The sequence below is a fragment of the Streptomyces sp. NPDC002057 genome (genome assembly GCF_040296665.1).
Lineage (GTDB): Bacteria > Actinomycetota > Actinomycetes > Streptomycetales > Streptomycetaceae > Streptomyces.
In genome coordinates this window covers 1-57,142 of sequence record NZ_JBEOXR010000037.1, presented here as the reverse complement: position 1 = coordinate 57,142, position 57,142 = coordinate 1, and the positions used below count along the sequence as shown (strand labels likewise).

Annotated in this window: 47 protein-coding genes (1 of these 47 cut by a window edge); 21 read left to right on the top strand and 26 right to left on the bottom strand. The window is 73.2% G+C overall.

Annotation, left to right across the window (positions count from 1 at the left end):
- From ABT129_RS25645 to ABT129_RS25635, 3 genes are all read left to right on the top strand, one after another.
- Positions 1 to 1,166, top strand: partial view of a geranylgeranyl reductase family protein gene (locus tag ABT129_RS25645; protein ID WP_351905983.1) — the 3' portion only. 109 nt of this gene lie to the left of the window's left edge; 1,166 of the gene's 1,275 nt are visible here — the last part of the coding sequence; its start codon lies off the left edge, out of view; it ends in the stop codon at positions 1,164 to 1,166.
- Positions 1,167 to 1,385: 219 nt separating this feature from the next.
- Positions 1,386 to 2,723, top strand: a complete 1,338-nt coding sequence (locus tag ABT129_RS25640) for a cation:proton antiporter (protein WP_351905980.1) — start codon at positions 1,386 to 1,388, stop codon at positions 2,721 to 2,723.
- Between the two features lie 158 nt (positions 2,724 to 2,881).
- Positions 2,882 to 4,087, top strand: a complete 1,206-nt coding sequence (locus ABT129_RS25635; RefSeq protein ID WP_351905977.1) for a DUF2254 family protein — start codon at positions 2,882 to 2,884, stop codon at positions 4,085 to 4,087.
- A gap of 40 nt (positions 4,088 to 4,127) precedes the next feature.
- On the opposite strand, the gene ABT129_RS25630 is transcribed toward ABT129_RS25635, so the two are convergent.
- The 4 genes from ABT129_RS25630 to ABT129_RS25615 all read right to left on the bottom strand — a co-directional run bounded on the left by ABT129_RS25630 (position 4,128) and on the right by ABT129_RS25615 (position 6,918).
- The gene (locus tag ABT129_RS25630; protein ID WP_351905975.1) at positions 4,128 to 5,558 is read right to left on the bottom strand and encodes a DUF2252 domain-containing protein; all 1,431 of its coding nucleotides are present in this window, start codon (positions 5,556 to 5,558) and stop codon (positions 4,128 to 4,130) included.
- Between the two features lie 64 nt (positions 5,559 to 5,622).
- Positions 5,623 to 6,060 (bottom strand): DUF7144 family membrane protein, encoded by a 438-nt coding sequence (locus ABT129_RS25625; protein WP_502981902.1) that lies wholly within the window; start codon positions 6,058 to 6,060, stop codon positions 5,623 to 5,625.
- A 40-nt stretch (positions 6,061 to 6,100) separates the two neighbouring features.
- Positions 6,101 to 6,385 carry an SHOCT domain-containing protein gene (locus ABT129_RS25620; protein WP_351905972.1) on the bottom strand — a complete coding sequence of 95 codons (285 nt, stop codon included), beginning with the start codon at positions 6,383 to 6,385 and terminating at the stop codon, positions 6,101 to 6,103.
- Between the two features lie 74 nt (positions 6,386 to 6,459).
- Positions 6,460 to 6,918, bottom strand: a complete 459-nt coding sequence (locus ABT129_RS25615) for a DUF6325 family protein (RefSeq protein ID WP_351906042.1) — start codon at positions 6,916 to 6,918, stop codon at positions 6,460 to 6,462.
- 382 nt (positions 6,919 to 7,300) lie between these two features.
- On the opposite strand from ABT129_RS25615, the gene ABT129_RS25610 reads away from it, so the two are divergent.
- Complete coding sequence (locus ABT129_RS25610; protein ID WP_351905969.1) at positions 7,301 to 8,896, top strand: alpha/beta hydrolase; 1,596 nt, start codon at positions 7,301 to 7,303, stop codon at positions 8,894 to 8,896.
- 158 nt (positions 8,897 to 9,054) lie between these two features.
- Here ABT129_RS25610 and ABT129_RS25605 read toward each other — a convergent pair whose 3' ends face one another.
- Positions 9,055 to 9,672 carry a hypothetical protein gene (locus tag ABT129_RS25605; RefSeq protein WP_351905967.1) on the bottom strand — a complete coding sequence of 206 codons (618 nt, stop codon included), beginning with the start codon at positions 9,670 to 9,672 and terminating at the stop codon, positions 9,055 to 9,057.
- 185 nt (positions 9,673 to 9,857) lie between these two features.
- Here ABT129_RS25605 and ABT129_RS25600 point away from each other — a divergent pair, with 185 nt between their 5' ends.
- Both ABT129_RS25600 and ABT129_RS25595 read left to right on the top strand, forming a co-directional pair.
- Positions 9,858 to 10,982, top strand: coding sequence for a sensor histidine kinase (locus ABT129_RS25600; RefSeq protein ID WP_351905964.1), 1,125 nt, complete (start codon positions 9,858 to 9,860; stop codon positions 10,980 to 10,982).
- Entirely contained in the window at positions 10,979 to 11,641 is a 663-nt protein-coding gene (locus tag ABT129_RS25595) for a response regulator (RefSeq protein ID WP_351905962.1), read from the top strand. The genes ABT129_RS25600 and ABT129_RS25595 overlap by 4 nt, the downstream gene beginning before the upstream one ends.
- Positions 11,642 to 11,714: 73 nt before the next feature.
- Here the strand turns inward: ABT129_RS25595 and ABT129_RS25590 are convergent, their stop codons facing one another.
- The 5 genes from ABT129_RS25590 to ABT129_RS25570 all read right to left on the bottom strand — a co-directional run bounded on the left by ABT129_RS25590 (position 11,715) and on the right by ABT129_RS25570 (position 17,071).
- On the bottom strand, positions 11,715 to 12,482 hold the full coding sequence (locus ABT129_RS25590; protein WP_351906039.1) for an ABC transporter ATP-binding protein: 768 nt from the start codon (positions 12,480 to 12,482) through the stop codon (positions 11,715 to 11,717).
- A gap of 125 nt (positions 12,483 to 12,607) precedes the next feature.
- Complete coding sequence (locus ABT129_RS25585; RefSeq protein WP_351905959.1) at positions 12,608 to 13,594, bottom strand: ABC transporter ATP-binding protein; 987 nt, start codon at positions 13,592 to 13,594, stop codon at positions 12,608 to 12,610.
- Between the two features lie 14 nt (positions 13,595 to 13,608).
- Positions 13,609 to 14,487, bottom strand: a complete 879-nt coding sequence (locus ABT129_RS25580; RefSeq protein WP_351905956.1) for an ABC transporter permease — start codon at positions 14,485 to 14,487, stop codon at positions 13,609 to 13,611.
- Positions 14,484 to 15,437, bottom strand: coding sequence for an ABC transporter permease (locus ABT129_RS25575; protein ID WP_351905953.1), 954 nt, complete (start codon positions 15,435 to 15,437; stop codon positions 14,484 to 14,486). The genes ABT129_RS25580 and ABT129_RS25575 overlap by 4 nt, the downstream gene beginning before the upstream one ends.
- A complete protein-coding gene (locus ABT129_RS25570; RefSeq protein WP_351905950.1) occupies positions 15,434 to 17,071 on the bottom strand; it encodes an ABC transporter substrate-binding protein in 1,638 nt (545 codons plus the stop codon). The genes ABT129_RS25575 and ABT129_RS25570 overlap by 4 nt, the downstream gene beginning before the upstream one ends.
- A 131-nt stretch (positions 17,072 to 17,202) precedes the next feature.
- On the opposite strand from ABT129_RS25570, the gene ABT129_RS25565 reads away from it, so the two are divergent.
- Positions 17,203 to 18,339, top strand: a complete 1,137-nt coding sequence (locus ABT129_RS25565) for a LacI family DNA-binding transcriptional regulator (protein ID WP_351905947.1) — start codon at positions 17,203 to 17,205, stop codon at positions 18,337 to 18,339.
- A gap of 81 nt (positions 18,340 to 18,420) precedes the next feature.
- Here the strand turns inward: ABT129_RS25565 and ABT129_RS25560 are convergent, their stop codons facing one another.
- Complete coding sequence (locus tag ABT129_RS25560; RefSeq protein WP_351905944.1) at positions 18,421 to 20,055, bottom strand: amidohydrolase; 1,635 nt, start codon at positions 20,053 to 20,055, stop codon at positions 18,421 to 18,423.
- Positions 20,056 to 20,149: 94 nt separating this feature from the next.
- Between ABT129_RS25560 and ABT129_RS25555 the strand changes: the two genes are divergently transcribed.
- A complete protein-coding gene (locus tag ABT129_RS25555) occupies positions 20,150 to 20,851 on the top strand; it encodes a TetR/AcrR family transcriptional regulator (protein ID WP_351905941.1) in 702 nt (233 codons plus the stop codon).
- 47 nt (positions 20,852 to 20,898) lie between these two features.
- On the opposite strand, the gene ABT129_RS25550 is transcribed toward ABT129_RS25555, so the two are convergent.
- Positions 20,899 to 21,552, bottom strand: a complete 654-nt coding sequence (locus tag ABT129_RS25550; RefSeq protein ID WP_351905938.1) for a class I SAM-dependent methyltransferase — start codon at positions 21,550 to 21,552, stop codon at positions 20,899 to 20,901.
- Positions 21,553 to 21,806: 254 nt separating this feature from the next.
- Between ABT129_RS25550 and ABT129_RS25545 the strand changes: the two genes are divergently transcribed.
- A complete protein-coding gene (locus tag ABT129_RS25545) occupies positions 21,807 to 23,513 on the top strand; it encodes a SulP family inorganic anion transporter (protein ID WP_351905935.1) in 1,707 nt (568 codons plus the stop codon).
- Here ABT129_RS25545 and ABT129_RS25540 read toward each other — a convergent pair.
- Positions 23,501 to 25,933, bottom strand: coding sequence for a SpoIIE family protein phosphatase (locus ABT129_RS25540; RefSeq protein ID WP_351905932.1), 2,433 nt, complete (start codon positions 25,931 to 25,933; stop codon positions 23,501 to 23,503). The two genes, ABT129_RS25545 and ABT129_RS25540, sit on opposite strands and share 13 nt — an antisense overlap.
- Positions 25,934 to 26,107: 174 nt before the next feature.
- Between ABT129_RS25540 and ABT129_RS25535 the strand changes: the two genes are divergently transcribed.
- Both ABT129_RS25535 and ABT129_RS25530 read left to right on the top strand, forming a co-directional pair.
- Positions 26,108 to 28,237 carry a SpoIIE family protein phosphatase gene (locus tag ABT129_RS25535; RefSeq protein WP_351905929.1) on the top strand — a complete coding sequence of 710 codons (2,130 nt, stop codon included), beginning with the start codon at positions 26,108 to 26,110 and terminating at the stop codon, positions 28,235 to 28,237.
- Between the two features lie 124 nt (positions 28,238 to 28,361).
- Positions 28,362 to 29,612 (top strand): PP2C family protein-serine/threonine phosphatase, encoded by a 1,251-nt coding sequence (locus ABT129_RS25530; protein WP_351905926.1) that lies wholly within the window; start codon positions 28,362 to 28,364, stop codon positions 29,610 to 29,612.
- Here the strand turns inward: ABT129_RS25530 and ABT129_RS25525 are convergent.
- On the bottom strand, positions 29,601 to 30,593 hold the full coding sequence (locus ABT129_RS25525) for a glutathione S-transferase family protein (protein ID WP_351905923.1): 993 nt from the start codon (positions 30,591 to 30,593) through the stop codon (positions 29,601 to 29,603). The genes ABT129_RS25530 and ABT129_RS25525 overlap by 12 nt on opposite strands.
- Positions 30,590 to 30,745 carry a hydrophobic protein gene (locus ABT129_RS25520; protein ID WP_351905920.1) on the bottom strand — a complete coding sequence of 52 codons (156 nt, stop codon included), beginning with the start codon at positions 30,743 to 30,745 and terminating at the stop codon, positions 30,590 to 30,592. Before ABT129_RS25520 ends, ABT129_RS25525 begins: the two co-directional genes overlap by 4 nt.
- A 391-nt stretch (positions 30,746 to 31,136) precedes the next feature.
- Between ABT129_RS25520 and ABT129_RS25515 the strand changes: the two genes are divergently transcribed.
- Entirely contained in the window at positions 31,137 to 32,540 is a 1,404-nt protein-coding gene (locus tag ABT129_RS25515; protein WP_351905917.1) for an FAD-dependent oxidoreductase, read from the top strand.
- A 124-nt stretch (positions 32,541 to 32,664) separates the two neighbouring features.
- Here ABT129_RS25515 and ABT129_RS25510 read toward each other — a convergent pair whose 3' ends face one another.
- Positions 32,665 to 33,405, bottom strand: coding sequence for a class I SAM-dependent methyltransferase (locus tag ABT129_RS25510; RefSeq protein ID WP_351905914.1), 741 nt, complete (start codon positions 33,403 to 33,405; stop codon positions 32,665 to 32,667).
- Between the two features lie 721 nt (positions 33,406 to 34,126).
- Here ABT129_RS25510 and ABT129_RS25505 point away from each other — a divergent pair.
- The 5 genes from ABT129_RS25505 to ABT129_RS25485 are packed head-to-tail and all read left to right on the top strand — an operon-like array spanning position 34,127 to position 38,338.
- Complete coding sequence (locus ABT129_RS25505) at positions 34,127 to 35,530, top strand: ATP-binding protein (protein ID WP_351905911.1); 1,404 nt, start codon at positions 34,127 to 34,129, stop codon at positions 35,528 to 35,530.
- Position 35,531: 1 nt separating this feature from the next.
- Positions 35,532 to 35,939 (top strand): roadblock/LC7 domain-containing protein, encoded by a 408-nt coding sequence (locus ABT129_RS25500; protein ID WP_351905908.1) that lies wholly within the window; start codon positions 35,532 to 35,534, stop codon positions 35,937 to 35,939.
- On the top strand, positions 35,936 to 36,292 hold the full coding sequence (locus ABT129_RS25495) for a DUF742 domain-containing protein (RefSeq protein WP_351905905.1): 357 nt from the start codon (positions 35,936 to 35,938) through the stop codon (positions 36,290 to 36,292). The genes ABT129_RS25500 and ABT129_RS25495 overlap by 4 nt, the downstream gene beginning before the upstream one ends.
- Positions 36,273 to 36,896: a GTP-binding protein gene (locus ABT129_RS25490; protein WP_351905902.1), complete on the top strand. Its 624-nt coding sequence runs from the start codon at positions 36,273 to 36,275 to the stop codon at positions 36,894 to 36,896. Before ABT129_RS25495 ends, ABT129_RS25490 begins: the two co-directional genes overlap by 20 nt.
- The gene (locus tag ABT129_RS25485) at positions 36,893 to 38,338 is read left to right on the top strand and encodes a cytochrome P450 (RefSeq protein ID WP_351905899.1); all 1,446 of its coding nucleotides are present in this window, start codon (positions 36,893 to 36,895) and stop codon (positions 38,336 to 38,338) included. Before ABT129_RS25490 ends, ABT129_RS25485 begins: the two co-directional genes overlap by 4 nt.
- 63 nt (positions 38,339 to 38,401) lie before the next feature.
- Here ABT129_RS25485 and ABT129_RS25480 read toward each other — a convergent pair whose 3' ends face one another.
- Positions 38,402 to 39,433, bottom strand: a complete 1,032-nt coding sequence (locus ABT129_RS25480; protein WP_351905896.1) for a terpene synthase family protein — start codon at positions 39,431 to 39,433, stop codon at positions 38,402 to 38,404.
- A 242-nt stretch (positions 39,434 to 39,675) separates the two neighbouring features.
- Positions 39,676 to 40,713 (bottom strand): helix-turn-helix domain-containing protein, encoded by a 1,038-nt coding sequence (locus ABT129_RS25475; protein ID WP_351905893.1) that lies wholly within the window; start codon positions 40,711 to 40,713, stop codon positions 39,676 to 39,678.
- 107 nt (positions 40,714 to 40,820) lie between these two features.
- Here ABT129_RS25475 and ABT129_RS25470 point away from each other — a divergent pair, with 107 nt between their 5' ends.
- Both ABT129_RS25470 and ABT129_RS25465 read left to right on the top strand, forming a co-directional pair.
- Entirely contained in the window at positions 40,821 to 41,717 is an 897-nt protein-coding gene (locus tag ABT129_RS25470) for an alpha/beta hydrolase (protein WP_351905890.1), read from the top strand.
- Between the two features lie 93 nt (positions 41,718 to 41,810).
- On the top strand, positions 41,811 to 42,707 hold the full coding sequence (locus ABT129_RS25465) for a YhjD/YihY/BrkB family envelope integrity protein (RefSeq protein WP_351905887.1): 897 nt from the start codon (positions 41,811 to 41,813) through the stop codon (positions 42,705 to 42,707).
- A gap of 23 nt (positions 42,708 to 42,730) precedes the next feature.
- Here ABT129_RS25465 and ABT129_RS25460 read toward each other — a convergent pair whose 3' ends face one another.
- From ABT129_RS25460 to ABT129_RS25445, 4 genes are all read right to left on the bottom strand, one after another.
- Positions 42,731 to 44,152: a GH1 family beta-glucosidase gene (locus tag ABT129_RS25460; protein WP_502981901.1), complete on the bottom strand. Its 1,422-nt coding sequence runs from the start codon at positions 44,150 to 44,152 to the stop codon at positions 42,731 to 42,733.
- An 84-nt stretch (positions 44,153 to 44,236) separates the two neighbouring features.
- Complete coding sequence (locus ABT129_RS25455; protein ID WP_351905884.1) at positions 44,237 to 45,328, bottom strand: DUF1996 domain-containing protein; 1,092 nt, start codon at positions 45,326 to 45,328, stop codon at positions 44,237 to 44,239.
- 139 nt (positions 45,329 to 45,467) lie between these two features.
- Positions 45,468 to 47,660, bottom strand: a complete 2,193-nt coding sequence (locus ABT129_RS25450) for a discoidin domain-containing protein (protein WP_351905881.1) — start codon at positions 47,658 to 47,660, stop codon at positions 45,468 to 45,470.
- Between the two features lie 122 nt (positions 47,661 to 47,782).
- Positions 47,783 to 49,981, bottom strand: coding sequence for a pectate lyase-like domain-containing protein (locus ABT129_RS25445; RefSeq protein WP_351905878.1), 2,199 nt, complete (start codon positions 49,979 to 49,981; stop codon positions 47,783 to 47,785).
- Between the two features lie 170 nt (positions 49,982 to 50,151).
- Between ABT129_RS25445 and ABT129_RS25440 the strand changes: the two genes are divergently transcribed.
- Positions 50,152 to 51,171 carry a LacI family DNA-binding transcriptional regulator gene (locus tag ABT129_RS25440; protein ID WP_351905876.1) on the top strand — a complete coding sequence of 340 codons (1,020 nt, stop codon included), beginning with the start codon at positions 50,152 to 50,154 and terminating at the stop codon, positions 51,169 to 51,171.
- 231 nt (positions 51,172 to 51,402) lie between these two features.
- Here the strand turns inward: ABT129_RS25440 and ABT129_RS25435 are convergent, their stop codons facing one another.
- The 4 genes from ABT129_RS25435 to ABT129_RS25420 are packed head-to-tail and all read right to left on the bottom strand — an operon-like array spanning position 51,403 to position 56,012.
- On the bottom strand, positions 51,403 to 52,794 hold the full coding sequence (locus ABT129_RS25435) for a GH1 family beta-glucosidase (RefSeq protein WP_351905873.1): 1,392 nt from the start codon (positions 52,792 to 52,794) through the stop codon (positions 51,403 to 51,405).
- Positions 52,795 to 52,829: 35 nt separating this feature from the next.
- Positions 52,830 to 53,669, bottom strand: coding sequence for a carbohydrate ABC transporter permease (locus ABT129_RS25430; RefSeq protein ID WP_351906032.1), 840 nt, complete (start codon positions 53,667 to 53,669; stop codon positions 52,830 to 52,832).
- A gap of 34 nt (positions 53,670 to 53,703) precedes the next feature.
- Positions 53,704 to 54,696, bottom strand: coding sequence for a carbohydrate ABC transporter permease (locus ABT129_RS25425; RefSeq protein WP_351905870.1), 993 nt, complete (start codon positions 54,694 to 54,696; stop codon positions 53,704 to 53,706).
- An 11-nt stretch (positions 54,697 to 54,707) separates the two neighbouring features.
- Positions 54,708 to 56,012 carry an ABC transporter substrate-binding protein gene (locus ABT129_RS25420; RefSeq protein ID WP_351905868.1) on the bottom strand — a complete coding sequence of 435 codons (1,305 nt, stop codon included), beginning with the start codon at positions 56,010 to 56,012 and terminating at the stop codon, positions 54,708 to 54,710.
- A gap of 171 nt (positions 56,013 to 56,183) precedes the next feature.
- Here ABT129_RS25420 and ABT129_RS25415 point away from each other — a divergent pair.
- Positions 56,184 to 57,142, top strand: a 959-nt coding sequence (locus tag ABT129_RS25415; RefSeq protein WP_351905865.1) for an ROK family transcriptional regulator, incomplete at its 3' end; no start/stop codon positions are given.

The window sequence follows — 57,142 nt, the reverse complement described above, 5'->3', positions numbered from 1 at the left end:
TCCTGGAGAAGGCGACCTTCCCCCGGGACAAGATCTGCGGAGACGGACTCACCCCGCGCGCCGTGAAGGAACTCGTCGACATGGGCGTCGACACCGAGGGGGCCGGCTGGGTGAGGACACGGGGCCTGCGGGTCCACGGCTCGGGGACCACGGTGGAGATGCCCTGGCCCAGCGTGGCGTCCTTCCCCGATTTCGGGCTCGTGCGCAGCCGGATGGACCTCGACCACCTGCTCGCCCGACAGGCCGTCGCCTCCGGAGCGCGCCTCCTGGAGGGGACGAAGGCCACCGGGCCGGTCTTCGAGCCGGGCACCGACCGGGTGGGCGGTGTGGTCGCCCGGCGGGACGGCGCGTCCCACACCTACCGGGCGCCGCTGGTGGTCGCCGCGGACGGCGCGTCGAGCCGGCTGGCCGTCGCCCTCGGTCTGCACCAGCGCAGGGACCGGCCCATGGGCGTGGCCGTGCGCCGCTACTACACCGTGCCCCACCGCGACCAGCACCACCTGGAGGCCTGGCTCGACCTGGAGACCCGTGACCCGCGCGGCCGGACGTACATGCCGTTCGGCTACGGCTGGGCCTTCCCCGTCGGCGACGGCTCCTTCAACGTCGGTCTGGGCACCTTCCACATCGGACGCAGGCCCGAACTGGACCACCGGCGGCTCTTCGGGGAGTGGACCGAGCGCATCTCCCCGGTCTGGCCCTTCGACGAGGCCCACGCCACCGGCCCGCTGCGCGGAGCGCCGCTGCCCGCGGGCCTCAACCGGCGCCCCCAGTACACCCGCGGTCTGCTCCTGACCGGCGACGCCGGAGGAATGATCAACCCGCTCAGCGGCGAGGGCATCGACTACGCGATGGAGTCCGGCCGACTGGCCGCCGACACCATCACCCACGCCCTGCGGCAGCCCACCGCGCACGCGCGCGAGGCGGCGCTGCTCGCCTACCCCGAAGCCGTCCGCACGGCCTACGGCCGCTACTTCACCGTGGGGCGCCTCGTCGTGCACGCCCTCAACCACCCCCGTGTCATGAAGATCGTCGCCACGAAGGGCCTCCGCCGGCCCGTTCTCCAGCGCTTCATCTTCAAACTCTGGGCCAACCTCACCGACCCGCACAGCGACGACGCCCTCGACCGCGTCATCACCGCGCTCCAGCGCGCGGTCCCGGCAGCCTGACCCTCCGTCCGGCCCGCTCCGCCGCCCGTGCATCCGTGGCCCGTACGTGCGTCGCCCGTACACCCGCCGCCCGTACGCCCGCCAGGAACGCTCCCGTCGCGGGCGAGGCACCCGTGACCTCGCCCCACCCCCGCGACCCGGGACCGCTGGCGCGGTGTCACGAACCCCGCCCGGTGGACACGTAGGGTGAGGTTCCGTGTCGCCGCGTGAGGAGTGCCGATGAGCAGCCATTGGGCCCTGGTCGTCGCCGGGGGCGTGGTGGCCGGGTACGGGGCGTTCTCGCGGCGACTCTCCACGACCGTGATCTCCGGGCCCCTGGTGTTCATGGCGTTCGGCCTGGCGATGGGCCCGCTGGGCCTGGACCTGATGAGCCTGGCCGAGGAGCCCGAGCTCACCCGGAGCCTGCTGGAGAGCGCGCTGGTCCTGCTGCTGTTCGCGGACGCGGCGGCGATCCGCCGCCGCGACCTGCGCCTGGAGGAGTTCCTGCCGCTGCGGCTGCTCGCCGTGGGTCTGCCGCTCACCATCGCGCTCGGGTGGCTCCTCGCCTGGCCCCTGCTGCCGGGGCTCGGCCTGTGGGAGCTCGCGCTCGTCGGCATCATCCTGGCGCCGACGGACGCCGCGCTCGGGCAGCAGGCCGTGGCCGACAAGCGGGTTCCGGCCCTGGTCCGGGGCGGTCTGGGGGTCGAGTCGGGCGTGAACGACGGACTGGCCCTGCCCTTCTTCGTCCTGGCGCTGGCGGCGGCCGGCGAGGGCCCGGGGGACTCCGGCGTCGTCGGGACGTTCCTGCGTGCGCTGCTGCTGAGCGGTGCGGTCGGGATCGTCGTGGGAGGGGCCGGTGCCGCCCTCCTCCGCCGGTCGGCCGACCGGGGCTGGAGCAGCGCCGCGTGGCGTCCGTTCCTGACGATCGCCGTACCCGTCGTCACCTACGCGCTGTGCGTGGCGGCCGAGGGCAGCGGCTTCATCGGCGCCTGGACCGCCGGCCTGGCGTTCGGCATCCGGGTGCGCCGGGCACCGGTCGGCGGCGGCGCACCGCTCGGCGCCGGCGCACCGCTCGGCGGCGTCCGCGAGGAGGGTCCGGACCTCGCGCGGAGTACGGAGTTCACCGAGCGTCTCGGTCTGCTGCTGAGCTCGCTGAGCTTCCTGGTCTTCGGCGCGGTCATCCTGGGACCGGTGCTGGAGCACCTCACCTGGCGGACCGTGGTCTACGCGGTGCTCAGCCTGACCGTCGTCCGGATGCTGCCGGTCGCCCTCGCCCTGATCGGCACGGGCCTGCGGCCGGCCTCCGTCGCCTACATCGGCTGGTTCGGCCCGCGAGGGCTCGCCTCCCTGGTGTTCGGGCTGATGGCGTTCGAGGAGCACCTGGCCGGAGTGGGCCTGCTGAGCGAGGTCGTCGCCGTGACCGTCGGTCTGAGCGTCCTCCTGCACGGCGCCTCGGCGCCCTTCCTGGGACGGCGCTACGGCGACTGGTTCGCGCGCACCCTGCGTACCGCCCCGGATCTGCGCGAGAACGCGCTCGCGACCGACGCCACGCCGCGCGGTCGGGCCTCCTCCGGCTAGGGGCCCCGCACTCCCCCGGGGGCACCGGGGACCGGGGGAGTGACGGTGTCAGATCAGGCGCCCTGCCGGGCCTTGCGGGAGAATCCGACCATGCTGACCGCACTGCCGACCCCGCCGGGCGTCGACGGCGTCCGGGCCCCGAGGCCGGGCGCCGCCGCATGAGGCGCGGAACCCCGCTGCGACGCAACCGCCGCGTCCGCGCCGGCACCACCCAGCTGCTGTTCGCCCTCGTCGGACTGGCCTTCGGTCTCGCCCTGCCGAGGATCGCCGGGGGACCGCAGATGCCGGCGCGGCAGGTGGTCGACATGCTGCTGGCCCTGGGATTCGGCGTACTGGGCATCACCGCCGTGATCTTCTCCCTGCTGTTCCTGGTGGTGCAGTGGGCCCACACGTCGTTCTCACCCCGGCTGACGCTGTTCCGCGAGGCCCCCATCGTCTGGCGGACCTTCGCCTTCGCCCTCGGCCTCGCCGTGTACTGCGTCACGGCGGCCCTCGCCATCGGCGCCCACCCCGAGGTGTCGGCAGCCGTGCCGGGCCTCGCAGGGCTCGTCCTGCTGGCGCTGCTGGCCCTGCTGCGCAGGCTGCAGCTGAGGGCCTTCGCATCCGTCCAGCTCGCTCCGGTCCTCCAGGCGGTCACCGAGCGGGGCCGCGCCCTCCTCGACGGCCTGGACGAACGGGGCGCGGGACAGGAGGCGCCCGGCCCCCTCCCCCCGCCGAGTACGACGATCACCTGGCCCGAGCCCGTCGCCGTGCTGCAACAGGTCGACACGGAGCGGCTGCTCACCACCGCCCGGGCGGCGGACGCGGTCATCGTCCTGCACGTGCTTCCGGGCACCACACTGTTCCGGGGGACCCACGTCGCCGACGTGCACGGCGCGCGGCTGCCCGCGGCGGCCGTGCTGGACGGGCTGGTCACCGGAGCCGAGCGGACCTTCGAGCAGGACCCCCTGCTCGCCTTCCGGCTCCTGGCCGACATCGTGCTGCGGGCCCTGTCCCCGGCGGTCAACGACCCCGCCACGGCGGTGCAGGGCCTCGACCACCTGGAGGACCTGCTCACCGGACCCGTCGCCACCCGTTCGGCCCGACCCCTGCGGATCGCCGACGCCGACGGCGCGGCGCGCCTCGTGATCGAGCTGCCGGACCGGGACGACTTCCTGCGCACCGGCCTCGACGACGTCATCGCCGCCGCCACCGGCGCACCGATGGTCCTCATCCGCCTGCGCACCCTGCTGAAGCGCCTGACGGCCCAGAGCCCCCCGGACGGCAGGGAGATCCTCACCCACAGGCTGGCCTGGGTCGAACGGGAACTCGCCGACGGCTTCCCCGCCCTGTGGCGGGAGAGGGCGGACGACCCCGAGGGCTGAGCCGCACGGAACGCGGCGCAGCCCTCGGGGCCTTCCCGGGTCAGGACGCCGGCACTTCCTCCGCCGGCAGCCGGCCCGTGGCCACCGCGTCGACCAGGGCCTGGTGGTCGTGCTCGTTCTGGTCGGCGTAGGCCTCCGCGAACTGTGCGAGGGCCCGGTCGAAGGAGGTCCCGCCGCCGAGGTACGCGGCGATCGCGATCCGGTCTCCGGACCGCGCGTGCGCCCGCGCCAGCGTCACTCCGCACAGTTCGCCGAACGCCTCCATGTCCTTGGGCCGCATCCGCTCGGGCATGGCGATGCCCTTCCAGTCGCGCAACTGGCGGATGTAGAAGTCGCGCTTCCTGCCGTCGATGCCGTCCACCCGCTCCCAGCCGAGGAAGATGTCGCTGGCGGCCTGCATCAACCGCTGTCCCGACACCACCCGCTCGCCCTGGTTGCGGTACATGCTCGCGCCGACGTGGGCGGCGAGCACGGAGGTGTCGGCCTCCTTGGCCTGGAGGAAGAGCGGGTCCTCGTCGTCCCGGCCGAGCAGCAGGAAGATCCAGCAGCGGGTCCCCACGCTGCCGACGCCGACCACCTTGCGCGCCACGTCCGCCAGGCGGTACTCCTCCAGGAGCGTGCGCCGGTCGGAGCTCAGGGTGCGGACGTACCGCCTGATCAGGGCACGGAACTGGCGTTCCAGCTCGGTGCGCTCGACATCCGGGAGGATGTCGCCGATGGGGACGAGCAGCGGGGGATCGGCCGCGATCACGGGCCGGCCGTCGACCGTCTCGGTGACCTTGGCGAAGGCCTGCAGGCTGTCCCGGGTACGGGCCTTCGCCATGGCGCGGGCCAGGTTGCGCTGACCGCGCCGCCGGAGCCGGTCGGCGGCCAGGGACTCCAGACGGTCCGAGTCGATCTTGGCGTACCAGACGTCGATGGTGCGCATGCCGGCGAAGCGGGTCATCGCCTCCCGGTACGAACGGACCGTGCTCCGGACGATGTCGGCGCGCTCGACGTCGTCGAAGCCGTTCGCCCGGCCCGCGATGACGAGGCTCGCCGACAGCCGCTTGACGTCCCACTCCCAGGGCCCCGGCAGGGTCTCGTCGAAGTCGTTGATGTCGAACATCAACCGTCGCTCCGGCGAGGCGAGCAGACGGAAGTTCAGCATGTGCGCGTCCCCGCACAGCTGGGCCGTGAACCCCGAGCGCGGCGTGGCGGCCAGGTCGGAGGCCATGATGGCGGCGGCGCCCCGGTAGAACCGGAACGGGGACTCCGTCATCCGGGCGTACCGGATCGGGACCAGCTCGGGCACCCGTGTGGCGGACTGGGCCTCCAGGATCGTGAGCGGGTCCGGCCGGTGGGGTGACGGCCGGTACTCGGCGTGGCTCGACCGAGGTGCGCCGCGCCGGGCCTCCTTGCCGAGAGCCGCGCGTTCCTCGGGCGTGGCGTGGGCCGCCTCACGCGTCGCCGAAGTCGTCTTCCGGGGCATCGAAAGCCCTCCTGCCTGGCCCGTCGAACCGTCGTCGGAGTGCGCCCGGGGTTTCACCCCCGGGTCACGTCTGCGGCAGCCGGGGAGCCGCGCACAGCGCCCAGATGACGATGACGTCGATGGCGATCAGGAGCATCGCCCAGAACGGGTAGTAGGGCAGCCACATGAAGTTCGCGATCATGCCCAGACCCGCCAGCGCGACGCCGATCATCCGGGCCCACAGGGCTCCCTTGAACAGGGCGAAACCCGCGAGCAGCATGATGATGCCGAGGATGAGGTGGACCCAGCCCCAGCCGGTCAGGCTGAACTGGTACACGTAGTTGCGGGTGGTGACGAACAGGTCGTCCTTGGCGATGCCGGCGATCCCCTGGAACAGGGTCATCAGCCCGACGAAGATCATGAGGACCGCGGCGAAGACCACCCACCCACCGACGACGGGACCGCTCCCGCCGTGGCCGCGCGCCGTCCCGCCCTGCTGGGTTCCGCTCGTGTTGCTGGTCATGGGGCTCTCCTTGGGAAACGGACGACCTGGGCGGAGGCGGTCACGGGCCGAGGATCCGGCTCTTCTGGGCCGCGAACTCCTCCTCGGTGAGGACGCCTTGCGCCTTCAGCTCGCCGAGGTCCTTGAGCTGGGCGATCCTGCTGCTCATGTCGTCGGCGGGTGCGGGCGCCGGCGCGGCGGCCGGTGCCGCCGCGTACTGCGGGGGCGGCGCCGTCTCCTGCTGCGCCCAGCGCCCGGCCTGACGCCGTGAGACGCGGTTGGAGACGGCGGTCGCCGTCCCGGCCACCACCGCGGTCCGCGCGACCCCTCGAAGAAGTCCTGGCATGACGGTTGTCTCCTTGCCTCTGCCCGAGCCCTGCCTCTGCCCCGGCGGTACTCCGCCCGAGTGAATCCCGTTCCTCAGGTGTCACCGTCGCCCGTCCCGGGCTCCTCGGCGTCGAGCGAGGCCAGGAGCGCCTGTACGGGGATACGGCCGCCGGCCACCAACTGCGCGCCGCTGCGCCGCAGCGCCCGTGCGAGGGGAGCGGCCCACAGGTTCTCGTACACCAGGATCCCGGCCGAACTGCCGGGCTGCAGGGCGGTGCCGGCCTCCAGGACGTCGTCCTCACCGAGGAGCCCGGACGAGGCGCCCTCGAACACCGACAGGTCGAGTTCGCCGTCACCGTCGAGGTCCTTCAGCTCCACGACGACGACACCCCCGTCGAGGTCCTTCCTGATGAACAGGAGGTCGAGGATGCGGACGATGCCGCGGTCGACCAGGTCGAGGAGGAGGGTGAACCCCTCGCCCGTCATCCGGTTGCCCGGGAACTCGACGACCAGATAGTCGACCGGTCCCATGTCCTCGAAGTCGTCGCTCATGTCCAGCTCGCTCATGACCACTCCACACCCGCTGTTTGGATGCCGTGACGGCTTCCGGCCTCGTCCGCCGTCGTGTGGGGGAAGGCAAGATCCGACGGAACGCTCCCTCCATTGCAACAGCCGCCGGACGGCTTCGCACCTTTACGTCAGGGGCCGCCCCACCCCCTCCTGGAGGGGCGTGTCCGGGGCCTTCGGCGAGCCGGAACGCGGACCCCCGACGCGAAAACGGCGGGCCGGGTTCTCCGCATCGGGAACCATTCGCCGCGGCCCGCTCCTCCTGGGGTCTGACGGGAATCCGGCCTCGGGAGGGATTCGTCCAACTCCCTTCTGAGCAAAGGTGCGTGAGACGAATCCCTTCACCTCCCCAAGGACCTGACGCACTGTGAGAAGCAGACGAACGGCATCCGTCGTGGCCATCGGCGCCCTCGCGACACTCATACCCGCGCTCACGCCGGCGGCCGCCGCCCCGGCCGTCCCGGCGCCCAGGGCGGCCGTCGATCCCCTGAAGCCGTACACACAGCAGAAGCCGCGCTGGAAGCGCTGCGACGCCGAAGCGCCGGCGGCGTACGAGTGCGCGACGATCAGGGTTCCGCTCGACTACACGCGCCCCGGTGGCCGGAAGCTCGACATCGCGGTGTCCCGGACGAAGGCGACCGACCCCCGGGCCCGGCGCGGTGTGCTCCTGCTGAACCCCGGAGGTCCCGGCGGCTCGGGCCTCGACATGCCCCTGTGGCTGGCCCCGGAGCTGCCGGACGCCGTCAAGCGGACGTACGACCTGATCGGCTTCGACCCCCGGGGCGTGGGCCGGAGCTCCCCGGTGAGCTGTGGCCTGAACGGCGACGAGCTGAACTGGCAGCGCCCCTACAAGGCGGCCACGTTCGACAAGGACGTCCGGTGGGCGCGGACCGTGGCGGCGAAGTGCCGGGCGAAGGGCGGCGGCGTCCTGCCCCACCTGACCACCCGCAACACGGCGCGGGACCTCGACGTGATCCGTGCCGCGCTCGGCGAGAAGAAGATCTCGTACCTGGGGTACTCCTACGGCACCTACCTCGGTGCCGTCTACACGCAGATGTTCCCGCGGCGGTCCGACCGCTTCGTCCTGGACAGCGCGGTCGACCCGGCGCGGATCTGGCGCGGCATGATCCAGGTGTGGGCGGAGGGCGCGGAACCGGCGTTCACCCGGTGGAGCGCCTGGACCGCCGAACGGCACGCGACGTACGGGCTCGGGGACACCCCGGCCAAGGTCCGCACGACCTTCTGGGACCTCGTCGCCCGGGCGGACCGTCAGCCGATCGAGCTCGACGGCACGCTCCTGACCGGCGACGACATCCGCTCCGGGCGGGCCGAGTTCTTCGACGTGGCGACCGCCGCGGAGACCGTCGCCCGGCTCAGGAAGGCCGCCGAGGGCGGGACCCCGGCGCCGGCGCGGTCGTGGCCGGGCACGTCGCCGAGCCCCGTCCCGCCCACGTTCGCCCGCGCCGTCCCCTCGGACAACATGGACGCGAGCTTCTGGGCCGTCGTCTGCGCCGACACCCGCGCCTGGCCGCGTGACCCGGAGCAGTACCGCCGCGACGCCGTCCGCGACAAGGCCAGGTACCCGCTGTACGGCGACTTCGCGTCCCACATCAAGCCGTGCGCGTTCTGGGGGAACGGGTCCGAACCCGCCACCGAGGTGAACAACACCGTCGGAGCGCTCATCCTGCAGAACGAGTGGGACTCCCAGACACCGCTGGTCAGCGGCCAGGGGCTGCGCCGCACCCTGAAGGGCTCCCGGATGGTCACGGTCCTCGGAGGCCAGGGCCACGGCGTCTACGGCTCCGGGTCCTGCGCCGACGGCACCGCCACGGCCTATCTCGTGACGGGCAGGCTGCCCGCCGCGGACGTGACGTGCCAGGCCTCGCCGGCCCAGGCCCAGAACCGTCTGGAGCTGCCCCTGCCGACACCCCCGGGCATCCCGGGCGGGCGGCTCGGCCTCTGACCGGCACGCCGAGCCCCTGATGACCGGGGACCCGGCCCGCCGTTGACCGGCACCCGTCCCTCTCCCACCGTGTCGTGCGCCGCGGAGTCTCACGGGCCCACTCCGGAGACTCCCGGCGCCCCGGACGTCCCCGCGACCCGAGGGAACGCCACCGGGGTTCACCGGCGCCGCAGGGTGCGACGGGCGTGGTCGAAGGTGACGGCCGCCAGCAGCGGACCCCAGGCGACCAGGGGGAGGTAGGCGGCGGTCATCACCAGGCCGGCGAAGCCCTGCGGCGCGTCGGGGGAACCCAGGTTGTCGGGGCCGTACCACTGGAGGGCGCCGAAGACGCCTCCGGCGGTGAGGACCAGGGATCCCAGGGCCGCCGGGACGATCGCGGCGAGCGGGTGGACCCGGCGGCCGCCGATCAGGGGGAACCCGCGCGGTACCACCCGCCCCCAGGGGCGGACCAGACCGAGCGTGAGGAAGGCCAGTACCTCGGCGAGCGTGCTCAGGGTGAGCATGGAGAAGGTGCCCCACCCGATGACGTCCGCGTGGAGCAGGGCGAGCGCCTCGCCGGAGAACCCCATCGGAGCGCCGAAGGCGAACGCGATGCGCCATAGCCCGGACGGCACCGTCGACCAGACCGCCGCCTTGGCGGCGCGCACGGCCCAGCGGGGGGCGGGGGCGATGTCCGCCGGGTCGGCCGGACGACGGCCGGGCCGGCCGGCCGGGTGGAAGGAGGACCGGCCGGCGGGCTCGGCGGCGGTACGGGAGGACTGCGTGGTGTCGAGCATCGGGGCGACTCCTCTTCCGGGCGGCCCGGTCGGCCGCTTCGATGCCTCGACTCTGCGGGTCGGCGCGGGGGTGACGGCAGATGCCGTTCGGGCCGTCCCGGGTGCCCGGCGGGGGCCGGGCATGTGCCGATCGGCACAGGCGTCGCGGTCTGATGATCCGTAAAGTGGGGCGCATGTGGGGGGACATGACGACCGGACGGGTACTCGTGGCCGCGGCCGTACCGGGGGTGGCGTTGCTCGGACTCGCGGTGCCGCGAAGACGGCGGACGCGTGGGGCGGCCCGGGCCGCCCCCGCCCTCACGACCGGGGCGGTCTCGCTGACGGTCACCGCGGGGACATGGCTCCTCGGCCGGTGGTCGGAGGCAGACCGGTGGCCCGCCCTGGTGGGACTGGCCGAACTTGCCTCGCTGGTGGGGCTGGTGGTCCTCGCGGTACGGGGTGGCCGGTGGTGGCACGGAGCGATGGCCACGGTGACCGCCGGCCTCGCGGTGGCGCTCTGGCCGACCCGCTTCGGGCCGCTCGACGGTCCGGGCGACCTGCTCGGCTTCGGCGGGTTCGGCGCGGCCCTCGTCGTTCCTGCGGCGCTCGCCGGGCTGTACCTGCGCGGGCTCGACACCACCCGGCGCCGCTCGGTGCGGGAGGCGCGCCGCGATCAGCGACTCGCCCTCGCCCACGACCTGCACGACTTCGTGGCGCACGACGTCAGCGGCATGGTCGCCCTCGCGCAGGCCGGGACGGTCCTGGCGGCCACGGACCCGGCCCGGGCGGCGGAGCTCTTCGGGCGGATCGAGCAGGCCGGGCAGCAGGCGCTCGGCTCGCTGGACCGGACCGTCGACCTGCTGCGGACACCGGAGCCGGGGCGGGGCGCCCGGGCGGGGGACGGGACCGGGGCGGAGCGCGGAGCCGAGCGTCTGCCGCAGCCGGGCCTCGACGAACTCCCGGTGCTGGTCGAGCGGTTCGCGGCCTCCGGGGGCGCCGACGTGCGCCTTGAGCTCCTTCCGGCGGATACGGAGGTGCCGCGCGAGGTGGCGGCCACGGCGTACCGGATCGTCGTCGAGGCGCTGACCAACGTCCGGCGGCACGCGCCCGCCGCGCGTGCCGTCACGGTGCGGGTGCGGAGCGCCGGTGGCCGGATCGAGGTCATGGTGAGCGACGACGGCACCGGCGCCCACGCGTCGGGACGCCGCCGGGGCGGGAGCGGCCTCGCCGGTCTGGCCGCCAGGGTGGAGGCGCTGAGCGGCACGCTCACCGCCGCCCGCAACGAAGGCGGCTGGCAGGTCGCCGCGACGATGCCCCTGGAGGGCCGATGAGCATCAGGGTTCTGCTGGCCGACGACGACGAGGCGATCCGCAGCGCGTACGCGATCATCCTCGGCGCCCAGCCGGACATCGAGGTGGTCGGGGCGGCCGCCGACGGCCTGGAGGCGCTCGAACTCGCCGGACGGCTCCGCCCGGACGTCGTCCTCGCGGACATCCGCATGCCCCGGCTCGACGGCCTGGAGCTGACCAGGCGCCTGGCGGAGGACGTCCGCGTGGTCGTCGTGACGACCTTCGACCTCGACGCGTACGTGCACACCGCCCTGCGGGCCGGCGCGGCGGGCTTCCTGCTCAAGCGCTCGGGCCCGGCGCTCCTGGCGGAGGCGGTGCGGGCGGCGGTGGCAGGCGACGCGCTGATCAGCCCCCAGATCACCGTCCGGCTGCTGAAGCGGCTCTCCCCGGAGCCCGCGCCGGAGGAGCGCGCCCGGGCGGCGGAGGCGCCGAGCGGCGTCGAGGCGCTGACCGCCCGGGAGCGCGAGATCGCCGGACTCGTGGGCGACGGGGCCACCAACGCCGAGATCGGCGCGGCCCTGTTCATCTCGCCCGGGACGGTGAAGAACCACCTCGCCACGATCCAGCGCAAGGTCGGGGCCCGCAACCGGGTCGGCGTCGCCGCCTGGGCGTGGGAGCACGCCCGCCCGCCCGTCCGCTGAGAGCGGCGCCTGCCCCCCGGGGGGGCATGACAGCCGCCGTCGTCCGCCCCTTCGTCCGGGCGCCGCAGACCCGTCACCGGCCTGCGGGGAAGCGGCCCCGGCGGGGGACCGAGTCCAGGAGCAGGCGGGTGTATGGGTGTTCCGGAGCCGACAGGACCCGCGAGGCCGGGCCCGTCTCCACGGCCCGGCCGGACCTGAGCACGAGGACCTCGTCGGCGATGTGCCGCACCACCGCCAGGTCGTGGGTGACGAAGAGGTAGCCGATGCCCGACTCGCGGCGGATCGCGCCGAGGAGTTCGAGGATCTGGGCCTGGATCGACACGTCGAGCGCGGCGACGGCCTCGTCGAGGACGAGGACCCGGGGTTCCACGGCGAGCGCGCGGGCGATCGCCACGCGCTGCCGCTGGCCGCCCGACAGACCGCGGGGGAGGGCGGCGGCCTCGCGCGTGCCGAGGCCGACCTGGTCCAGGAGTTCGGCGACCCTGGCCCGGCGTCCTGCCGGGCCGAGGGCGGTGTGGAGGCGCAGGACCTCGTCCAGGCAGCCCGAGACGGTCACCCGGGGGTCGAGCGAGAGGTACGGGTCCTGGAAGACCATCTGGATCTCCCGGGCCCTGGCCAGCCGTTCGGCCCGTCCCCGGGGCCGCGCGGAGCGGTCCCGGCCGTCCAGGCGGACGGTGCCGCCGTCCGGGCGCTCCAGGCCTACGAGCATCCGCACGGTGGTGGTCTTGCCGCTGCCGGACTCCCCGACGAGGGCGAGGGAGGCCCCGGGCGCCAGGGTGAAGGACACGCCGTCGACCGCCGTGTGGTCCCCGAACCGCTTCCGCAGCCCCTCGACGACCAGCCCCTCGACGGCCGGGTCTCGGGCGGCCTGGCCTTCGCCGACCGGGCCTTCGCCGACCTGGCCTCGGGCGGCCGGGTTCTCGACGACCGGGCCTTCGGCGCCCGGTCCCCCCTTCGCTGAGACGGTCACAGCGTGATCCCTTCGTCGGCGCGGTGGCAGGCGGCGAGTCCGTCGCCGTGCCGGGCGAGCACGGGCCTCTCCTCGGAGCAGCGCGGCACCGCGTGGACGCAGCGCGCGGCGAAGGCGCACCCCGGCGGCGCCTCGGACAGGGAGACGGGCCGTCCGGGGATGGGCCGGGGCGGGGCCGCGTCCGCGGCGATGTCCGGCGTGCAGGCGAGCAGCCCGGCCGTGTACGGGTGGCGCGGCCGGTCGAACAGTTCGTCGGTGCCCCGCGTCTCCACGATCCGGCCCGCGTACATCACGTACACCCGGTCGCAGACCGTGGCGGCCAGGTCGAGGTCGTGGGTCACGAAGAGCAGGCCCGTGCCGCGCTCCGCCCGCAGTCCGGCGAGGAGCCCGACGATCTCCGCCTGGGTCGTGACGTCCAGGGCGGTGGTCGGCTCGTCGGCGACGATCAGCGCGGGTTCGGCCGCGAGGGCCGCCGCGATCACCACCCGCTGGAGCATGCCGCCGGAGAACTCGTGCGGACGGCGGCGCAGGGCGCCGCGCGGGTCGCGGATTCCCACCGCGTCGAGGAGGTCGAGGGCCCGAGCGGTCGCCGCGGCGGCCGGGGTGCCGGCCGCGCGGAGCCCCTCGGTGAGGAAGTCGCCGACGCGGCGCAGCGGGTTCACGGAGGCGCGCGGGTCCTGGTGGACCATCGCGACCTGCCGGACCCGCAGCGCGGTCAGTTCCGCGCGGTTCATGGCGAGGACGTCCCGGCCGGCCACCCGGACCTCGCCGCTGGTGCGCGCGCCCGCCGGCAGCAGGCCCAGGACACTGCGGCAGGCCACGGACTTGCCCGAGCCGGACTCGCCGACCAGACCGACGCTCTCCCCGGGCGCCACCCGGAGCCCGACACCGTCGAGGATCGGCCGCGCGGCGCGGTCGCCGGCGAGCCGGACCTCGAGCCCGTCGATCTCCAGGACCGGGTCCGTGTCTCTCTGCTTCCTCATGTCCGGCATGCCGTTCACCGTTCCCGCCTCGCGATCCGGTCGGCGAGCCCCTCGCCGACGATGCCGAACGCCACCACGGCGAGCACGATGCACACGGAGGGCGCGAGGGCGGGCAGCATCGCCCCCTGCTGGACGGCCGCCTGGCCTTCGTTGATCATGGCGCCCCAGTCGGCGGTCGGCGGCTGCACGCCGAAGCCGAGGTACGAGAGCGCCGCCAGGTCCATCAGCGCGTACCCGAAGTTCATCGCGGACTGGGCGAGGACGGTGGGGGCGATGTTGGGCAGCAGGTGGCGCAGGCAGACGGTCCAGCCGGACCAGCCCTGCACCCGGTAGGCCTCGATGTACGGCCGGGCCTTCTCCTGGCGTGCGATGCCGCGCACCAGGCGTCCCACGTACGGCGTGTAGGCCACCGCCATGGCGATCACCGGCGCGGTCATCCCGGAGCCGACGACGGAGACGAGCAGGATCGCGAGCAGCAGCCCCGGGACGGCGAAGACCATGTCCATCGAGCGGGACAGGAGCGAGTCCGCCCAGCCGCCGCGCCAGGCCGCCACCACGCCGACTGCGGTGCCGAGCAGGGTGGAGACGCCGACGACGAGCAGGGGACCGAGCAGGCCGGTGCGGGCGCCGTGGATCAGCCGGGACAGGATGTCCCGCCCGGACTGGTCGGTGCCGAGCGGATGCTCGCCCGTGGTGCCGGTCAGGCTCGCCGACAGGTCGAGGACCTCGGGGTCGTACGGCGCGAGGACGGGGGCGAGGACGGCGACCAGGACGAGTGCGGCGAGCACCGCGACCGAGGCGGTGAACAGCGGTCCCCGGCCGAGGAGGCGCAGGGCGCGCAGGCCGGGCCTGCGGAGCGGGACGACGGGCGCCGGGGGCGCGGTGGTGGTCATGAGGAGCCTTCCCCGTGGAGGGACAGCCGGGGGTCGATGAGGGGGGCGAGCAGGTCGACGACGAGGTTGACGAGGACGAACGCGGCCACGCTGAGCAGGGTGATCGCCTGCACGACGGCGAAGTCCTTGGCCGAGACCGACTGCACGAGCAGGGAGCCGAGGCCGGGCACGTCGAAGGCGGTCTCGACGATCGAGGTGCTGATGAGGAGGCCGGCGAGCATGGTGCCGCCGACGGTGACGACCGGGCCGAGCGCGTTGCGCAGCACGTGCCGGCGGACCACGGTCCGCCCCGCGGCGCCACGGGCCCGCGCCACCTCCACGTGTTCCCGGCCGAGTTCGTCGAGCATCGCCGAGCGGGTCACCCGGGCGAGCAGACCGGCGAAGGTCAGGGCCAGGGCGACGGCCGGCAGGGTGAGGTGGTGGAGCCGTTCGGAGAACCCGGTGGGCGTGCCGCCGGGGCCCGGGAACCAGCCCAGCTGGACGGAGAACAGCGACACGAGCGCGATGGCGGTCACGAAGGAGGGTGTGGCCGTGGCGACGCCGGTGCCGAGGAGCACCGTCCGGTCGAGCGGGCCGGGCCGCAGCGCGGCGAGGATCCCGGCCCCCACGCCGACGAGGGCGACGAGCAGCGCCGCGTACCCGACGAGCAGGGCCGTGCCGGGCAGCCGGGAGCCGATGAGCGCGGCGACGTCCTGGTGGAACTGGGCGGAGGTGCCGAAGTCGCCCCGGAGGACGCCGCCGAGCCACTTCGCGTACTGCACGGCCAGCGGATCGTCCAGGTGGTACTGGGTGCGCAGGGCCGCCACGGCCTCGGGGGTCGCGGGGCGGCCGTGGAGCAGGAACGACACCGGGTCGCCGGGCGCCAGGTGGATGCTGCCGAAGACCACCAGGGAGGTCGTGAACAGCACCGCGACCAGGCCGAGGAGCCGTCCGACGAGGAAGCGGGTCATTTCTTCGCGGCCCCGATCGTCGCCGCCCACGGGTAGTACAGCTGGGCGATCCCGGTCGGGGCGCCGGTCACGCGCTTGCCGAGGAAGACGGTGTGGGGCGCCTCGTACAGGGGGATGACCGGGAGCTCGCGCATCGCGATCGTCTGCAGTCCGGCGGTCAGCTCCGCACGCCGGCCGGCGTCGGGCTCGGAGTTGGCCCGGTCGAAGGCGACGTCGAACTCGGCGTTCGACCACTTGCCGTAGTTCCCGAAGTCGCCGGTGCGCAGGTACTGGTAGAACTCCAGCGGATCGGGGGTGTTGTCGTACCCGCTGGTGATGACCAGGTCCAGGCCCTCGCGCGCGCTCGGGTCGACGAAGATGCTGCTGTACGCCTCCGGGGCGACGGACCTGAGCCTGACGTCGAGTCCGATCTGCCGTCCGGCGGCCTGGACGGCGTTGGCGACGACGCTGATCTCGGGGGCGAGCGTGCTGGTGACCAGGGTGATCGTGCGGCCGGCCGCACCCGCCTCCTGGACGAGCTTCTTCGCGGCCTCGACGTCGTACACGGGCTCCGGCTGGGTGTCGTACAGCGCGGCGGTCTTCTCGGGGGCCAGGGCCCAGGCGCCGCGCGCGGCGGGGGCCTTGGCGGGGACGCCGACGCCGCCGGCCGCGGCCTTGACGATGTTCTCGCGGTCGAGCGCCAGGGAGAGGGCCCTGCGGACCCTGAGGTCGCCGAGCGGGCCGTGGAAGTCGAGGACCGCGAGGTTCGACGCGGCGGTGTTGGGGCCGAAGAGGACCGTGCCCCTGCCGCTGGCGCGGAGCTGCCCGAGCGAGGAGGACGGCACCATGTAGCCGCCGTCGGCCGTGCCGGACAGGAAGGCGTTGGAGCGGGCCGCCGCGTCCTCGATGAAGGTGAACGTGACCTTCTCCGACTTGGGGGAGAGCTTCGGGTCCCAGTAGTCCGCGTGTTTCTTCAGGGTGATCTCGGAGCCCTGGGACCAGGTGTCGAGGGCGTACGGCCCGGTGCAGTTGATCTTTCCCTTGGGGGTGCCGTAGTCCTTGCCGGCCGCGGCGAGGGTGGCGGCGCTCTCGATGGTGCCGGGGGAGGCGGCCATCAGTTCGTGGAGCAGGATGTCGGGCTTGCCCAGCCGGAGCGTCACCTCCAGCGGTCCGGTTTTCTCGATCGCGTCGACGTTCTTGAAGGACGAGCCCCAGGGGGAGCCGGTCTCCGGGTCCATCTGCCGCCTGAGGGAGGCGACCACGTCGTCGGCGGTCATGGTCGTGCCGTCGTGGAACCTCACCCCGGGGCGCAGGGTGTAGACGAGCGTGCGCGGGTCGGGGCGGTCGTACTTCACGGCGAGGCCGGGCTCGATCCGCAGGTCGGGCGTGACCCGCAGGAGCTGCTCGCAGACGTTCGCGAGCACGGTGTTCGGCGGGTAGTCGTACGCGAGGGCGTAGTCGAGCGTGTACGGCTCGGCGTACAGGGACCAGGTGAAGGAGTCCAGCGGGCCCTGGGCGGGCGGCGACAGCGGAGTGACCTCGACGTCGGCGCCGCCGGCGGCGGCCCGGGGCGTCGTCGCGCCGGAACAGGCGCCGGTGGTCGCGGTGAGAGCGGCGGTACAGGCGAGAAGCGCGATGGTTCTGGACATGCGCATGCAGACCCACCCCTTTACGGGTGTAGTGACGGGCGCTGGGGGATGGAGCGAGTATTGATGCGGGAACGTTCCCGCACAACCCTCTGCGGGAACGGTTTTGCAAAGGTCGCGAGGGTGGCAGCATCAGTCCCATGACCGACGCCACACCGCACGGCGGGCAGCCCTCGCCGCCCCTCCCACGCGTCCGCCTCGTCGACGTGGCCCGCGAGGCGGGCCTCTCCAAGACGACCGTCTCGGCGGCACTGAACGGCACCGGCAGGCTCTCCCCCGAAGTACGGGAGAAGGCCCGCGAGACCGCGCGCAGAATGGGCTACCGGCCCAACGCCACCGCGCGCCATCTGCGCGCGGGACGGGCCAGACTGATCGGATACGTGGTCGGGGAGTTCGCCGAAGCCCCCTGGACCTTCCTGGAGTCGCCGTACTTCGCCCGGCTGACCGCGGCCACCGCGGCGACGTCGCTGCGACGCGGCTACGCCGTGGTGCTGCTGCCCGCCGGCTCCCTGCAGAGCGAGTGGGCCGACCTGTCGCTCGACGCGGTGGTCGTCGCCGACCCCGTCGCCGGGGACCCGGTCGTCGACGACCTCCTCGCCGCGCACATCCCCGTGTTCAGCGACCGCTCCGTGGAGGGGCGGCCCGGGGCGTACTGGGTGGACGTGGACGCCGGCGCCGCCGTGCGCGACGTCCTCGACCACGTCCGCGAGCAGGGCGCCCGCCGGCCCGTCCTCGTGGTGCCGGACAGCACCACCCGCTTCCACGACGAGGTGTTCGCCGCGCACCGCGCGTGGTGCGCCGCCCACGGTCTGCCGGAGCGGGTCGTCCGGGTCGCCGAACCCGGCAACGGACCGGTGGTGCGTGCCGTCGAGACGGCCCTCGCCGGAGCCGGGAGCCCCGGAGGACAGGGGCCCGGCGGTGAACGCCCCGACGGTGAACGCCCCGGCGGCGGACGCCCCGAGGACGAACACCCCGACGGCGAGCGTCCCGACGCCCTCGTCGTGGTGGCCGAGGCCAGTCCGCCCCTCGTCCTGGAGGCGGTCCGCCGGCACGGCTACCGGGTGCCCGACGACCTCCTCCTCGTGCTGGTGAGCGAGGACGTGACGGCCGAGCACACCGCACCGCCGGTGACGACCCTGAGCCTGCGCCCCGAGGCCGTGGCGGAGGCCGGGGTCGAGCACCTGGTGGCGGTCCTGGAGCACGGCCGCCGGGAGTCGGCCGGGACCCTCGTCCCGACCCGCCTCGACGTACGGGCCTCGTCCGTCCGGCCGGGGTAGGCCGTACGCGATCCGGGGGCCGGCCGGACCGGGGAGGGCCGGACCGGGACGTACGGGCCGGCCCTCCCCGGTCCGGTCCGGTCAGCGGGAGTGCACGAGCCGCCCGCCGACGTAGGTCCGTTCCACCCGGGCCTCGGCGATCTCCTCCGGAGGGCCGGTGAGGATGTCGCGGTCCAGGACGACGAGGTCGGCGAGGTTCCCGGCGCGCAGGCTGCCCGTGTCGTCGAGCCGGTTCACATGGGCGGTGCCCGCCGTGTACGCGGCGAGCGCCGTGGGCAGGTCGATCCGCTGCTCGGCGAGGAACACCCGGTCGTCGGCGGCCTCGGGGTCCCGGCGGTTGACGGCGACATGGACTCCGGCGATCGGGTCAGGGCTGCTCACCGGCCAGTCGCTGCCGGCCGCGAGGGTGGCGCCGGCCCGCACCAGATCGCCGAACGGGTACTGCCAGGCGGCCCGTTCGGGACCCAGGAAGGGGATGGTCAGCTCGTCCATCTGCGGCTCGTGCGCGGCCCACAGCGGCTGGATGTTCGCGAGCGCGCCCAGCTCGGCGAAGCGCGTGAGGTCCTCCGGGTGGACCACCTGGAGGTGGGCGAGGTGGTGGCGGTTGCCCCGGCGCCCGTTGGCGGCGATCGCCGCCTCCAGCGCGTCGAGGGCCTCGCGCACGGCCCGGTCGCCCAGGGCGTGGAAGTGGACCTGGAAGTCGAGGGCGTCGAGCTCCGTCACGTACCCGCGCAGCGCCCCCGGGTCGACGAAGCTCAGTCCGCTGTTGGCGGTGGCGCAGCCGCAGCCGTCCAGGTAGGGGGAGGTCATCGCGGCGGTGAAGTTCTCCGCGATCCCGTCCTGCATGATCTTCACCGAGCCCGCGCGGAACCGTCCGACGCTCAACTTCTCGCGCAGGGCGACCAGTTCGGGGATCTGCTCGGAGCCCCGGTCCCGGTCCCACCAGAGCGCGCCGGTCACCCGGGCGGTGAGCGAGCCGTCGCGGGCGGCGGTCGCATAGGCGTCCGAGGGGTCCGGCATCCCGCCGAACGAGCCGAGCAGCGCGTCCTGCCAGGCCGTGATGCCGAGCGAGTGCAGCAGCTCCTGGGCCCGCAGCAGACCGGCCAGCCGCTCCTCGGGGGTGGACGCCGGCTGCAGCCGGGAGACCAGGCCGATCGCGCCCTCCTGGAGCATGCCGCTGGGGGTGCCGTCCGGCTCCCGTTCGATGCGGCCGTCGGCGGGGTCGGGGGTGTCCGTGGTGATCCCGGCGAGTTCGAGCGCCCGGGTGTTGGCCCAGGCGCCGTGGTGATCCCGGTTCGACAGCAGGACCGGCCGGTCCGGGACGATCGCGTCGAGCGACTGCCGTGTGGGCAGCCCGCCCTCGAAGCTCTCCATCGACCAGCCGCCGCCGGTGATCCAGGTGTGCTCCGGGTGGGTGTCCGCGTACCCGCGGATCCGGTCCAGGTACTCCTGGACGCCGGTCGTGCCGGTCAGATCGCACTCCGCCAGCTCCTTGCCACCGGACACGGCGTGCACGTGGGCGTCCTGGAAGCCCGGCAGCAGCAGCTTTCCGGTCAGGTCGACGACCTCCGTACGGGGGCCGATCAGCTCCCGTACCTCGTCGTGCCCGACGGCCGCGATCCGCTCGCCGACGACGGCGAGCGAGGTCGCCCGGGTGCGGGCCGGATCCACCGTGAAGACGGGTCCGCGCGTGAAGACCAGATCGGCCGTGGTCATGGGGCGCTCCAGAGCGTGGGGTGACGGGTTGTTGGGCGCCATGCAAGCGGGACAGCCGTTTACACGTCAATGGTGTTGACGTAAGGTTCCGGCCATGTCCGAACGCGTCGTCCCCGAAGGCAGCAGGCAGCGCCGCCGCCCCACCAAGCAGGGCGCGGTCCTCTCGGAGCGGCTCATCGTGGAGACCGCGCTCCGTCTGATCGCCCAGCATGGCGCGGAAGCCCTCTCGGTCCGCAGACTCGGCGCCGCGCTCGGCGCCGACCCCACCGCGCTCTACCGCTACTTCCGCAACACCGACGCCCTGCTCCTCGCCGTCGCCGACGAGATGATCGGCCGCGCCCAGGAAGGCTGGACGGCCACCGGCGACTGGCGCACCGACCTCCGCGAGATGGGGCTGCGCATCCACGGCTGCTACCAGACCAATCCGCAGGCCGCGCTCCTCGCGGCGCACCGCACCACCGGCCGCCCCCACGAGACCCGCGCCGTCGAACGGATCCTCGGCATCCTCCGTACCGCCGGCTTCCCCGACGTCCTCGCCGTGCGGATCTACCACGCCTTCGTCGACCAGGCCCTCGCCTTCGCCGCCCAGGACGCCGCCGCGCTCGCCCTGCCGCCCGCCGCCCAGGAGAAGGAGGCGGCGGTCTGGCACGCGGTGTACGGCAAGCTGTCGCCCGCCACCCATCCGCACATCGCCGCCACCTTCCCCCTGCTCGCCGCCGACATGAGCGACAGCGGCTATCCCTTCGCCCTGGAACTGATGCTCGGCGCGGTGGAGGCGCTCCGCCCGGAGGGCTAGGTCCCGCTCTTACCGGAGCGGATCCGATCGAGGGTCCGCCGGCCCCGTCACACCTGAACGGCCGGGCGGCGGGCGTGCACGTAGAGGTGCTGCTCGGGTTCGGCTCCGGGGCCGTGCGGCCGGTAGAGCGCGGTGTCGTGGTGGACCACGTCGAGGCCCGCCTCCTCCAGGACGCGCACCTGCTCCTCGGCCGCCAGGCTGCTCACGCTCACCTCGTGCCCCATCCACACGATCTCGAGTCCCCGGATGTCCCCCGGCACCGTGGCCATCACGAACGACCCGCCCGGTGCGACCCACGACGCCATGCGCGCCAGCGACTCCGCGACCTCGGGCTGATCCATCACGAGCAGCGGGAAGAAGGCGCACACCGCGTCGTACCCCCCGGCCGCGGGCGCGTACGAGCGCACGTCGGCCTGCTCGAAGGAGGCGGCGGGCACCCGCTGCCGGGCCAGCCGGACCATCTCGCCCGACACGTCGATGCCGGTGACCTCGAAGCCCGCCCGGGAGAGCACCTCCGCCGCCGGGCGTCCGGTTCCGCTGCCCACGTCGAGGACGCGCGCGCCGGGCGCGAGGTGCCCGGTGAGCCACTCCAGGGCCGCGAGCTGGCCGGGGATGTCGGCGAACACCTCCTCGTACCGTGCGCCGACCTCGTCGAAGACCGCCGCGGCGGACTTCCCTCGGGGCGGTGAGTTGTCGCTCACTGCACAACCTCCTGGTCCGGGTGGAACGTGGCCACGGCGCCTGAGGCCGGGGCCGTCGACCCCAGCATGCCAAGCGCCACGGGAACGGTGGCGGGATCGGACGGATCGGCGAACCCGGTGGTGCAACCGGCCGGTTGCCAGGACACCGCGTGCGGTGCCGGTTCATCCGGACGGCCGAACCCGGCTCGTGTTCCGCCGCCCGCCCGGCCACCTTGGTGATCAAGGGACGGCGGTGTCGGCGAGAGGGGTGCGGCGTGCGGGTGGGGCCGGGAAGGCTGGGGCGTCCGACCGCCTCCGATGTCAGCTCGGGCGCGGTCACGGGGCTCTTCTCCATCCCCGAGGGCATGGCGTACGCGGCGATCGCCGGCTTCAATCCCGTCGCCGGGCTCTACGCGGGCGTGGTGCCCGCGATCGTCGGCTCGCTCACCTCCCGCACGGTCCTCATGGTCACCACCCTGACCAGCGCGATCGCCCTCACCTCGCAGAGCGTCCTCGCGGACGCCGGCCTCGACCCGAAGGACGCCGGGAACGTCGCCACCCTGACCCTGCTGGTCGGTGTGGTGATGCTGCTGATGGGGGTGTTGAGGCTCGGGGCCGTGATGAGCTTCGTCTCCCACGCCGTCATGACCGGCTTCTCCACCGGCATCGCGCTCCAGATCATCACCGGCGTCCTGAAGGACGCGACCGGCTACGCGCCGCAGGGCCACAACAGGCTCCTCCAACTGGGGGACTGGCTGGGGCACATCGGCGACTGGCAGGCCGCCGCCACCCTCACCGCCCTCGCCACGATCGCGGTGTGGGCGCTCGCCCGCGCGGTGAAGCGCCTCGAACCCGCCGCGCTCCTCGTCGCCATGGTCGCGGTCAGCCTGGCCGTCGCGGCCCTGTCCACGGACGTGGAACTCGTGAAGGACATCGCCGCGATCCCCGCCGCCCTGCCCTCCTTCACGGCGCCCGACCTCTCCGCCGTCCCCGATCTCGTCTGGGGCGCAGTTTCGGTCGCCCTGGTCGCGCTCGCGCAGGCCGCCGGCATCGCACCGTCCATGCCCAACCCGGACGGCACCCGCTCCGACGTCGACGGCGACTTCCGGGCGCAGGGCTGCGCGAACCTCGCCGGAGGCCTCTTCCAGGCGCTGCCCTCGGGCGGGTCGATGTCCCGCACCGGCGTCGCCGTATCCGCCGGGGCCCGCACCCGCTGGGCCGGCGTCGTCTCCGGCGTCTTCCTCGCCCTCGTCGTACTCCTCTGCGGCTCGCTCGCCGAGCGCATCCCCATGCCGGTCATCGGCGGACTCATCCTGGTCGTGGGCGGCGAGCTGATCTGGGGAAAGCGCCACGACATCCTGCTGGTGTTCCGCACGTCCTGGCTCTCGGCGGGGGCGATGGTCCTGACCTTCCTCGCCACCACCCAGCTCCCGCTCCAGCGGGCCATCGTCCTCGGCGCCGTCCTCTCCCTGCTCCTGTACTGCGCGCAGGCCGCCCGCCAGGCCAAGCTCGTCGCCCTGCGCCGCACCCCCGACCGGCCCACCGGCCCCGGCCACTGGGAGACCGCCGAACCGCCCGCCGCCCTCACCCCCGGCGGCATCACCGTCCTCGACTACGCCGGCTCGTCCTTCTTCGCCGAACTGCCCCGGATCGAGAGCGGCCTCCCGGCGACCGACGGAGCCCGGGGCGCCGTCCTGATCCTCGTGGTGCGCGCCCTGCCCGACGTGCCGTCCTCCGCGATGCTCGGACTCCTCGACCGGTACGCCGCCCGGCTGTCCGACCAGGGCGGCCGACTCGTCCTCTGCGGCGTCCAGCCCCCGCTTCTCCGGCTCCTGGAACGCTCGGGGGTCGCCGCCCGCCTCGGCGAGGGAGGGATCGTGCCCGCCACACCGCAGCTGTTCGGCGCCCTCGACACCGCCCTCGCGGAAGCCCGCCGCCGCACCGCGCCCCCTCCGCCCGAACGGCCCCATCAGCCTCGCTGATCGGGCGGGGCGTCCTCCGGCAGATGGACGGCGAGGACGCAGATGTCGTCCCGGTTCGCCGGGCCCGCCGCAGCCAGCGTCCGGGCGAGCACCGGGTGGCCGCCCTCGCGCAGGAGGCGCAGCGCCCGGGAGGCCAGACGGTCGAGCCCCGCCCGGAGGTCCTCGCCCGGCAGCTCCACGAGCCCGTCGGTGTAGAAGAGGAGATGGTCCCCGGGGAGCAGGGTCACCTCGGCCTGTCCGTACCGGGAGTCGGGGGCGGCGCCCAGGAGGCGGCCCTCGGGCTGGGCCAGGAAGCGCGCCCTGCCGTCCCGCACGAGCAGGGGCGGCAGATGCCCGGCCCGTACCCAGGTCAGGCGGTGGTCCCAGGGCCGGTAGCGCCCCATGACCATGGTGGCGGTGGCACGGCGCTCGTTCGGCGCCGTGTGCAGGAGGAGGGCGTTCAGCCGGCCGAGGACGTCGGGCAGACGCGATCCCGTCACCGTCATGCCCTTGGTGGTGAACCGGAGCTGGGCCATGGTGCCGACGGCCGCCAGGCCGTGGCCGGCGACGTCGCCGACGACGAACAGCGCGCTCCGGTCGGGGAGTTCGATCGCCGAGTACCAGTCGCCCCCGACGTTGAGACCCCGGTCGGCCGGGACGTAGGCGACGTCGACGCGCAGCCCCGCGAGGTCCAGCGACTGCTCGGGGATCGGCAGCAGCGTGTCCTGCAGACGGGCCCCGAGCGCCCGCTCCGCCTTGAGCATGCCGCGCTGCACGAGGTTCTCGCGTTCGCTGTCGCGCAGGGCGAGTTCGGCGTCCTTCTGGGCGGACAGGTCCTGGAAGAAGCCGTGCACCTCGACGGGGGTGCCGTCCGCGTCCCGCTGCGCCTCGGCGACGATCCGCAGATGGCGTACGCCGTGCGCGGTGGTGACGCGGAAGAGCTGGTCGATGGGGTCTCCGGCGACGAGCAGCCGCTGGACGGCCGCGCCCACCCGCGGCAGGTCCTCGGCCACCAGGTGCCGGGGCAGCTCCTCCAGCCGCATGGGCCCCAGGGCGGGATCGCGGTCGAAGACGACGTAGACCTGGTCCGACCAGGTGAGGGTGTCCGTGACCAGGTTCCAGGCCGCCCACCCGAGGTTGCCCAGACGCTGCATGCCGGCCAGCCGGCGGGTCACGCGCGCGCTGGTGTCGTGGCGGACCCAGGACACCACGAGACGTCCGTCGAGCCGGGAGGCGTGCACCGCGTACACCGACTCCTGCTGCACACCGGCGGTCACCTCCTCGTACGTGAAGGGCTCGCCGTCGTACACCGTCCCCGTGACCAGCGTGTCCAGGTAGCCGTCCCACAGCGCGGTCCCCGCGACGGTCGGGTACGTCTCCAGGATCCGGCGGCCCACCAGCTCCTTCCCGCGTCGCCCGGCCACGTCGACCGCCTCCCGCGTCGCCGCGTCGATCCGGAAGTCCTCGACGTCACCGTCCTCCGTCCGCAGGGGGGTGAGCAGCACCGCCGGGCCCGCCAGGGCGTCGAAGACCCGCTGCACGGCGGAGACGTCATCGGCGGGAGCGGCGGCTCCGAGGGGCGCCCGGTCCTCCCGCAGGGGCCCGCCGCACAGCCTGACGGCTCGCCGCAGCAGCGTCCGGGTCGGCGCGTCGAAGGGTCCGGGCCGGCTGCGGAGGAGGCCGACGACCGTCGTCATCGGCAGGCCGCCGGGCACGGGGAGCCAGGCCCGGGAGGGCCACCGCTCGGGCGGGTCCCCGATCAGCCGGTACAGAACGGCGTCCCGCACCGGGTCTTCCAGCCACACCGCCTCCTGGACCTCGACGGCCTCCAGGGCGGCCACGCCGCTGAGGGGCGGAATGTGGCTCCACTGCTCGGCGAACGCGTCGTCGAGGCCCGCGCTGCCCACCAGCTCCAGGCTTCCGGGCGTCGCGACCGTGTAGATCATCACCGCGTCCACACCCGCCGGTTCGCCCAGCGTCGACCGGAGCAGCTCCGCGACGTCGTCCGGCGGCCGCACGTCCGCGAGCCCCCGGGCCAGCCGGGCCAGGGCCGCCCGGTGCCCGTCCGTCCGGGCGCCGCCGAGGACGTAGCGTCCGGCGCTGAACGGCGACGGGCACTCCTCCCGCGCCGGGCCGGGCCCTGGCGGCGCGGATGCCGGACCGGACTCCCCTCCGACACCCCCCAGGGTGATCCAGCACTCCTCCAGGAGGGTCCTCCGGTACTGCTTCGCGCGGTCCAGCAGCAGCCGGTAGGCGGCGTCCGCCGACAGGTCCGCCCGGGCCATGAGCACGCCCTTGGCCCGTTCGAGGACGGCCGTCATCGAGGCGCTGCCCTCCAGGTCCACGACCTCGGCGCGCAGTCTGGCCACGACCTTGGCCAGGGCGAGGACCTCGGGTGGCGCAGCCTCGTCCCCGTCGGGGGCCACGGATTCGCCCTCCATAGATCTGAGCATGCCACGCGGGGCGCGGAGCGCACGCCGGTGCCGCCGGGCCTCGGCGTCCGCGCTCCGTTCGCACGACGGGAGCAAGTGGGAGAGGCTCGGTGCGGGGCGGACGGCCCGCTGGGACCGACGCGACCGCTCTGCGCCCGGTTCCGTCGTATCGGAGGTCAGGTCGTGTCCGGATCGAAGGACGTCGAGCTCGCTCCTGGAGGAGCGGCTCCCGGCCCCGCGCCCGCCACCCCCACCCCGGGTCCGGGCCCCGCCCCGGGTCCGGGCCCCACCCCCCGCCCCGCCACCACCGGCCCTGCGGATCCCGGCCCCGCCACCCCCGGCGGCCCCGACGACGCGGCGCTCTGGGGCGAGGCGGTGCTGGAATCCGTGTTCACCCAGGCCGCCGTGGGACTCCACGTCCTGGACACCGAGCTGCGCGTCGTCCGCGTGAACACGGTCGCCGTGGGCATCCGGGGCCTTCCGCCGGACCAGCTCGTCGGACGGCCGGCGGCAGAGGCCTACGCCCACGCCGGGGTGAGCGTCGACGAGGACGTCCTGCGGACCGTCCTCGCCACCGGCCGCCCGGCACTCGACCGGCGCGTCACCGGCCGGCCCCTCGCCGACCCCCGGACCGAGCACGTCTTCTCCGCCTCCGTCTACCGGCTCCAGGACGCCGCCGGACGCGTCCTCGGCGTGGTCATCACCAGCACGGACATCACCGAACGCGAACGCGCCCAGGCCCGGCTCCGGCTCCTGCAGGACGCCCACGAGAGCATCGGCTCCAGCCTCGACGTGGAGCGGACCGCACGGGAACTCGTCGACCTGACGCTGCCGCGGTTCGCCGACTCCGTCGTGGTCGCCCTCACCGACACCGTGCTGAGGGGAAGGGAGCCGGGACTGCGCTCCCGGAACCCGGCCCCCCTGCTGCGCTGCGCCGCGGCGGGCCGCACCGAGGCGGGGCCGCCCGTCCCGCAGCCGGGCGCCGCCCTGCTCCCCGGGATCTTCGGGGCCACACTGCCGCCCCGGGCCGTCCTGATCCCGTGCGAGGAGGAGGACGGGACCACCGGGACACGGCTGGTCGCCCCCCTGACCGTACGGGGGCAGATCTTCGGGGTCGTCGCCTTCCAGCGGGCGCCCGGCGCCGAACCGTACAGCGCGCACGACGCCCAGCTCGTCGAGGGGCTCGCCGACCGTACGGCGACGTGCCTGGAGAACGCCCTGCGGTTCACCCGCGAGCACGTGATCATGACCGCGCTGCAGAGCTGGCCGCTGCGCCAGGAGGAGGCCACGCAGCGGGCCGTCGACGTGGCCCAGCGCCACCTCCCCGGCGGGAGCGGCGCCGGGGCCTGGTTCGACGTCGTCCCGCTCCCGGGCGCGCGGGTGGCGCTCGTCGTCGGCCAGGTCGAGCACGCGGGACTCAGCGCCGTCGCCACCATGAGCCGGCTGCGGACCGCCGTGCACAGCCTGACCACGCTCGACCTCGACCCGCACGAACTCCTCGCCCGCCTGCACGCCACCACGCTCCGCCTCGCCGCCGAGCACGCGAACGGGTCCGGGACCGACCGCCCGACGGCCAGCTGCACCGTGGCCGTCCACGATCCCGTCGACGGACGGCTCGACATCGCCCGCGCCGGCACCTCGCTCTTCGTCGTCGTCCGGCCCGACGGATCGACCGACACGAATCCCGTCGACGAGGGCCCCCTGCTCGGCTCCGGCGGCCCGCCCTTCGCCTGCGCCACCCACCACCTGCCCGAGGGCAGCACGCTCTGCATGGTCTCGCCCGGCACATCGGGGGACGGACACCCCGGGACGCGGGAGCTCCTCGGCGCCCTCGGACACCCGGACCGCGGCGTGGAGGCGATGGCCGACGCGGTGGAGGGGCTCCTCGCCCCCGACCGTGTGGTGCTCCTCGCGAGGACCCGGCACCTCCCGCCGAGCGAACTCGCCGAGTGGACGCTCCCCTTCGACCCCTCGGCCGCCGCCACCGCGCGGACGCGCGTCGAGGAGTGCCTCCGGCGGTGGAACCACCCCGCCGACCCGTTCACGGCGACCCTCGTCGCCAGCGAACTCGTCACCAACGCCGTCCGCTACGGCGCCGCCCCCATCACCCTGCGCCTGATCACGGACTCCGCCACCGGGCTGATCTGCGAGGTCGGCGACGCGGGGCAGGCCGCCCCCCACCTCCGTCACGCCAGGGCCGTCGACGAGGGCGGCCGCGGTCTGCTCATCTGCGCCACCCTCGCCGAGAACTGGGGCGTGCGCTACACCGGCGAGGGCAAGACCGTCTGGGCCGAGCTGGGGGAGCGTGACTAGGCGTGCGATCACCGGACAGCCTGCGTAGCGTGGGACCCACCCCCCGAGAGAGGGCCGGCCGCCCCGCGCCGCACGACGTGCCGCCCACGCCGCACGACGCCATGAGGAGAGCAGCGGAGGTCCTGTGTCGACGTTCGAGGATGTCCTGGCCGATCTGCTGGGCCGATCTCACCTCACGTCCGGACGGGAGCTCGCCGGCCTGGTGGGGGACGCGGCCCGGCGCATGGGGTTCGAGGGGACGGCCATGTACCTGGCGGACCTTCAGCAGATGCGGCTGGTCGCCCTGCCCCAGCCCGGTGCGACGGGACAGCCGACGCTCGACGTCGACACGTCACTGGCGGGCCTGGCCTACCGGACGCAGCAGACGCAGCGGTCCAGGGACGGCGGCACCGCCTGGCTGCCGATGATCGACGGGGTCGAGCGCCTCGGCGTCCTGATGGTGACCGCGCCCGCGCCGGACGACGCGCTCCTCGCGCGGGGCGCGGCGCTCGCCGGGGTGGCCGCACTGCTGGTGATGTCGAAGTCCTCCCACAGCGACCTGCTGGTGGAGGCGGAACGCCTGCGGGCGATGACGGTCCAGGCCGAGCTGTTGTGGGCCTTCCTGCCGCCGCGGACCATCGGAACGGCGGACGTGACCTCCTCGGCGGTGCTGGAACCCGCGTACGACATCGGTGGCGACACCTTCGACCACACCCTGGACGACCGCGGCCTGCACCTGACCGTCCTCGACTCCATGGGCCACGACCTGGCCTCGGGCGGCGCCAGCGCCGCCGGGCTCGCCGCCTGCCGCGCGACCCGCCGCTCGGGCGGTTCGCTGACCGACATCGTCTCCTCGATCGACCGCATCCTGGACGCGTGGTTCACCGACCGGCTCATGACCGCCGTCGTCGCCCATCTGGACACCTCCGACGGACGGCTGGACTGGATCAACTGCGGCCACCCGCCACCCCTGTTGATCCGCCACGGCAGGGTTCTCCCGCAAGTCCTGGCGAGGGAGCCCGACCTGCCGCTCGGGTGGAACTTCCTCGCCGCGTCCCCACCCACCGAGCACTCCGTCCGCCTCCAGCCCGGCGACCGGGTCCTGCTCTACAGCGACGGCGTCACCGAGGCCCGCTCGCCCGAGGGAGACCTCTACGGCGAGGAACGGCTGGCCGACACGGTCATCCGCGCCACGGCGGCGGGCGCCCCCGCCCCCGAAGCCCTCCGGCGCCTGATCCAGGGACTGCGGCAGCACCAGGACCACAAGCTGCGCGACGACGCCACGATCCTGCTCATGGAGTGGCACCCGAGCACCCCCACGCCGCGGCGACACCCGGCCACGCCGGCACGGGTGGTACGCCGTCACCACGGCGGTGAGGCCGGCTCAGGCGAGTGAAGGAACCCGTTCGGACGGAGGCGGTGGGCCGGGAGGGGTGCCGTCGCCGAAGGGGCGGCCGCCGAGGGACTCGCGGCCGTGCGGCGTGAGCCAGTTCCGGAGGTCCGGGCCCCGGGGGACGATCCCGGTCGGGTTGATGTCGTGATGGACGACGTAGTAGTGCGCCTTGATCTGCTCGAAGTCGATCGTGTCGCCGAAACCGGGAGTCTGGAACAGGTCCCGCGCGTACCCCCACAGGGCCGGGAGTTCGGTCAGCTTCTGCCGGTTGCACTTGAAATGGCCGTGGTAGACGGCGTCGAAGCGCACCAGGGTCGGGAAGAGGCGGACGTCGGCCTCGGTGAGGGTGTCGCCGACCAGGTAGCGCCGTTCACGCAGCCGCTCCTCCACCTGGTCGAGCCGCTCCCACAGGCGCCGGTACGCCTCGTCGTACGCCTGCTGGTCGCCGGCGAAACCGCACGCGTAGACCCCGTTGTTGACGTCCCGGTACACCCCCTCGGCCACCTCGTCGATCTCGTCGCGCCACCTCTCCGGGTAGAGGTCCGGTGCGCCGTCCCGCTGGTGGGCCGTCCACTGGCTGCCCAGGTCGAGCGTGATCCGGTCGAAGTCGTTGGTCACCACCTGGCCGGTGGGGATGTCGACGATCGCGGGCACGGTGATGCCACGCGGGTATCCGGGCCGGCGCCGGACGTACGCCTCCCGCAGCCGCTCGATGCCGAGGACGGGGTCCCGGCCGCCCGGATCGAGGTGGAAGGACCAGCTGCGCTCGTCGTGCACGGGCCCGGCGACGCCCATCGACAGCACGTCCTCCAGGCCCATCAGCCGCCGGACGATCGCGGCCCGGTTCGCCCAGGGACAGGCCCGCGCGACGACCAGCCGGTAGCGCCCGGGCTCCACGGGGTAGCCGTCCCGGCCGTCGGCCGTGATCCGTGTCGTGAGGTAGTGCCGGTCCCGCTCGTAGGCGCCGTCACCGGCGGCGTTCACCAGCGGTACCAGCGTCCGCTGCCGCTCTTCATCAGGAAGCCGAGCAGCCACAGGACGAGGACGGCGATGGCCACGTACCAGAGCACCTCCAGGGCGAACCCCGCGCCGAACAGCACCAGGATCACGAGGAGGACGAGAAGAAGAGGAACCATGACCACACCTCCGCTGCCTCCGAGGCCGGCCGGTCGGTCTCGGCACGAGGCCCTCGGTACCGTGCGGTTGCCCCCGTCACCCGGGACCATGCGTGCCGCGCGGGGCCGGGCCTCCGCGCGCCGCCCGCCTCCCGGGGCGTTGCCCGGCGGGGAAACGGACCTCACGCACCACCGATCGGATCCGACCGCGCCGACACCGCGCGACTGCCCCCGGCCCGCCGCCGCCCATCACGCCCGCCCTCCGGCGACCCGGCGGATCGGGGCGAAACGGCGAGAATGGAGAGGGGTGAAGGGCGATGGCAGCCCGTTTCGGACACCTCGGCCGTGCCAGGCCGCGGGAGACGACGCGGATCGGCCCCACGAATGACTTCCGCCGCTGCAAGGAGTGATCATGCGCGGATCCGGTGGCTCGTACTGGATGGAGTCGGCACCGCCCCCCGAGGCCAGGGCGCCGCTGGAGGGTGATCTCGTCGCCGACGTGGTCGTGGTGGGAGCCGGAGTCGTCGGGCTCTGCACCGCGCGCGAGCTGACGCGCGCGGGGCGCGACGTGGTGGTGCTGGAAGCCGGCCGGATCGCGGCCGGGATGTCCGGGCGGACCATCGGCACCCTGACGTCGCTGCACGGACTCCGCTACGCGGACCTGAGCCGCCGGCGGGGCGCGGAGGCGGCGGCCCTGTACGCCGACGCGCAGGAGGACGCACTGCGGCAGGCGGTGTCGCTCTGCGCCGAGCTGGGTGTCGACGCGGAGCTCGAACGACGGCCGGCCTACGCGTACACCCGCGACGAGGCGGGCGTGGCGGAGATCCGCGCGGAGGCGGCGGCCGCCGCGGAGGCCGGCCTGCGGGCCACCGCCGTGACCGAGACGGACCTGCCGTACCCGGTCGCGGCGGCCGTACGGGTGGAGGACCAGCTGCAGTTCCATCCGCGCCGCCTCCTCCTCGCCGTGGCGGACGACGTCGTCGCCCACGGGGGCCGCGTCCACGAAGGCACCCGCGTCACCGGCCTCCGGGAGGGCGCCGAATGCCGGCTCGCCCTGGAGGGCGGAGCCACGGTCCACGCCCGCGACGTCGTCCTCGCGACCCAGTTCCCGCTCCGCTGCCACAGGACCCTGCTGATGCGGCTCTCGGTGCGCCGGGAGCTCGTCGTCGCCGCCGCCGTCGACGAGCGGCACGCCCCGTACGGGATGTACTGGACGCCCGACGACGACACCCGGTCGGTGCGCACCGCCCCGCTGGGCGGCGGACGACGGCTGCTGATCGTCGCGGGGGAGGCGTTCGAACCGGGGAGCGGGGGCGTGCGCGAACGGCACGCCCGCCTGGAGGCCTGGGCGCGCGGCCACCTGCCCGGCTTCGCCGAGGCGCCGCGGGTCCACCGGTGGGCGGCCCAGGACGTGCACACGGTCGACGGCCTGCCCTACGTCGGCCATGAGCACCCGGACACCCAGCACGTCCATGTCGCCACCGGTTTCGGCGGCTGGGGGCTCGGCAACGGGATCGCCGCGGGCCGCCTGCTCACCGCCCACGTGACCGGCGCGCCGCGCCCGCCCTGGACGGAGCTCTTCGACCCGCGCCGGCTGCTGCCCGTGCGCGAGGTGCCCGAGGTCGTCCGGCGGCAGACCACCGTGGCCCGCGACTACGTGGCAGGCCGCCGGAGCGGTCGCCGCTGCACGCACATGGGCTGTGAGCTGGGATTCGACGATGCCGATCAGACCTGGGAGTGCCCGTGTCACGGCTCCCGGTTCGCGGCCGACGGCACGGTGCTCCAGGGCCCGGCCACCCGCCCCCTGGAGGACTGACCGTGCGGCGCCCGCCGGCGCACCGGCACCGGTGTCCTCGCCGTCGCCGCGGCCCGCAGAGGGGCCGGGGCGACGGCGGTCGACCTCTCCGCCGCCGGGCCAGGCGCGGCGGAACCGCCGGCCGTCAGGCGCGGCAGCGCAGCATCACCAGCGGGGGATTGGCGAGGAAGTCGGCCCAGAACTCGGCGCCGTACTCGCGGACCCCCTCGTCGGACACCGTCAGCGGCACCCATGTCACCTCGCTGAATCCGGCCGCCCGCAGGGCCTCCTCGTACACCTCGCGGCGCGGGAACGTGCTGAGGATCGTGACCGGCGGGTCGAGCAGCGCCGTCGTCCGGACGCGCGGTCCGGCCTCGCTCTCCTCGCCGGTCAGCTCGGTGACGAAGCCGTACTTGGCCAGGGAGGGCCCGCCGAAGTCGTAGTCGGGCGACTGGTTGAAGAGGAAGAACTCGGCGCCGGGCGCCAGACTCCGGTGCACGGTGCGGCACATCCGCTCGACGGTGGCGACGTCCTCGGCGTAGTTGAGCAGCTGGACCGCCACGGCGATGTCGAAGCGCCGCTCCAGGGTCCGCAGTTCGGCCGCGTCGCCCACCTCGTAGCGCACCCCCAGCGGCTCGCGCTCCTCCCACGCCCGCGCCACGGCGACCATCTCCCCGGAGATGTCGATGCCGAGCACGTCCGAGGCGCCGCGCCGCCTGAACTCCCTGCTGTAGAAGCCGGTGCCGGAGGCCAGGTCGAGGACCGCCCTGCCCCGCACGTCCCCGACCATGGACAGGAAGCTCGGAACCTCCCCGTACCGCACCAGGGGCAGGGCCTTGAAGCCCTCGAACGCCTCGCCGATCCCGTCGTACTGCTGCACGCTCATGCTGCTGTCCTCCCGTGTGGTCCCTCGTGCCGCGACCCCGCCCCGGACTCCCGCCCCCGGACGGGCCACGGCCTCCGACGGGCAGTCTCTCCACATCCCGACGCGCTGCCGTACTGGCGGAAACCACAAAGATCGGCCCCCCGCCCCGGCCTCCCGTACGGACGGCGACCCGGCCCCGGGCCCCTCCCGGGGTCGTCGCCCGTTCGCCGGCGGTTCCCTCGGGGCCGGGCCCGGGTGAATCGCCGCGCAGATGTACGGATCTGCGTCGGCCCGCTCGAAGCCGTGAGAAATGACGCCTCGATGTGATCGGTTCATTGCATTTTCCGTGCGGTGATTGGTCGTTTTATGCGGCCAGAATGACCGGTGGAGGGCGGCCTTCCAGCATGGGCACATGGCGAACCCGAACTGACTATGCTCCCCGATGTGTTGCGATGCGCTCACAGCGAGTCATGAACGCTGGGTGCGCGCGCGGACGGAACGTGGCTGCGAGGGGAAGCGACGCGATCATCGGCGCTGTCCCGGAGCGACCCGTCGGAATGTCGTCGGAGCATGCGCATTCGCCCGAACGGACTCCGACGTGTTCCCGTCGGCGCATCACATCACCCCAGTCCGCTCATTTCCAGACTGTTGAGGGACCCCGATGGTTCGTGCAGGTTCAATTTCCAGAGCCCGGCCACCCGCGGGCGCCCGGGTGTGGCTCCTTCCCCCCGGGGCCCTGGCCGTGGCCCTCGCCATAGCGTTGCTCTTCCTCCCTGCACAGATACGGACACCACTCGCCTGGTGCGGCCTCGCCGCGGTCGCCCTGACGGCCGCCACCTCCGCCGCCGCCGTCCGCCGGCTGCGGTCGGCGGACGCGGCCCGCTCCGCACGGGCGAGCGCCGAGGCCCAGGAGTACTACGCCCAACGCGAGGCCGCGTTGCTCGGACGCCTGGCCGACCAGCGCGCCACCACCGTCTGGCTCGCCGAGGAACTCCTCCCCGCCGCCGTCGCCCGGATGCAGCGCGGCACCCCCTCCTCGGAGATCCTGAACAACGTCTCCTTCGGGAACCACCACGACCAGGAGTACGCCGAGGCGCTCCGGGGCGCCCTGAAGACCCTCCTGGAAGCCGTGGAGGCCGAGGAGCACACCCGCGACGCCTCCCAGCGGGCCCTCGTGGCGGTCGCGCGCCGGGTCCAGGCGATCGTGCACCAGCTCGCCAAGGACCTCCACGCCATGCAGATCCTGCACGGCACGGACCTCGTGGTCTCCCGCGGCCTGCAGGACGTCGACCACCGCAACGCCCTGATCGGCCGCCTCGCGGCCAGCATCGCGGTCCTCGGCGACGCGCGGCCCGGCCGGCAGTGGTCGAAGCCGATCGCGCTGTACGACGTCCTGCGCGGCGCCATGTCACGTATCGTCGACTACCCCCGGGTGAAGCTGACGTCGGTGGCCGAGGTGGCCGTGACCGGCCCCGGAGCCGAGCCGATGATCCACCTGCTCGCCGAACTGCTCGACAACGCCACGACGTTCTCGCCTCCGCACACCCCGGTGGAGGTGACCGCGAGCGAGGTGCCCTCGGGCATCGCGATCGAGATCGAGGACCGCGGCGTCGGACTCACCGAGGAGGTCCGGCAGCGCGTCGAGCGCGTCATGGCCCACGCGTCGACCGGCCTCCATCTGGCCAACCTGGGCGAGGTGACCCAGCTCGGCCTGCCCGTCGTCAGCCGGCTGGCCCGCGAGCACGGCTGCGAGGTCGACCTGCGCACCTCCGCCTACGGAGGCGTACGGGCCGTCGTGCTCGTTCCCCGGAACCTGATCACCACCGTGCCGCAGCCCGTCGTGAGGCACCGCGAGCCCCCCCGGAGGCGCATGGGCGGCCCGATCCTGCCCAGGCCGGCGTTCCCGCGCGACGCCGTGACGGAGACCGGCCCGGTCAGGAAGACCACCAACGGACTCCCGCAGCGCCGCCGTGATTCGCCCGTCCCCACGCCGCTCGTCCAGGCGGGTCCCACGACCCCCGCCGCTCCACCCTCCTCCGGCCCGACCCGCCAGCCGGGGCTGATGTGGGAGGCGTTCAACGGCGACAGGAGAGCGGTCGCCGAACCTTCCCCTTCCCCCAGCGAGCCGTCAGATGAGGTTGAGTAACATGCAGCCACTGCCCAACATGGACTGGATGCTCAAGGAGCTCGTGGGCGGCGTCCCGTACGTCCGCCACGTGGTCGTCCTGTCCGCGGACGGCCTCTGCATCGGGCAGGCGAACACGGCGTCGGACACCGCCGACGCGATCGCCGCCGCCTGTTCCGGCATCCAGAGCCTGGCCCGGGCCATCTCGCAGATGTTCCCGCACGGCGACGGCTCGACGCGGATGGTCGGGATCGAGGCCGACGGCGGGTACTTCTCCCTGATGGCGGCCGGCCCGGGAGCCTATCTCGCGGTCCTCGCCGACCAGGAGGTGGACGCCGGACTGCTCGGCGACCGCATGCGGACCCTGGTGGTCCGGATCGGCCAGCACATGACCAGCCCGCCCCGTGACGACGTCGGGCAGGCGATGTGACATCAGAGCACCAGGCCCCCTGGGAGGAAGGCACTCCCGTTCCGCTCTACGTGGTCACCGGTGGCCCGGGCTCCTCGGCCGAGGGGTTCAACCTGGTCACCCTGATCGCGTCGAGGTCGGAACCCGACCCGGCGATGCAGCCCGAGCAGGCGGCCATCCTCACCATGTGCGCGTACCCGCTCTCGGTGGCCGAGGTATCGGCCTACCTCAGCCTTCCGTTCAGCGTGGTCACCGTGCTGCTGTCCAAACTCGTCGAGGACGAGCGGGTCGAGGCCATCGCGCCCGTGCCCGTGGCGGCATTCCCCGAACGCGGCCTACTGGAGGCGGTGATCCATGGACTACGCAAGCTCTGACACACTCGGCGCCCCGCCACGCGACATCGACGTGCTGCTGCCCCACGGTGCCAGGGGGGTCAAGGTCGTGATCGTCGGCGGCTTCGGAGTCGGCAAGACGACCATGGTCGGCGCGGTGAGCGAGATCCCGCCCCTGACCACCGAAGAGACCATGACCCAGGCCGGCGTCGGGATCGACCACAACCCCGGCGCCCAGGGCAAGAACACCACGACCGTCGCACTGGACTTCGGACGCATCAGCATCAACGAGGAACTGATCCTCTACCTGTTCGGGACGCCGGGACAGGAGCGCTTCTGGTTCCTGTGGAACGGGATCTTCGAAGGCGCGCTCGGCGCCGTGGTCCTCGTCGACACCCGCAGGATCGAAGTCTGCTTCGAGGTCATCACCCGTCTCGAGGACCGCCGCGTCCCGTTCGTCGTGGCCGTCAACACCTTCCCGGAAGCCCCGCAGTACCCCCTACCCGACCTGCGCACTGCTCTGGCCCTCAGCGATTCCGTGCCCATCATCACCTGTGACGCACGGGACCGGGCGTCCTGCCGCGACGCCCTGCTCTCGCTGATGGTCTACCTGTGCACCCTCGCCGCCGCCCAGGAGACCGCATGACCGTCCCTCCCGCCGAACACGCCACCGCGCTCCCCGGGCAGACCCCGCCCCCGGGCTGCCCGGCCCACGCCGCCACGGGACCCGGCGGAGCGGCCCGGCTCTACGGCCCCGCCGCCGAGACGGACCCCATGGGTCTGTACGAGGAGCTGCGCGCCACCCACGGCCCGGTGGCGCCCGTCCTGCTGGACGGAGACGTACGCGCCTGGCTCGTCCTGGGCTACCTGGAGAACCGTGACGTGGCCAGCCGCCCGACCCAGTTCTCCCGCGACCCCCGCGTCTGGCACGGCTGGAAGAGCGGCGAGATCGACGCCGCCACCTCGCCGCTCGTCCCGATGATCGGCTGGCGCCCCGACTGCGTCTGCGCCGACGGCGAGGAGCACCAGCGACTGCGGGGCGCGGTCACGGCCGGCCTCGGCATGTTCGACCACCGGGGGGTCCGCCGCCACATCACGCGCTTCTCCCACCAGGTGATCGACACGTTCTGCGAGAAGGGCGAGGCGGAACTGGTCGGGCAGTTCACCGAGCACGTGCCGATGCTCACCCTCACCCACCTGCTCGGGATGTCGGACGAGGACGGCCCCCGGCTCGTGCACGCCGCCCGTGACCTCTTCAAGGCCACCGAGACCTCGCTCGCCAGCAACGCCTACATCCTGGAGAGCCTCGAACGGCTCGTCGTCGCCAAGCGCGCCCATCCGGGCCACGACATCGCCTCCGCGCTGATGGCCCACCCGGCCCAGCTCACCGACGAGGAGGTGCAGCACCACCTGCGCCTCATCCTGCTCGCCGGCTACGAGACGACCGCCAACCTGATGTCCAACGTCCTGCGCATGGTCGTCACCGACCCCCGGTTCCGCGGGTCGCTGGCCGGTGGCCAGATGACCCTGCCCGAGGCCGTCGAGCAGGTCCTCTGGGACGAGCCGCCGCTGATGGTGTGCCCGGGCCGCTGGGCCAACGCCGACACCACCCTCGGCGGGCAGGAGATCAAGGCGGGGGACATGCTCCTCCTCGGCCTGGCCGCCGGAAACGTCGACACGGCGATCCGTCCGGACCCCGCGACCCCGGTGCACCACAACCGGGCGCACCTGTCCTTCAGCGCCGGTACCCACGAGTGCCCCGGTCAGGACATCGGCCGCATCATCGCCGACACCGGCATCGACATCCTCCTCACCCGGCTTCCCGACATCGCCCTCTCGGTCCCCGAGGAGAGCCTCAGCTGGCGTTCCTCCACCTGGGCGCGGAACCTGACGGCGCTTCCGGTGACCTTCGCCTCGCGCTTCCCGCAGGCCTTCGACGCCCCGGCCCCGCTTCCGGCCCCGCCGGTGCAGAGCACCGGGACGCCCTCGGCGCCGCCGTGGCAGGTCGCCGCGCCCGGGACGGCCCGCGTGCCCGAGCAGCGCGCCTCGTGGCTCACCCGCGTGAAGCGCCTCCTGCGCAGGGGGTAGCCCCGCGACCGAGGGGTGCCGACGCGTCCGTGTCGGCACCCCTCGCGCGCTCCCCCGCCGCCCCTACGTGGGGTACGAGACGTCCGAGGACGTGTAGCGGGGGGCGCCGGTGTACCAGGCATGGAGGCCGGCGAGGAATCCCTCGGCCCCGTGGAGCCAGGTCTCCAGCTCCGCCCGCTCCCCGTGGTCGAGGCCGGATCGCCTTACGAGCAGGGGCAGTTCGCTCTGCCGGAGGTGCTCGAAGTCGCGCAGCCGGGCGTTGACCAGATTCAGGGCCGCGGGTACGGCGTCGTGGAGCGTGATGCCCAGGGACGTACCGACCACCAGGACCAGGTTGTTGACGTCGCGCTCCTCGTTCACCTCCCGCTCGTACGAGGCGATGTCGTTCGCCAGACCCATGACGTCCATGAAGGCGTCGAGCAGGGCGCGGACGGTCCGGCTGTTCCGTATCTGCTCGGGTATGCGCGCGCCGGTCGCCAACTCGACCGAGTAGGGGGCGGTGTAGGCGGCGAAGCTCTCGCGCCGGAACGGGGCGTAGTCGATCAGGTGGGGTATCCGGCCGCTGCGGCTGTTGGCCAGCTCCTCGACCCCCGCGTCGATGTACTTCGCCAGCGCCCGGTTGAACTCGTGCCGCCAGTGCGCCAGCCGCGGCGGGAAGAGACGCTGCTGCAGATCGGCGATCCCCCGCTCGACGGCGTTCGTCGGCTCCGGCAGCCGGGCGCCCTGCTCCGGACGGAGGAAGGCGTGCAGCCGCGCGGTGAACACCAGCGCTCCCGGCAGGTCGCCGGTCTGCTTGAACGCGGCGGCGAAGTAGTCGTCCCAGGCCAGCGCCCAGATGTTGAAACGGTGGTTCAGCCGGAGACCGGCGAGCGAGGCGTCGGGCAGGGTCCAGGCGGTCAGCTGGTCGACGGTCATGGCGTGGAACGTGGACCGGGTCCAGATCGGGCGGTGGTCCGGCGGCCCCTCGTCGCCGGCCAGCATGCCCATCTCACGGGCCCAGGACTCGCTCTCCTCGTGCAGGGCCGACAGATACGGATTCACCCGCAGCGGATAGGGCATCCACAGCCGGGGGAGCTCGACGGCACGCACTGTCATGGGGACCAACCTCCTTCATTCCTCGGCCCGCATCGTGCGCTGCGCACGCACCCGCATGGGGTGGCCACCGCCCCGCACCCGGAGGTGAGGCCGGACGGTGCCCCGCCTGCGGCTCTCCAAACCTGCCCGCCACGGACGACCGTCAATCCCTCAACTTCCGCTGGTCTGCGGTCAGAAGAGGTTGGCGCGCGATTGTATTGCGCAGGGGACCGATCCCTCCGCGGCGTCCGATCCGCCCTCCCTCAGCGGTCGAGCAGACGCCAGGCGGTGAGGGCGAGGGCGGCCCGCGCCAGTCCGGCGGGTCCGCTGACGTCGAAGCCCAGGATCCGCGCGATCCGGTCGAGCCGGCGGGCGACGCTGCTGTGGTGCATATGGAGGAGGTCGGCGGCCCGGCGCAGGGAGCCGGTGGCGCAGTAGGCGTCCAGGGTCTCGACGTCCTCCGGGCTCTCGGCGATCCGCGCGACCGCCGCCACGTCGGCGTTCTCCCGCACGGCCGCCCCGGGCACCCGCGCGAGGAGCGCCCACACCCCGAGGCCGTCGTGGTCGACGACCGGCCGCCCCGCGGTGGCGAAGCGGAGCGCGGTGCGGGCCTCGCACCAGGACCGATGGGGCTCTCCCGCCGCGCCGATGCCCACGAGCACGCCCTCCGGCAGCCGGGCCGTCCGGTCGACGCCCGTCGCCAGGAGGACGCCCACGTCGCCGATCTCCGCCGCCTTCACCGGACCGGAGGGGCAGAGCAGCCCCGCGATCCGGGCGAGCGGGAACCGGGAACGCACGGCGAGGACGCGCACCGGCAGGTCGGCGCCGAAACCCAGGAGCCGCAACGCCCGCGCCCTGCCCGGTTCATCGCCGTCGGAGCTGATCGCCAGCTCGACCAGGGCGGGGTCGGCCATCGTGGTGAGGACGGCCCCGTGCCGCTCGACCACCGCGGCGGTGGCGAGCGCCAGCCGTTCGAGGAGCACCTCGTCCAGCGGCCCGGGCGGCCCGGGCCGCTCCAGCCACACCGCGCCGACCTCCTCCTCGTCGAGCACCACCGGCGCCGTCGTGGAGGCGGGCGCGGGCGCGGCGGACGGCTCCCGCCCGCCGGGGGCGAAGCGGATCGCCCGGCCGGTGCCGTGGAGCCGCAGCCCCGCCACGCACTCGGCCAGGCCCGCCGAGGCCCGGGCGAGCGCCGGGAGGTCCACCCTGCGGCGCATCAGGGTGTCGTAGAACGCGACGACGCGGACGGCGCCCTCGGCGTACGGATCCAGTCCCGACAGTCGTACCGCCAGTGCCTCCATGCGGGAAGGATAGAAGAGGGCGGGCGCGCCGGTCGGCGCGCCTCGGGGGCGGTACCCGCGACGCGCGGCGGATGACCCCGGGCGCCCACGCCCCGAGGATGAACGCCATGGACCCCGAACTCGAAGCGTTCCTCCCGTTCATTCCCAAGTACGACCTGAGCGACCCGGTCGCCGACCGCGAGGCCTTCGCCGAACTCGTCGCCTCCCTACCCGCGCCGGACACCTCGGGCCTGGAGATCGAGGACCGCACGGTGCCGGCCGACCCGGACGTGCCCGTACGCGTATATCGCCCGCACGGGGCGCGGGGCGCGGTGCTGTGGCTGCGCGGCGGCGGCTGGGTGACGGGCGACCTGGACACCGAGCGGCACTGGTCGACCCGCCTCGCCGCCGCGTCCGGCACCGTGGTGATCTCGGTCGGGTACCGCCCTTCCCCCGAGCACCCGTTCCCGGCGGCCCTGGACGACACCTGGGCCGTCCTGACCTGGGCGGCCGCGCACGCGGACGAGCTCGGTATCGACCCGGACCGGATCGCGGTCGGCGGACACAGTGCCGGGGCGAACCTCGCGGCCGCCGTCGCGCTGCGCGCCCGCGACCGGCAGGGCCCCCCGATCCGCTTCCAGCTGCTCAACCAGCCCGCGCTGGACGACCGCCAGGAGACCTGGTCGCAGCGCGCCTTCACCGACACGCCCGCGCAGGACCGCACCACGGTCGGCACGGTCTGGCGGCTCTACCTCGGCTCCCGGCCCGCCACCCCGTACGCCGCCCCGGCGCGGGCGGCCGACCTGGCCGGTCTGCCGCCGGCCCACATCGCCACCGCGGAGTTCGACCCGCTCCGCGACGAGGCCCTCGACTACGGGCTCCGGCTCCTCCGGGCGGGCGTCCCGGTCGAGCTGCACCAGTGGCCCGGCACCTTCCACGGCTCGCACGCGATCCTCTCCGCCGAGGTCTCCCGGCGGCAGCTCGCCGAACTCGGCGCGACGCTGCGCCGGGCACTGGCCGACTGATGCGGTCCGGGCCGGTCGGCCCGGTTCCGGTCGCGGACCGGTGGCCCGTCCCCTGTACTGACAGGGGACGGGCGGGTGCGCGGAGGAGGCCGGATGGCGTGGGCGGCACGGTGGCGGCGGCTGCGCGCGACGGCCGAGGGCCGCTTCCCCGTCCTGACCGAACTCGCGAACCGGCTGCTCTCCGGGAACCTGCTGGACGGGGGGACGAGACTGGCGGCTCAGGCGTTCCTGGCCTCCGTGCCGCTGCTGTTCGCCGTCGCGGCGTTCGCCCCGCACTCCGTCCGGGACCAGCTCAGGGAGTCCCTGCGGGCCATGTTCGGTCTGAGCGGCCGTTCCGACGTCGAACTGCGACAGGTCCTGGGCGGCGACTCCGCCGACGAGGACCTGCGGGAGACGACCGGCGTGGTCGGCCTGGTCGTCGCCCTCGCCTCGGCGACCAGCTTCAGCCGGGCCATGGCACGGGTCTGCGAGCGTGCCTGGGCGCTGCCGAGGGCCAGGACGCGGGTCGCCGTCTGGCGGTGGGTGGTGTGGCTGCTCGCACTGGTCCTGGTGGTCCTCCTCCAGGCGCCGATCCGGGACGGCTTCGGCGCCGGCCTCTGGCTCGGCATCCCCGTCTTCTTCCTGGTGAGCACCGGCATCTGGATGTGGACGCAGCACCTGTTGCTGGTCAACCGCGTCCCCTGGCTGCCCCTGCTGCCCGGCGCGGTCCTGGCGGCGGCGGCCACGAGCGCCCTGGCCCTGACGGCGCGGCTGTACATGCCTCCCGCGCTCAACAGGACGCTGGCGGAGTACGGGGCGCTGGGGCTCGTCCTCACCCTGTTCTCCTGGCTGATCGTCGTGTGCGCCTCCGTCACGTTCGCGTTCACCATCGGGGCGGTCCTCGCGCAGGAACCGCCCCTCTGCCACTACCTCGGCACGAACGACGACGCGCGGGGGACGGAGGACGACGGGCGGGGGACGGGCGACGCGCGGGGCGGTACGGACGGCTGACGGGACCGTCCCGCGCGCACGCGTCACCCGCGCCCGGCGCCCCCGCGGACGCGGTGGGCCGTGTCGCGCAGCCACAGGGCGCTGCGCTTGGGCGTGCGCGTCTGGGTGGGGTAGTCGACGCGGACGAGGCCGAAGCGCTTGTCGTAGCCGTACGCCCACTCGAAGTTGTCCAGGAGCGACCAGGCGAAGTAGCCGCGGACGTCGGCGCCACGCGTCCGGGCCTCGGCGACGGCGGCCAGATGGGCGGCGAGATAGGCGGTGCGCTCGGTGTCGTCCACGTAGCCGTGGGCGTCGGGACGGTCCTCGTACGCGGCGCCGTTCTCGGTGACCACCATCGGTGTGCCGGGGTAGTCGCGGGAGACGCGCAGCAGGAGTTCCGTGAGGTCGTGCGGCATCACCTCCCAGCCGAGGCCGGTGACCGGGAGACCGCCGAGCGGAAGGTTACGGGTGACGGGGACGCCGCGGGAGTCGGCGGTGGCACCGTGCTCGTCGGCCCCCGAGGTGCGCATCGAGCGGTAGTAGTTGACGCCCAGGGTGTCGATGGGGGCGGAGATGATCTCCAGGTCGCCGTCCCGCACGGGGATCTCGATGCCCTGCGCGGCGAGGTCGTCCACGAGGTCCCGCGGGTACCGGCCGAGCAGGATCGGGTCGAGGTAGAAGCGGAAGCCGAGGGCGTCGGACCGGCGGGCGGCCTCCCGGTCGGTGGCGGTGTCGGTGGCCGGACCGCTGGTGCCGAGGAGGTGGGTGACGGCGAGGTCGAGGGGGCGCCGGGCGGCGGAGCGCAGGCGCTGGACCGCGAGGCCGTGCGCGAGGTGCAGGTGGTGGACGGCCCGCACGCCGTCGGCGAGGGAGCGTCCTCCGGGGGCGTGGACGCCTTCGACGTGGCCGAGGACGGCCGAGCAGAAGGGTTCGTTGAGGGTGGTCCAGTGGGTGACGCGGTCGCCGAGGCGCTCGTGGACGAGTTCCGCGTAGTCGGCGAAGCGGTGGGCGGTGTCGCGGGCGGGCCAGCCGCCGGCGTCCTGGAGCTCCTGGGGCAGGTCCCAGTGGTAGAGGGTGAGCCAGGGGGTGATGTCGCGCGCGAGGAGCTCGTCGACGAGCCGGTCGTAGAAGCCGATGCCCGCCGGGTTGGCCGGGCCACGGCCGTGGGGCTGGACGCGGGACCAGGAGACGGAGAAGCGGTAGGTGTCGAGGCCGAGGTCGGCGAGCAGCGCCACGTCCTCGGGCATGCGGTGGTAGTGGTCGCAGGCCGTGTCGCCGGTGTCGCCGTTGTCGACGGCCCCGGGGATACGGCAGAAGGTGTCCCAGATGGAGGGGGTGCGGCCGTCCTCGGCGACGGCTCCCTCGATCTGGAAGGCGGAGGTGGCGGCGCCGAAGCGGAAGTGCGGGGGGAGGAGGTCGATGAGCGCGTCGTGGTGGGCGGTGGGGGACGGGGCGGGGGCGGTCACGGGGTCCTCCGGGGGTCGAGAGGGCGGACGGGAAAGCGGCCCGGGCGCCCTCGCGGGCGTCCGGGCCGTACGAGCGGGGGCGGGTCAGGGCAGACGGTGGTCCGCGTTCAGCACGGTGCCGCGTTCGGGGCGGTACAGGTCGAAGCCCCGTGTGTCGCACTGCAGGCCACCGTTGATGCAGTGGTCGACGAGGGCCTTGAGGGTGCGCTCCTCCCAGGCGTTGAAGAAGTCGTAGTGGAAGGAGTAGCCGCGACCGCTGGCCAGGCGGACCTGGCTCATGTCGCCGTTGACCGGCCACGCCATCTTGAACTCGATCATCGGCAGGGCGACCGGGTGGGAGGCCGGACACATGTTGTCGTTGGTGCCGGGCTTGACCACGGGGTACGCCATGTGGCTCTTGTGGTCGGGCGTGTCCAGGTGGAGGCCGTTCCAGCAGCTGGGCGCCTGCATGCGCAGGTTGAGCTGCACGTCGGGACGGTTCGGGCAGCTCGCGGGGATGTCGGTGTTGAAGAAGCTGTCACCGCACTCCCAGCCCTCGACGAACCCCTTGTGCGCGCGGAACTCCTGGGCGGTCTGCATCGGGTTGCCGACGACGTACCGCAGGCCCTTCGGGAAGGGCCGCACGCTCCGGTAGTCGGTCACGCCCGCCTTGTAGTAGATGACCTGCGGACCCACCGGCAGGATCTTCTGGTCACCCTTGAACAGCGTGGGCATCCAGTACGCGGAGGCGTCGGCGGGTGCCTTGCAGGTGGTGTTCCCGCCGTAGAGGGAGCCGGTGGTGCTGGCGGCGTTGGTCGTCGTGTTGCCCATGAACGTGTGGTCGTGGGACTTGCCGAACTGGCCCGGGTAGACGATCGGGTCGTCGGGGGCGGTGTGGGTGACGGAGCAGCCGGCCTGGAACTCGTGGTGGTAGGCCGGCGGCGGGGTGGCCGTGGACGGGGTGACGCCGGTGACCTGCGGGACGGCGGGGATGTAGCCGTCTCCGTCGGCGTCGTCGCCCGAGGCCTGGTCGGACACGGCCATGGTGTGTCCGCTGTGGGCGCCGGCCGTGACGACGGTGGGCGGCGCGCCGCTGTCCGTGCCCGCGGCGGAGGCGATGGTGCCGATGCCGAGGACGCTGGCGACGAGGGCCGTGCCGAGGAGCAGCGCGGGGAGTCGTTTCGGACTCGCTCTCATGGGGATCTCCTGCCCATGGGGATGGTTTCGCGTGGACGCGAACACGCCACGCGACTGGTGTGGTGGGTTCCCGTGCGGTGGTGCCGGGGTGGCGGGGCCGAGCGGCGGGCCCCGCCACCCGTCCTGGGGGTCCGGCTCGTCAGCTGTAGACGCCGAACTCGTGCAGGGAGTAGCCCCAGCCGGTGCCGCGAGCGGTGAGCTGAAGCTTGACGTAGCGGGCGGTGGCGCCGGCCGCGATGGTGTCGATGTCACCGTTGCCGGTGGTGGTGGCGTGGACGGTCCGCCAGGTGGTGCCGTTGTCGGAGACCTGGACCTCGTAGGCGCGGGCGTAGGCCGGGTCCCAGACGAGCTGGAGGCGGCTGAAGGAGCGCACCGAACCCAGGTCGACCTGGATCCACTGCGGGTCGCTCCAGTCGCTGGCCCACCGGGTGTTGGTGTTGCCGTCGGTGGCGTTGGAGGCGGGGCAGGGGCAGTCGCCGTAGGAGGCCTGGGCGGAGGAGGCCGTGGTGGGCCGGTTCAGGGCGATGTTGGTGCCGACGACGGGCGGGGCGACGACCTTGACGGACTTCGTCTCGATGCCGGCGTTGCCGCGGCCGTCCTCGGCCTGGACGTACACCTTCCACACGCCGAGCTTCTCGGGCGCGGTGACGGCGAAGGTGTTGTTGCCCAGGGAGCGGAACGGCGTCTCCACGAGGCGCTTGTCGCCGTTGGCGTAGTTGCCGCTCAGCAGGATCTTGGTGGTGACGGCGTCGCCGTCGGGGTCACGGATGTCGGCGCGGACCGTGAACTCGCCGCCCGCCGGGGCGGATCCGGCGGGGGTGACGGTCATGCCGCTGATGACCGGCGGGGTGTTGTCGCCCGCGACGGAACCGGCGTACGCCTTCTTGACGGCGTAGTAGGACAGGCGCTTCAGGCCGTCGGGGAGCAGGTTGAACCAGACGCCGCCGAAGTCGTGTTCGAGTCCGTAGTGGAAGAGCGTGGCGCCGAGGGCGACGCCCTGGTGGCCGGTGACGCAGTTCCAGGCCTTGGTGTAGCCGTCGGCCTTCTGGACGTCGGTGGGCTCGTCGGGGATGCCGTTGGCGTCGTCGGGCACCTCCCACTCGCCCGCGGGACCGCCCTCGGTGATGATGTACGGCTTGGTGTAGCCGCCGTCGATCCAGTCCTGGCGCACACCGCAGATGTCGCCGTAGGAGTTCATCGAGTACAGGTCGAGGTCCGGGGCGTTGCGCTTGTAGTAGGGCCAGGCGCCGGTCCACGCGTCCGTCGAGGTCACCGGGTGGTCGGGGTCGATGGAGTGGATCTTCTTGGCGACGTCGTTGACGAAGGCCGTGTACGCGTTGCGCTGGGCCTCCAGCTCGGTGCCGCCGTAGCAGTTCTGCAGACCGAGGACGGACTCGTTGCCGACGTTCCACATGAGCGTCGCCGGGTGGGACTTGTAGGTGTCGACCCACTTCGCGAACTCGGTGAGCATCGTGTTCTTGTACGCGGTGTCCGTGACGTAGTTGACGCAGCCGCCGGAGCCCGGGCCGCCGCCCGGCTGGAGCCAGAAGCCGTTGATCACCTTGACGCCGTGGGCGGCCGCCGCGTCGAGCAGGGGCTTGCTGGTGGCGTCCGTTCCCCAGGTGCGGACGGTGTTGACGCCCATGGACCTGACGTCCGGCATGTAGCGGGGGGCGTCGGCCATCGCCGGACCCCAGGTGAGGCCCTTGACGGTGTACGGCTGTCCGCCGACGGTCAGCCGCCAGTCGCCCTGGCTTCCGGTGACCCGGACGGCGCCGCCCGGCCCGGGCTGGGTGGTGCCGCCGCCGTAGACCCGGAACTCCCAGAGGGAGTAGCCGTAGCCGGTGCCCCGGGTGACGCCCTGGAGGCGCACGTAGCGGCCGGCGCCGGTGACCGCGAGCTCGTCGGTGCCCCCGTCGCCGTTGGTCACGGACGTGACGGTGCGCCAGTCGGTGCCGTTGTCGGAGAGCTGGATGTCGTACGCCTTGCCGTAGGCGCCCTCCCAGTTCAGGACGACCCGGCTGACGTCCGTACGGGCGCCCAGGTCGACCTGGATCCACTGGGCGTCGTTCCACTGGCTCGCCCAGCGGGTTCCGGTGAGGTCGCCGTCGAAGGCGGCGGACGCCGCCCAGGCCTCGCCCTCGGCCGAGGAGGCGGTGGCGGTCTTCCCCTGGGACAGAAGGGTCTCGGCGGCGGTGGCGGGCGCGGCGGTCAGCATCGTGGCGGAGGTGAGGGCGGTGGCGAGCAGGGCCCCGACGGAGAGGAGCGAACCCGTCGTGCGGGTGCGGGCGCCGGTGCGCCTTCGTGCCGTGGGGGTGGTGGTCGCGGTCATGGCGGCTCCTGGACGGAGGGGGGAGGGGGATCGCCTTCCGGGCGGCGCGGCGGGGACTGGGCGCCGCCCGGAAGGGGTGAGGGGGCCGGGACGCACCGGGCGGGTGCGTCCCGGCGGGACCGTCAGGGGAAGGAGACGACGGTGGACGGCACGGTCGAGGTGCCGGCGGGGATGGTGGAGGCCCCGGTGTCGTTGATGACGTGGTTGTAGTGGCCCATTCCGCCGAGGGACACCACCAGGAGGCTGTGGAACTTCACTCCCGGCTTGACGGGCGCCTTGAAGCCGTGGTCCTGGACGATGGTCGGGTCCACGTTGTAGTTGCAGTAGCTGCCGAGGCCCCACGCCTCGTGGGTGTTCACGGAGTCGTCGACCCGGTAGGCGGCGTACCCCTTCGTCGAGCCGTTCTGGATGGCGGCCTGGTTGGGGGCGTCGTACGCCTTCTCGTTCTGGTAGAAGATCGTGCGGCCGCGCTCGCCGTACCACTCGACGTCGTACTTGTTGAAGTGCTCCACGAACAGGCCGGTGGCCAGTACGTCGTCGCCGTTGACCCGGACGCCGTAGTCGGCGCGGTTGGTCTCCCAGCCCCAGCCCTCGCCGTGGTCGGCGCGCCAGACCCAGGTGTGGTCGATGATGGCGTCGTCGCTGTTCACGACCATGCTGGTGGTGGCCTTGCCCGCGCCGGCGCCGCCGATGCGGATGTACACGTCCTGCACGGTGGTGGGGTTGGCGGCGTGGTCGGCCGAGGAGTTCTGCGGTCCGAGCTCCAGCAGGGTCGAGGAGTTGACCGGTCCGGCGTCGATCAGGAAGCCGGCGAGGCGGACGCCGTCGACGTCGGCGACCTTCATCGCGGTGACGCCGTTGTCCGGGATGATCGTGGCGAGGCCGAGGCCGAGCACGACGGTGTTCGCCCGGTTCACGTTGATGGTCTGGTCGACGTGGTAGACGCCCGGGGTGAACAGCAGGTGCAGGCCCTGGGCCAGCGCCTGGTTGATCGTGGCGGCGGTGGCGCCGGGCTTGACCACGTAGAACTGGTTGAGCGGGATGGACTCGCCCTGCGGGGCGCCGTCGGCCCAGCTGGTGCCGCGCGCGTTCACGCGCTTGGCGGGCGCGAAGACCTTGTACTCGCTGCCGTCGAGGTAGAGGTAGGGCTTCTCGCGGGAGATCGGCGTGGTCTCCAGCGTGGTGTAGCGGGGCTCGGGGAAGGAGGTGGCCGGAGCGCCCTGGACGCCCGAGAAGGTCTGGTTCCAGACGCTGTTGGACCAGCCGCCGATCGAGCTGTCGCGGGTGTACCACTGCTGCTGCGAGTAGTTGCCGACCTGGCCGTCGATCTTCGAGTCGGCGATGTAGCCGCCGGAGGCCCAGCCGTAGCCGTTCGGCGCGAGGTTGAGACCGCCCTTGACGTGCATGCGCCGGAAGGAGGAGGCCTGGGAGACGGCCCACCGGTTGGTGCCGTTGACCGGGTTGAGGGTCAGGCCCTCCGCGCCGCGCCAGAAGTTCTGGGTGGCGTTGCCGTTGAACCAGCCGGCGTCGACGGTCACGTCACCGTTGATGGTGGTGTACCCGGGCCGCAGTCCGAGGCCGGCGATCTGCGTGTAGAAGCCGATCTGCGCGTTCAGGTTGTTGTACGTGCCGGGCTTGAAGAGGAAGGCGTGCCGGCCGCTGCCGAACTGGGCCGACTCCTGCTGCTGGAAGACCTGGTCCAGCTTGGCCTGGATGCCGGGCGTGGCCGGGTCGATGACGTGCACGTTGGGGCCGAGGTCGCCACCGCCGGGCAGCTGCGGACCGCCGCCGCCACCGGTGGTGCCGAACACCTGGAACTCCCAGAGGGAGAAGCCGTATCCGGTGGCCCGGGTGTGGCCGTTCATCCGGAGGTAGCGGCCGGTCCCGGAGAGGGTGACGTTGTCGGTGCCTCCGTCGCCCGCGGTGACCGAGGTGACGGTGCGCCAGTCGGTGCCGTTCTCGGAGGCCTGGATGTCATAGCTCTTGCCGTAGGCGGCCTCCCAGGTGAGGACCGCGTGGCTCAGCGTGGCGCTGCTGCCGAGGTCGACCTGGATCCACTGGGCGTCCTGCCAGGCGCTGGCCCAGCGGGTGCCGGTGAGGTTGCCGTCGACGGCGGCGGAGGCGGTGAAGGCGCCGCCCTCGGTGGAGGAGGCGGTGGCTGTCTTGCCCTGGGAGAGCAGGGTGGGGGCCGCTTGTGCCGTCGTGGCGGGGGCGAGGGCGAGCAGGCTGCCGGCCAGTGACGTCACAAGTGCGCCGACGGTGGCCCGACGGACGCGTGAGGCGGGTCGCCGGAAGACCGGCGGGGACCCGACGGAAGACATGGGGTCTCCTCTGGATACATGGGGGAAACGTGGGAGAGCGCTCTCCCGAAACCTTGCCCGCAGGGCGAGTTGACGGTCAAGGCGTGTGACACGACTTTTCTTTTGGCTTTCATTAAGTGTCGACCCGAACCCGCGCGGGCCTGCGGGAACGCCGCGGCTACAGTGCGTGGGTGGGGAATCGAGGACCGACACTGGAAGACGTCGCACGCGAGGCGGGGGTATCGCGAGCGACGGTGTCCCGCGTCGTCAACGGGGTGCGCAACGTGGCTCCCGACATCCAGCGCAGCGTGCGCGACGCGATCGCCCGCATCGGCTACACGCCCAACCAGGCCGCCCGCTCCCTGGTGACCCGGCGCACCGGAACCGTCGCCCTCGTGCTCTCCGCGACGGGCAGCGGCTTCACCACGCGCGTGTTCTCCGACCCCTTCTTCGGACGGGTCGTGGACGGCGTCCTGCCGGTCCTGCGCGAGCGCGCGATCCAGCCGGTGCTCCTCGTCGCGGAGTCGGAGCAGGCCAGGGCCCAGCTCGTCGAGTACCTGCGGCAGGGCGGCGCCGACGGAGCCCTCGTGGTGCCGCTGGACGAGGACGACCCGCTGCCCGCGATGCTCGTGGCGGCCGGTCTCCCCACGGTGCTGTTCGGCCGCCCCCGCGACGGCGAGAACGTGGGCTTCGTCGACCTCGACAACGCGGCGGGCGCGCGCCTCGCCGCCGAACACCTGTGGGCCACCGGCCGGCGGCGCCCGGCCACGATCGCCGCACCTGCCACCGCCCCCACGGCGGGCGAACGCCTCGACGGCTTCCGCGAGGTGTTCGCGGCCCACGGGGTGACGTCGGTCCCCGTCGTACGGGGCCGGTTCACGGTCGACAGCGGCAGGCGCGCGATGGCCAGGCTGCTGAGGGAACACCCGGAGACCGACGCGGTGTTCGCCGCGAACGACCTGATGGCCCGGGGTGCCTGCCAGTACCTGCGCGAGCACGGGGTGGCCGTCCCCGGCGCGGTGGCCGTCGTCGGCTTCGACGACTCCGTGGCCGCGCGCAGGCCACGGCCGCAGCTGACCACCGTGCGTCAGCCGGTCGAGCGCATGGCGGCGGCGATGGCCGGACTCCTGGTGGAGCGGCTCGACACCGGCGGCGCCGAGCCGGCCTCGAAGGTGTTCGAGCCGGTCCTCGTCGTCCGCGACTCCACCTGACGGGTGCGGCCCGCCGCTCACCTCTCCGGGGCCGGGGCGTCCAGGACGGCGAGCCGGACGCGCGCACCGGTGTCCAGGGCCAGGACGGGCGCGACGGAGCGGTGGCCGGCCAGGAGGTCGGCCTCGTCCCTGTCCGCACGCCGGGAGGGGGTGAGCGCTGCCGGAGGCTCCGGAAGGCCGCCCCGGCGACGGCGGGGCGGCCTTCACGACGGTCATGACACGGCTCTCACATCAGCCGGCCGTCGCCTCGCGGTGGGCGCGGACGATGTCCGCGTACCGGCGGCCGCTCGTCTTCACGGTCCGCTGCTGCGTCGCGTAGTCGACGTGGACGAGGCCGAAGCGCTTGTCGTAGCCGTACGCCCACTCGAAGTTGTCGAGCAGGGACCAGGCGTAGTACCCGGCGAGCGGGGCGCCCTTGCGCACGGCGCGGGCGCAGGCCGCGATGTGCTCCTCCAGGTAGCGGGTGCGCTCCGGGTCGTGGACCGCGCCGTCGGGACCGACGGTGTCGGGGAAGGCCGAGCCGTTCTCGGTGACGTACAGCTTCCGCACGCCGTAGTCGTCGGTGAGTCGCAGCAGGAAGGCCTCCAGGCCGCCCGCGTCGATCTGCCAGTCCATGCCGGTGCGGGGCACGTCGGGGAGGCGTACCTCGCGGGCGTACGGGACCGGGCCCGACGGGTCGTCGGCGACGGTGACCGGGAAGTAGTAGTTGAGGCCGTGCCAGTCGAGCGGCGCGGCGATGGTCTCCAGGTCGCCCGCCCTCTCGGGGAGTTCGACCCCGTACAGCTCGCGCATGTCGGTGGGGAAGCCGCGGCCGTAGACCGGGTCGAGCCACCAGCGGTTGGTGTGGCCGTCCGCGCGGGCGGCGGCGGCGACGTCCTCGGGCCGGGTGGAGGCCGCCTCGACGGTGGAGTGGTTGGTGACCAGGCCCACCTGGGCCCCGGGGGCGGCGGCGCGGATGGCCTGGGTGGCGAGGCCGTGCCCGAGGAGGAGGTGGTAGGAGGCGCGGACGGCGGCCGTGACATCGGTCAGGCCGGGGGCCATGCGGCCCTCCAGGTGGCCGATCCAGCCCGAGCAGAGCGGTTCGTTGAGGGTGGCCCACTGGGTGACCCGGTCGCCGAGGCGCTCGGCGACGACGGAGGCGTACGCGGCGAGGTGTTCGGCGGTGGTCCGCTCGGTCCAGCCGCCGTGGCTGTCCCGCACCCGGTCCTGGAGGGCCTGCGGGAGGTCCCAGTGGTAGAGGGTGACGGAGGGGGTGATCCCGGCGTCGAGGAGGCCGTCGACGAGCCGGTCGTAGAAGTCGAGGCCGGCGGCGTTGACGGGGCCGTCACCGCCGGGGACGACGCGCGGCCAGGCGACGGACAGCCGGTAGGCGTCGGTGCCGAAGCCCTTCATCAGGGCGATGTCCTCGGGCCAGCGGTGGTAGTGGTCGCAGGCGGTGTCGCCGTGGTCGCCGTTGTCGATCGCGCCGGGCACCCGGGAGAAGGTGTCCCAGATGGACGGGGCCCGGCCGTCCTCCGCGACGGCGCCCTCGATCTGGTAGGCGGAGGTCGCGGTGCCCCAGGCGAACTCCGGGGGGAAGGCCTCCAGGTCGAGCGAGGTGGAGGAGTCGGTGGATTCGGACACGGGGAACCTCTTCGTGATCGGTGTGGAGAGGGACGTCACTTGACCGCACCCGCGGTGAGGCCGGCGACGAGGTAGCGCTGGAGGAGCAGGAAGCCGACGACGACGGGGACGCTCACCACCAGGGAGGCGGCCATCACCTGGTTCCAGTAGACGTCGTTCTGGGTGGCGTACCCCTGGAGACCGACGGCGAGGGTGCGGGTGGTGTCGTTGGTCATGACCGAGGCGAAGAGGACCTCGCCCCAGGCCGTCATGAAGGCGTAGACGGCGACGGCGATGATGCCGGGGGAGGCGGCCGGGACGATGACGCGGAACAGCGCGCTGATCGGCCCGCAGCCGTCGACCTTGGCGGCCTCGTCGAGCTCGCGCGGGATCGAGTCGAAGTAGCCGGTCAGCATCCAGATGGAGAACGGCAGCGAGAAGGTCAGATAGGTGAGGATCAGGCCTTCGCGGGAGCCGAACAGGGCGATGCCGGTGGCGTTGCCGATGTTGACGTAGATGAGGAAGAGCGGCAGCAGGAAGAGGATGCCGGGGAACATCTGGGTGGAGAGGACCGTCACGGTGAAGACCCGCTTGCCGCGGAAGCTGTAGCGGCTGACGGCGTACGCGGCGAAGATCGCGACGACCACCGAGAACACCGTGGCCGCGCCCGCGACGACGATCGAGTTCACGAAGTAGTCGGCGAGCGGGACGGTCTCCCAGATGTCGACGTACGGGCGGAGCGTGAGCCCGGAGGGGATCCACTCGAACTTCCCCGAGACGTCCTTCAGCGGCTTGAGCGAGCTGGAGATCATCACGTACACCGGCAGGACGACGAAGCCGGTGAGCAGGGTGAGGAAGATCCGCCGGGTCCACAGGAACGAGCGGGGCGCCGCCATGGGGGAGCGCGGGGCCGCGCGCCGGGATGCGTGCTCAGACATCGGAGGTCTTCCTTCCGCGGCTGGTGAGCAGGAGGTAGACGCCCGTGACGACGAGGAGGAAGAGCAGCAGCAGCACGGACATGGCCGAGCCGGTGCCGAAGTTCCACGTCTGGAAGGACGACTGGTAGATGTGGAGGGAGATCAGGTCGGCGGCCTCGGGCGCCGCCTTGCCGAAGAGCACGAACGGCGTGTTGAAGTCGTTGAACGTCCAGAGGAAGAGGACGAGCACGAGGACCTGGTTGACGGAGCGCAGCGACGGCAGGGTGATGTGCCGGATCTGCTTCCACACGCCGGCGCCGTCGAGCGCGGCCGCCTCGTACATGTCCCGGGGGATGTTCTGCAGTCCCGCCATGACGGTGAGGAAGGCGAAGGGCCAGCCCTTCCACACGGAGACGATGAGCAGGGCCCAGAAGCTGTTGTCCCCGATGAGCCAGAAGGCGGGGCTGTCGCCGATGCCGAGCTGGTCGTGGAGGACGTGGTTGATGAGGCCGTTGTCCCGCTGGAACATGAACGCCCAGGTGATGACGGCGGCGTAGACGGGCAGCGCGTACGGGACGAGGAACAGGGTCCGGAGGAAGCCGCGGCCCCGGAAGTTCTCCTGGAGGAAGATCGCGGCGGCCGTCCCGAGGAGCCAGCACATCCCCACGGAGAGGAGGGTGAACAGACAGGTCGTCAGGAAGGACTTGAGGAGCGCCTGGCCGACGGGGGCGTCGAAGTCGATCGCGACGGTGTAGTTGTCCAGACCCGACCAGGGAGCCTCGGACCAGTTCCGGATGTAGAACTGGGTGAGTTCCCTGAAGCTCATCGTGATGCCCATGAGCATCGGGACGAGGTGGACGAGGAGTTCGAGGAGCAGGGCGGGGAGGAGCAGCAGGTAGGGCAGTGCGATGCGGCGACGCCCGGAGCGGCGTGGTGCGCGTGCCTCTCCGGGTGTGGCCTTGCGCACCGCCGGCTCGGTCGGCTGAGCGACGGCGGTTTCGGTCATGGTGGGGCGGCCTACTTCTTGGGCATCTGCTGCTGGGCCTTTTCGAGCTTGGCCTTCACGGACTCCGTGGTGACCGGGCGACCGGCGGCGGCGTCGGCGAACAGCTCCTTGACGGCGGTGCCGACCACCGTCTCGAACTGCGACTCCTCGGGCACCTGCGGCAGGGCGGCGGCGCTGGTGGCGAGGGTGTCGCGGATGACGGCGAGGGACGGGTCGGAGAAGCCGGGGTCCTTCTGGGCGCTCTTGACCGGCGGGACCGAGCCGTACGCCTTGTTGAGGACGATCTGCTCCTCGTCGCTCGTCATGTACTTCACGAACTTCAGCGCGCCGTCGAGGTTCTTGGTGTTCTTGAAGACGGCCAGGTTGATGCCGGCGACCATCGAGTTGGTCTGGGCGCCCTGACCGGGCTTGCCCGACGGGACCGGGGCCGGGGCGACGCCCCACTCCTCCGGGCCCATGCCCTGCGCGGAGAAGGTCTGCGACGGCGTCTGCCACAGGACCATGCCGGTCTTGTTCTTGGCGAAGTCGCTGAGGGACTGGTTCTGCGCGTACTCGGCGTTGCCGGGGGCGACGACCTTCTGGACGGCCATGAGGTCGATGTACTGCTTGACGGCGGCGACGGCCCCGTCGGAGGTGAAGTCCGGCTTGCCGTCGGCGGTGAAGAAGTCCGCCCCGTGCTGCTTGCCGAGGACGAAGACCTGGTGGATGTTGTTGGAGAGGTTGGAGCCCTCGACCCCGATCCCCGCCTTGCCGTCCTTGCTGAGCTTCTTGCCGGCCGCGATCACCTCGTCCCAGGTGGTCGGCGGCTTGGCTATGCCCGCGTCCTTGAACATCTGCTTGTTGTAGTAGAGCGCGTACGCCATGGAGTAGAGCGGGACGGCGGCCGGGTCCTTGCCGGCGACACCGGTGGAGCCGAGCGCGGAGTCGACGAAGCGGTCCTTGCCGCCGATGGCCTCCAGGTTCTTCGCGTCCCACGGCAGGAGGGCGCCGGTGGACTGGAGCGAGGCGCTCCAGGTGTTGCCGATGTTGAGGATGTCGGGGCCCTGGCCGGACGTGGTCGCGGTGAGGATCCGGTTGAGCAGGTCGGACCACGGGATCACCTCCAGCTTGACCTTGATCCCGGTCTCCTTCTCGAACTGGTCGAGCTCGGGCTGCAGGACCTTCTTGTCGACCTCCAGGCTGGCGCCCTGGTTCGAGGCCCAGTAGGTGAGGGTCTTCGGCGACGACTCGCTCCCTTCACCGCCGCCGCAGGCGGTGGCGGTGAAGGCGAGGGAGAGGGAGACGGCACCGGTGACAGCGGCTCTGATTCTGCGCATGGCTCCTGGGCCCTTTCAGGGACGAGGGGGCTGCCGATGAGGGTGGGCTTCTGGAGGCCTCGCCGTAACATCGGCTTAATTTAGGATGTGAGTTAAACCCCATGAGAAGGTCGCGTCAAGCCTTGTGCTGCGGGTATGTTGCAACGAACGACTTCAGAGACGGGGACCAAAGTGCACGCGAGAACTGGCCGTACGGTGCGTGACCTGCGGCGCGAGAACCGCACCGCCGTTCTGCGCAGGCTGTACTTCGACGGACCGATGAGCCGCCTCACGCTCGGTCCCGCGACCGGACTCAGCTCGGGCTCCGTCAGCAACGTGGTCGCCGAACTCGTCGCCGACGGCCTCGTCGAGGAGGCCGGCAGCGTCGACTCCGCCGGCGGACGCCCCCGCACCCTCGTCCGGATCACCCCCGCGAGCGGCTTCATGATCGGCGTCGACATCGGCGAAACCCGGGTCAGGATCGAGCTGTTCGACCTGACCCTCACCGAACTCGCCCGGGCCGAACGCCCGTTGGCCTGCTCCGGACCCCGTACGGCCCGCTACGACGTCGACCTCGTCGTCGACCACCTCCGGGAGGGCATCGCGGAGGTGCTGCGCACCGCGGAGGTACCCGCCGACCGGCTCATCGGCGTCGGCGTCGGCGTCCCCGGCATCGTCGCCCGCGACGCCGGGGACGGCGCCGTCGTCCACGGCCAGACCGTCGGCTGGGACGCCGTCCCCTTCGAGCGCCTCCTCCGCGCCGCCGTCGACCTGCCCGAGTCCGTGCCGTACTGGATCGACAACGGTGCCAAGACCCTCGGCCAGGCCGAGATGTGGTTCGGCGCGGGCCGGGGCGCGCGCAGCGCGGTGGTCGTCCTCTTCGGCTCCGGCGTCGGCGCCTGTGTGCTCACGGACCCGATGGGGCCCGGGCGGGCGCTCGAATGGGGTCATCTGACGGTACGGGTCCGGGGGCGCCGCTGCCGCTGCGGCGCCCAGGGCTGCCTGGAGGCGTACGCCGGCGCGGAGGCCCTCCTCGAACGGTGGCGGGAGGCGGGAGGCAAGCCGCCCACCGGCGCGGACGAGGAGACCGCCCTGACCGCGATGCTGGCGGCGGCCCATCCGCCGGACCCGGGGGCGGAGCCCGACGCGAC

Coding starts and splice junctions, on each gene's coding strand:
- ABT129_RS25600 (WP_351905964.1), top strand. CDS start 9,858: ATGACGACCGGACGGGTACTCGTGGCCGCGGCCGTACCGGGGGTGGCG.
- ABT129_RS25625 (WP_502981902.1), bottom strand. CDS start 6,060: ATGACCAGCAACACGAGCGGAACCCAGCAGGGCGGGACGGCGCGCGGC.
- ABT129_RS25445 (WP_351905878.1), bottom strand. CDS start 49,981: ATGTCTTCCGTCGGGTCCCCGCCGGTCTTCCGGCGACCCGCCTCACGC.
- ABT129_RS25595 (WP_351905962.1), top strand. CDS start 10,979: ATGAGCATCAGGGTTCTGCTGGCCGACGACGACGAGGCGATCCGCAGC.
- ABT129_RS25585 (WP_351905959.1), bottom strand. CDS start 13,594: ATGAGGAAGCAGAGAGACACGGACCCGGTCCTGGAGATCGACGGGCTC.
- ABT129_RS25555 (WP_351905941.1), top strand. CDS start 20,150: ATGTCCGAACGCGTCGTCCCCGAAGGCAGCAGGCAGCGCCGCCGCCCC.
- ABT129_RS25640 (WP_351905980.1), top strand. CDS start 1,386: ATGAGCAGCCATTGGGCCCTGGTCGTCGCCGGGGGCGTGGTGGCCGGG.
- ABT129_RS25620 (WP_351905972.1), bottom strand. CDS start 6,385: ATGCCAGGACTTCTTCGAGGGGTCGCGCGGACCGCGGTGGTGGCCGGG.
- ABT129_RS25515 (WP_351905917.1), top strand. CDS start 31,137: ATGCGCGGATCCGGTGGCTCGTACTGGATGGAGTCGGCACCGCCCCCC.
- ABT129_RS25575 (WP_351905953.1), bottom strand. CDS start 15,437: ATGACCCGCTTCCTCGTCGGACGGCTCCTCGGCCTGGTCGCGGTGCTG.
- ABT129_RS25470 (WP_351905890.1), top strand. CDS start 40,821: ATGGACCCCGAACTCGAAGCGTTCCTCCCGTTCATTCCCAAGTACGAC.
- ABT129_RS25450 (WP_351905881.1), bottom strand. CDS start 47,660: ATGACCGCGACCACCACCCCCACGGCACGAAGGCGCACCGGCGCCCGC.
- ABT129_RS25500 (WP_351905908.1), top strand. CDS start 35,532: ATGCAGCCACTGCCCAACATGGACTGGATGCTCAAGGAGCTCGTGGGC.
- ABT129_RS25420 (WP_351905868.1), bottom strand. CDS start 56,012: ATGCGCAGAATCAGAGCCGCTGTCACCGGTGCCGTCTCCCTCTCCCTC.
- ABT129_RS25480 (WP_351905896.1), bottom strand. CDS start 39,433: ATGACAGTGCGTGCCGTCGAGCTCCCCCGGCTGTGGATGCCCTATCCG.
- ABT129_RS25455 (WP_351905884.1), bottom strand. CDS start 45,328: ATGAGAGCGAGTCCGAAACGACTCCCCGCGCTGCTCCTCGGCACGGCC.
- ABT129_RS25570 (WP_351905950.1), bottom strand. CDS start 17,071: ATGCGCATGTCCAGAACCATCGCGCTTCTCGCCTGTACCGCCGCTCTC.
- ABT129_RS25580 (WP_351905956.1), bottom strand. CDS start 14,487: ATGACCACCACCGCGCCCCCGGCGCCCGTCGTCCCGCTCCGCAGGCCC.
- ABT129_RS25475 (WP_351905893.1), bottom strand. CDS start 40,713: ATGGAGGCACTGGCGGTACGACTGTCGGGACTGGATCCGTACGCCGAG.
- ABT129_RS25520 (WP_351905920.1), bottom strand. CDS start 30,745: ATGGTTCCTCTTCTTCTCGTCCTCCTCGTGATCCTGGTGCTGTTCGGC.
- ABT129_RS25485 (WP_351905899.1), top strand. CDS start 36,893: ATGACCGTCCCTCCCGCCGAACACGCCACCGCGCTCCCCGGGCAGACC.
- ABT129_RS25430 (WP_351906032.1), bottom strand. CDS start 53,669: ATGGCGGCGCCCCGCTCGTTCCTGTGGACCCGGCGGATCTTCCTCACC.
- ABT129_RS25465 (WP_351905887.1), top strand. CDS start 41,811: ATGGCGTGGGCGGCACGGTGGCGGCGGCTGCGCGCGACGGCCGAGGGC.
- ABT129_RS25615 (WP_351906042.1), bottom strand. CDS start 6,918: ATGAGCGACGACTTCGAGGACATGGGACCGGTCGACTATCTGGTCGTC.
- ABT129_RS25630 (WP_351905975.1), bottom strand. CDS start 5,558: ATGCCCCGGAAGACGACTTCGGCGACGCGTGAGGCGGCCCACGCCACG.
- ABT129_RS25425 (WP_351905870.1), bottom strand. CDS start 54,696: ATGACCGAAACCGCCGTCGCTCAGCCGACCGAGCCGGCGGTGCGCAAG.
- ABT129_RS25635 (WP_351905977.1), top strand. CDS start 2,882: ATGAGGCGCGGAACCCCGCTGCGACGCAACCGCCGCGTCCGCGCCGGC.
- ABT129_RS25605 (WP_351905967.1), bottom strand. CDS start 9,672: ATGCTCGACACCACGCAGTCCTCCCGTACCGCCGCCGAGCCCGCCGGC.
- ABT129_RS25565 (WP_351905947.1), top strand. CDS start 17,203: ATGACCGACGCCACACCGCACGGCGGGCAGCCCTCGCCGCCCCTCCCA.
- ABT129_RS25540 (WP_351905932.1), bottom strand. CDS start 25,933: ATGGAGGGCGAATCCGTGGCCCCCGACGGGGACGAGGCTGCGCCACCC.
- ABT129_RS25560 (WP_351905944.1), bottom strand. CDS start 20,055: ATGACCACGGCCGATCTGGTCTTCACGCGCGGACCCGTCTTCACGGTG.
- ABT129_RS25490 (WP_351905902.1), top strand. CDS start 36,273: ATGGACTACGCAAGCTCTGACACACTCGGCGCCCCGCCACGCGACATC.
- ABT129_RS25510 (WP_351905914.1), bottom strand. CDS start 33,405: ATGAGCGTGCAGCAGTACGACGGGATCGGCGAGGCGTTCGAGGGCTTC.